At 71.3% G+C, this 57,671-nt stretch carries 47 protein-coding genes (2 of these 47 cut by a window edge); 15 read left to right on the top strand and 32 right to left on the bottom strand.

Features of this window, described 5'->3' with window-relative positions:
* A protein-coding gene (locus LR393_RS17075) for an NAD-glutamate dehydrogenase (protein ID WP_231484932.1) crosses the window boundary here: on the bottom strand, window positions 1-4,843 show its 5' portion. Its footprint begins 122 nt before the window's first position; only the first 4,843 of its 4,965 coding nucleotides appear in the window; it begins with the start codon at window positions 4,841-4,843; the stop codon falls past the left edge of the window.
* A gap of 185 nt (window positions 4,844-5,028) precedes the next feature.
* On the opposite strand from LR393_RS17075, the gene LR393_RS17070 reads away from it, so the two are divergent.
* Window positions 5,029-5,529, top strand: a complete 501-nt coding sequence (locus tag LR393_RS17070) for a DUF2505 domain-containing protein (protein WP_231484931.1) — start codon at window positions 5,029-5,031, stop codon at window positions 5,527-5,529.
* A 63-nt stretch (window positions 5,530-5,592) separates the two neighbouring features.
* Here the strand turns inward: LR393_RS17070 and LR393_RS17065 are convergent, their stop codons facing one another.
* The 4 genes from LR393_RS17065 to LR393_RS17050 all read right to left on the bottom strand — a co-directional run bounded on the left by LR393_RS17065 (window position 5,593) and on the right by LR393_RS17050 (window position 8,877).
* Window positions 5,593-6,099, bottom strand: coding sequence for a DUF6912 family protein (locus tag LR393_RS17065; RefSeq protein WP_231484930.1), 507 nt, complete (start codon window positions 6,097-6,099; stop codon window positions 5,593-5,595).
* Between the two features lie 87 nt (window positions 6,100-6,186).
* On the bottom strand, window positions 6,187-6,819 hold the full coding sequence (locus tag LR393_RS17060; protein WP_231484929.1) for an HAD family hydrolase: 633 nt from the start codon (window positions 6,817-6,819) through the stop codon (window positions 6,187-6,189).
* 22 nt (window positions 6,820-6,841) lie between these two features.
* Window positions 6,842-8,167 (bottom strand): nucleotide-binding protein, encoded by a 1,326-nt coding sequence (locus LR393_RS17055; protein ID WP_231484928.1) that lies wholly within the window; start codon window positions 8,165-8,167, stop codon window positions 6,842-6,844.
* Window positions 8,164-8,877 carry a hypothetical protein gene (locus tag LR393_RS17050; RefSeq protein WP_231484927.1) on the bottom strand — a complete coding sequence of 238 codons (714 nt, stop codon included), beginning with the start codon at window positions 8,875-8,877 and terminating at the stop codon, window positions 8,164-8,166. The genes LR393_RS17055 and LR393_RS17050 overlap by 4 nt, the downstream gene beginning before the upstream one ends.
* Before the next feature lie 221 nt (window positions 8,878-9,098).
* Between LR393_RS17050 and LR393_RS17045 the strand changes: the two genes are divergently transcribed.
* Window positions 9,099-9,320 carry a helix-turn-helix domain-containing protein gene (locus LR393_RS17045; protein ID WP_231484926.1) on the top strand — a complete coding sequence of 74 codons (222 nt, stop codon included), beginning with the start codon at window positions 9,099-9,101 and terminating at the stop codon, window positions 9,318-9,320.
* A 46-nt stretch (window positions 9,321-9,366) separates the two neighbouring features.
* Here LR393_RS17045 and LR393_RS17040 read toward each other — a convergent pair whose 3' ends face one another.
* The gene (locus LR393_RS17040) at window positions 9,367-9,909 is read right to left on the bottom strand and encodes a hypothetical protein (RefSeq protein ID WP_231484925.1); all 543 of its coding nucleotides are present in this window, start codon (window positions 9,907-9,909) and stop codon (window positions 9,367-9,369) included.
* Window positions 9,910-10,071: 162 nt separating this feature from the next.
* Here LR393_RS17040 and LR393_RS17035 point away from each other — a divergent pair, with 162 nt between their 5' ends.
* Window positions 10,072-11,100, top strand: a complete 1,029-nt coding sequence (locus LR393_RS17035) for a LysM peptidoglycan-binding domain-containing protein (RefSeq protein ID WP_231484924.1) — start codon at window positions 10,072-10,074, stop codon at window positions 11,098-11,100.
* On the top strand, window positions 11,097-11,921 hold the full coding sequence (locus tag LR393_RS17030) for an Rv3235 family protein (RefSeq protein WP_331282955.1): 825 nt from the start codon (window positions 11,097-11,099) through the stop codon (window positions 11,919-11,921). Before LR393_RS17035 ends, LR393_RS17030 begins: the two co-directional genes overlap by 4 nt.
* A 419-nt stretch (window positions 11,922-12,340) precedes the next feature.
* On the opposite strand, the gene secA is transcribed toward LR393_RS17030, so the two are convergent.
* Window positions 12,341-15,070, bottom strand: a complete 2,730-nt coding sequence (gene secA, locus LR393_RS17025) for a preprotein translocase subunit SecA (RefSeq protein ID WP_345718574.1) — start codon at window positions 15,068-15,070, stop codon at window positions 12,341-12,343.
* Between the two features lie 173 nt (window positions 15,071-15,243).
* On the opposite strand from secA, the gene LR393_RS17020 reads away from it, so the two are divergent.
* Both LR393_RS17020 and LR393_RS17015 read left to right on the top strand, forming a co-directional pair.
* Window positions 15,244-16,401: a GNAT family N-acetyltransferase gene (locus tag LR393_RS17020; protein WP_231484922.1), complete on the top strand. Its 1,158-nt coding sequence runs from the start codon at window positions 15,244-15,246 to the stop codon at window positions 16,399-16,401.
* Entirely contained in the window at window positions 16,398-16,964 is a 567-nt protein-coding gene (locus LR393_RS17015; RefSeq protein WP_231484921.1) for a GNAT family N-acetyltransferase, read from the top strand. The genes LR393_RS17020 and LR393_RS17015 overlap by 4 nt, the downstream gene beginning before the upstream one ends.
* Window positions 16,965-17,006: 42 nt before the next feature.
* Here the strand turns inward: LR393_RS17015 and LR393_RS17010 are convergent, their stop codons facing one another.
* The 6 genes from LR393_RS17010 to mtrA all read right to left on the bottom strand — a co-directional run bounded on the left by LR393_RS17010 (window position 17,007) and on the right by mtrA (window position 24,865).
* Complete coding sequence (locus tag LR393_RS17010) at window positions 17,007-18,227, bottom strand: winged helix-turn-helix domain-containing protein (RefSeq protein WP_407937327.1); 1,221 nt, start codon at window positions 18,225-18,227, stop codon at window positions 17,007-17,009.
* A 68-nt stretch (window positions 18,228-18,295) separates the two neighbouring features.
* Window positions 18,296-19,060 carry a ribosome hibernation-promoting factor, HPF/YfiA family gene (hpf, locus tag LR393_RS17005; RefSeq protein ID WP_231484919.1) on the bottom strand — a complete coding sequence of 255 codons (765 nt, stop codon included), beginning with the start codon at window positions 19,058-19,060 and terminating at the stop codon, window positions 18,296-18,298.
* A 147-nt stretch (window positions 19,061-19,207) separates the two neighbouring features.
* Window positions 19,208-20,023, bottom strand: coding sequence for a ComF family protein (locus tag LR393_RS17000; protein WP_231484918.1), 816 nt, complete (start codon window positions 20,021-20,023; stop codon window positions 19,208-19,210).
* A 436-nt stretch (window positions 20,024-20,459) separates the two neighbouring features.
* The gene (locus LR393_RS16995) at window positions 20,460-22,319 is read right to left on the bottom strand and encodes an LpqB family beta-propeller domain-containing protein (RefSeq protein ID WP_231484917.1); all 1,860 of its coding nucleotides are present in this window, start codon (window positions 22,317-22,319) and stop codon (window positions 20,460-20,462) included.
* Window positions 22,316-24,103, bottom strand: coding sequence for an MtrAB system histidine kinase MtrB (gene mtrB / locus LR393_RS16990; RefSeq protein ID WP_231484916.1), 1,788 nt, complete (start codon window positions 24,101-24,103; stop codon window positions 22,316-22,318). Before mtrB ends, LR393_RS16995 begins: the two co-directional genes overlap by 4 nt.
* Before the next feature lie 84 nt (window positions 24,104-24,187).
* Window positions 24,188-24,865: an MtrAB system response regulator MtrA gene (gene mtrA, locus LR393_RS16985; protein WP_231484915.1), complete on the bottom strand. Its 678-nt coding sequence runs from the start codon at window positions 24,863-24,865 to the stop codon at window positions 24,188-24,190.
* A gap of 131 nt (window positions 24,866-24,996) precedes the next feature.
* On the opposite strand from mtrA, the gene LR393_RS16980 reads away from it, so the two are divergent.
* The 5 genes from LR393_RS16980 to LR393_RS16960 all read left to right on the top strand — a co-directional run bounded on the left by LR393_RS16980 (window position 24,997) and on the right by LR393_RS16960 (window position 30,712).
* On the top strand, window positions 24,997-26,433 hold the full coding sequence (locus LR393_RS16980; protein ID WP_231484914.1) for a DUF7847 domain-containing protein: 1,437 nt from the start codon (window positions 24,997-24,999) through the stop codon (window positions 26,431-26,433).
* Entirely contained in the window at window positions 26,430-27,113 is a 684-nt protein-coding gene (locus LR393_RS36485; RefSeq protein ID WP_231484913.1) for a DUF4129 domain-containing protein, read from the top strand. The genes LR393_RS16980 and LR393_RS36485 overlap by 4 nt, the downstream gene beginning before the upstream one ends.
* A complete protein-coding gene (locus LR393_RS16970; protein WP_231484912.1) occupies window positions 27,110-28,366 on the top strand; it encodes a DUF4350 domain-containing protein in 1,257 nt (418 codons plus the stop codon). Before LR393_RS36485 ends, LR393_RS16970 begins: the two co-directional genes overlap by 4 nt.
* A 118-nt stretch (window positions 28,367-28,484) precedes the next feature.
* Window positions 28,485-29,414, top strand: coding sequence for an AAA family ATPase (locus LR393_RS16965; protein WP_269327407.1), 930 nt, complete (start codon window positions 28,485-28,487; stop codon window positions 29,412-29,414).
* 5 nt (window positions 29,415-29,419) lie between these two features.
* Window positions 29,420-30,712 carry a DUF58 domain-containing protein gene (locus LR393_RS16960; RefSeq protein WP_231484910.1) on the top strand — a complete coding sequence of 431 codons (1,293 nt, stop codon included), beginning with the start codon at window positions 29,420-29,422 and terminating at the stop codon, window positions 30,710-30,712.
* A gap of 9 nt (window positions 30,713-30,721) precedes the next feature.
* Here LR393_RS16960 and LR393_RS16955 read toward each other — a convergent pair whose 3' ends face one another.
* Both LR393_RS16955 and LR393_RS16950 read right to left on the bottom strand, forming a co-directional pair.
* Complete coding sequence (locus tag LR393_RS16955; RefSeq protein ID WP_231484909.1) at window positions 30,722-31,291, bottom strand: dienelactone hydrolase family protein; 570 nt, start codon at window positions 31,289-31,291, stop codon at window positions 30,722-30,724.
* Between the two features lie 35 nt (window positions 31,292-31,326).
* Complete coding sequence (locus tag LR393_RS16950) at window positions 31,327-32,322, bottom strand: stage II sporulation protein M (RefSeq protein WP_231484908.1); 996 nt, start codon at window positions 32,320-32,322, stop codon at window positions 31,327-31,329.
* A 45-nt stretch (window positions 32,323-32,367) separates the two neighbouring features.
* Here LR393_RS16950 and LR393_RS16945 point away from each other — a divergent pair, with 45 nt between their 5' ends.
* A complete protein-coding gene (locus LR393_RS16945) occupies window positions 32,368-33,288 on the top strand; it encodes an RDD family protein (RefSeq protein ID WP_231484907.1) in 921 nt (306 codons plus the stop codon).
* Between the two features lie 282 nt (window positions 33,289-33,570).
* Here the strand turns inward: LR393_RS16945 and ahcY are convergent, their stop codons facing one another.
* The 9 genes from ahcY to LR393_RS16900 all read right to left on the bottom strand — a co-directional run bounded on the left by ahcY (window position 33,571) and on the right by LR393_RS16900 (window position 41,056).
* Window positions 33,571-35,007, bottom strand: coding sequence for an adenosylhomocysteinase (gene ahcY, locus LR393_RS16940; RefSeq protein ID WP_231484906.1), 1,437 nt, complete (start codon window positions 35,005-35,007; stop codon window positions 33,571-33,573).
* 185 nt (window positions 35,008-35,192) lie between these two features.
* A complete protein-coding gene (locus LR393_RS16935; protein WP_231484905.1) occupies window positions 35,193-35,552 on the bottom strand; it encodes an ArsR/SmtB family transcription factor in 360 nt (119 codons plus the stop codon).
* A 10-nt stretch (window positions 35,553-35,562) separates the two neighbouring features.
* On the bottom strand, window positions 35,563-35,886 hold the full coding sequence (locus LR393_RS16930) for a hypothetical protein (protein ID WP_231484904.1): 324 nt from the start codon (window positions 35,884-35,886) through the stop codon (window positions 35,563-35,565).
* Between the two features lie 238 nt (window positions 35,887-36,124).
* Window positions 36,125-37,066, bottom strand: a complete 942-nt coding sequence (locus LR393_RS16925; RefSeq protein WP_231484903.1) for a cation diffusion facilitator family transporter — start codon at window positions 37,064-37,066, stop codon at window positions 36,125-36,127.
* An 85-nt stretch (window positions 37,067-37,151) separates the two neighbouring features.
* A complete protein-coding gene (locus LR393_RS16920) occupies window positions 37,152-38,324 on the bottom strand; it encodes an SIS domain-containing protein (protein ID WP_231484902.1) in 1,173 nt (390 codons plus the stop codon).
* A 59-nt stretch (window positions 38,325-38,383) separates the two neighbouring features.
* Window positions 38,384-38,584 carry a Trm112 family protein gene (locus LR393_RS16915; RefSeq protein WP_345718543.1) on the bottom strand — a complete coding sequence of 67 codons (201 nt, stop codon included), beginning with the start codon at window positions 38,582-38,584 and terminating at the stop codon, window positions 38,384-38,386.
* Between the two features lie 7 nt (window positions 38,585-38,591).
* Window positions 38,592-40,067, bottom strand: coding sequence for a phosphomannomutase/phosphoglucomutase (locus LR393_RS16910; RefSeq protein WP_231484900.1), 1,476 nt, complete (start codon window positions 40,065-40,067; stop codon window positions 38,592-38,594).
* Window positions 40,068-40,183: 116 nt separating this feature from the next.
* Complete coding sequence (locus LR393_RS16905) at window positions 40,184-40,483, bottom strand: hypothetical protein (RefSeq protein ID WP_231484899.1); 300 nt, start codon at window positions 40,481-40,483, stop codon at window positions 40,184-40,186.
* A gap of 183 nt (window positions 40,484-40,666) precedes the next feature.
* Window positions 40,667-41,056: a DUF3499 domain-containing protein gene (locus LR393_RS16900; RefSeq protein ID WP_231484898.1), complete on the bottom strand. Its 390-nt coding sequence runs from the start codon at window positions 41,054-41,056 to the stop codon at window positions 40,667-40,669.
* A 212-nt stretch (window positions 41,057-41,268) separates the two neighbouring features.
* On the opposite strand from LR393_RS16900, the gene LR393_RS16895 reads away from it, so the two are divergent.
* The gene (locus tag LR393_RS16895) at window positions 41,269-41,739 is read left to right on the top strand and encodes a metallopeptidase family protein (protein WP_231484897.1); all 471 of its coding nucleotides are present in this window, start codon (window positions 41,269-41,271) and stop codon (window positions 41,737-41,739) included.
* Here the strand turns inward: LR393_RS16895 and LR393_RS16890 are convergent.
* The 3 genes from LR393_RS16890 to LR393_RS16880 are packed head-to-tail and all read right to left on the bottom strand — an operon-like array spanning window position 41,736 to window position 48,208.
* Window positions 41,736-43,307 carry a DUF5719 family protein gene (locus LR393_RS16890; RefSeq protein ID WP_231484896.1) on the bottom strand — a complete coding sequence of 524 codons (1,572 nt, stop codon included), beginning with the start codon at window positions 43,305-43,307 and terminating at the stop codon, window positions 41,736-41,738. The genes LR393_RS16895 and LR393_RS16890 overlap by 4 nt on opposite strands.
* Complete coding sequence (locus LR393_RS16885; RefSeq protein WP_231484895.1) at window positions 43,304-47,836, bottom strand: glycosyltransferase family 2 protein; 4,533 nt, start codon at window positions 47,834-47,836, stop codon at window positions 43,304-43,306. The genes LR393_RS16890 and LR393_RS16885 overlap by 4 nt, the downstream gene beginning before the upstream one ends.
* Window positions 47,837-47,872: 36 nt before the next feature.
* Window positions 47,873-48,208 (bottom strand): WhiB family transcriptional regulator, encoded by a 336-nt coding sequence (locus LR393_RS16880; protein ID WP_269327402.1) that lies wholly within the window; start codon window positions 48,206-48,208, stop codon window positions 47,873-47,875.
* A gap of 571 nt (window positions 48,209-48,779) precedes the next feature.
* Between LR393_RS16880 and cofD the strand changes: the two genes are divergently transcribed.
* Together cofD and cofE are read left to right on the top strand one after the other, a co-directional pair.
* The gene (gene cofD / locus LR393_RS16875) at window positions 48,780-49,793 is read left to right on the top strand and encodes a 2-phospho-L-lactate transferase (protein ID WP_231484894.1); all 1,014 of its coding nucleotides are present in this window, start codon (window positions 48,780-48,782) and stop codon (window positions 49,791-49,793) included.
* Complete coding sequence (cofE, locus tag LR393_RS16870; RefSeq protein WP_231484893.1) at window positions 49,790-50,836, top strand: coenzyme F420-0:L-glutamate ligase; 1,047 nt, start codon at window positions 49,790-49,792, stop codon at window positions 50,834-50,836. The genes cofD and cofE overlap by 4 nt, the downstream gene beginning before the upstream one ends.
* Here cofE and LR393_RS16865 read toward each other — a convergent pair.
* The 5 genes from LR393_RS16865 to LR393_RS16845 form a co-directional block, all read right to left on the bottom strand.
* The gene (locus LR393_RS16865; protein WP_231484892.1) at window positions 50,825-51,934 is read right to left on the bottom strand and encodes a DNA-3-methyladenine glycosylase family protein; all 1,110 of its coding nucleotides are present in this window, start codon (window positions 51,932-51,934) and stop codon (window positions 50,825-50,827) included. The genes cofE and LR393_RS16865 overlap by 12 nt on opposite strands.
* Before the next feature lie 99 nt (window positions 51,935-52,033).
* Window positions 52,034-53,149, bottom strand: a complete 1,116-nt coding sequence (locus LR393_RS16860; RefSeq protein ID WP_231484891.1) for a lysylphosphatidylglycerol synthase transmembrane domain-containing protein — start codon at window positions 53,147-53,149, stop codon at window positions 52,034-52,036.
* Window positions 53,146-54,387 (bottom strand): glycosyltransferase family 4 protein, encoded by a 1,242-nt coding sequence (locus LR393_RS16855; RefSeq protein WP_231484890.1) that lies wholly within the window; start codon window positions 54,385-54,387, stop codon window positions 53,146-53,148. Before LR393_RS16855 ends, LR393_RS16860 begins: the two co-directional genes overlap by 4 nt.
* Window positions 54,388-54,506: 119 nt before the next feature.
* Window positions 54,507-55,499, bottom strand: coding sequence for a glycosyltransferase family 2 protein (locus LR393_RS16850; protein ID WP_231484889.1), 993 nt, complete (start codon window positions 55,497-55,499; stop codon window positions 54,507-54,509).
* 71 nt (window positions 55,500-55,570) lie between these two features.
* A protein-coding gene (locus tag LR393_RS16845) for a hypothetical protein (protein WP_231484888.1) crosses the window boundary here: on the bottom strand, window positions 55,571-57,671 show its 3' portion. Its footprint extends 137 nt past the window's final position; 2,101 of the gene's 2,238 nt are visible here — the last part of the coding sequence; its start codon lies beyond the right edge, outside the window; its stop codon occupies window positions 55,571-55,573.

The following is a 57,671-nucleotide window of genomic DNA, read 5'->3' as shown; positions in this document are numbered from 1 at the left end:
CGAACTCGGAGATCCGGTCAGCCGGCTCTCCCGGGCCCGTCTTCGTGAGCACGGCAACGGTCAGCGACTCCAGCGCTGCGTACAGGTCGGCCCGCAGCGAGGCCCGCGCCTGCAGTTTCCAGCGGTCGCTACGGGTCAGCCCAGAGATTCGGCGCAGGAGCCCCTGGCCGCCGTAGCGCTCCGACAGCGTCAGATAGACCCGTGCCACCTCCGCCGGGTCAGCGTCCAGTCGGCTGGCGATCTGGGTGATGTCGAGCAGCATGTAGCGGGTCAGCAGGCCCGCTGCCTGCCGGGCCAGCGGCTCCGGCACGCCCCGCCGCTTCCACTCCTCGATCTCCGCCGCCAGCACCGTGCGCTGTTCGGGGGCGACGAGCTCGGGGATCTGCGGTGCCAGTTCGGAGATCGCCGGGCCGAACCGGGCCACCTGCTCGGCGATGTCGATCGTGCCGGGCACGGCCTGAATGAACCAGCGCACCGCACGGTCCAGCAACCGGCGGAAGCCCAGGTACAACGCGGCCTGGTCGTTGGTGGAGAGCAGACCGTCGAGGGCCTCCACGCTCTGGGCGAAGCTCTCGAAGCCGAAGATCTCCCGGGCCACGATGTAGGCGCGGGCGATCTGCTCGGGCTCGGCGCCGGTCTCCTCCTGGCAGCGGTGGGCGAACGTGATGCCACCCCGGTTGACCATGTCGTTGACCAGGCAGGTGGTGACGATCTGACGGCGCAGCGGATGCGCGGCCAGGGCATCGCCGTAGGCCTTGCCGATCTGCGGCGGGAAATAGCCCGTCAGCACCCGGTCCAGCCAGGGGTCGTCCGGCAGCTCCGTGTCGACGATGTCGTCGGTCAGGGTGAGCTTGGCGTAGGCCACGAGCACGGAGAACTCGGGCGAGGTCAGGCCCAGCTCGGCGGACTTCCGCTCGGCGATCGTCGTGTCGTCCGGCAGGTACTCCAGGGCACGGTCCAGGGCACCGCGGGCCTCCAGCGCCTGGATGAATCGCTGGTGCACCGGCAGCATGCCGCGGGACTGCTGACGAGCGTTGCCGAGCAGCACGTTCTGCTCGTAGTTGTCCCGCAGAACCAGCCGGGCCACGTCGTCGGTCATCGAGGCCAGCAGGTCGGTGCGCTCACCGGCGTCCAGACGACCGGCGGTGACCAGTGCGTCCAGAAGGATCTTGATATTGACCTCGTGGTCGGAGCAGTCCACCCCGGCCGAGTTGTCGATGGCGTCGGTGTTGACCCGTACCCCGCAGAGCGCGGCCTCCACGCGCCCGAGCTGGGTCAGGCCGAGGTTGCCGCCCTCCCCCACGACCCGGGCCCGCAGATCGCGGCCGTTCAGCCGGATCGCGTCGTTGGCCTTGTCCCCCGCGTCGCCGTGGCTCTCACTGGAGGCCTTGACGTAGGTACCGATGCCGCCGTTCCAGAGCAGATCGACCGGTGCGCCGAGGATGATCTTCATCAGTTCGTTCGGGGGCATCGCGGTGCGCGATGTCGGGATGCCCAGACGCTGAGCGACCTCGGGCGAGATCGGGATCGACTTGGCGCTGCGCGGGTGAACACCGCCGCCTTTGCTGATCAGGGCGGTGTCGTAGTCGGCCCAGCTCGAGCGGGGCAGGCGGAACATCCGCGCGCGCTCGTCGTACGACGTCTGCGGGTCCGGATCAGGGTCGAGGAAGATGTGCCGGTGGTCGAAGGCGGCCACGAGCTGCAGAGCCTTCGACAGCAACATCCCGTTGCCGAACACGTCGCCGCTCATGTCACCGACGCCGACCGCGGTGGTGCGCATCGTGGCAACGTCGTGGCCGAGCTCGCGGAAGTGCCGGTCGACGCTCTCCCAGGCGCCCCGGGCTGTGATGCCCATGACCTTGTGGTCGTAACCGACCGAGCCGCCCGAGGCGAACGCGTCCCCGAGCCAGAAGCCGTAGCCGGCAGCCACCTCGTTGGCCAGGTCAGAGAACGCGGCCGTGCCCTTGTCCGCCGCGACGACCAGGTAACTGTCGTCGCCGTCGTGCCGGAAAACCCGGGGCGGGGGCACGATCTGCTGGATGCTGTCCTCCATCACCCGGTTGTCGGTGACATCGAGCAACGAGCCGATGAAGCTGCGGTAGCAGGCGATGCCCTCGGCCAGCCAGGCATCACGGTCGACCACCGGGTCCGGCAGTTGCTTGGCGACGAAACCGCCCTTGGCGCCGGTCGGCACGATCACGGCGTTCTTCACCATCTGGGCCTTCACCAGGCCGAGGATCTCGGTGCGGAAGTCCTCACGGCGGTCGCTCCAGCGCAGACCACCTCGGGCCACGGCGCCGAACCGCAGGTGCACGCCCTCGACCCACGGCGAGTAGACGAAGATCTCGTGGGCGGGCCGTGGTGCGGGAAGGTCCGGCACCTCGTGCGGGTCCAGCTTGAAGGCCAGCGCCCGGCGGATGCCGGTCGCGGGCTCGACGTCGTCCTCGAGCAGGTACCGGTTGGTGCGGGTGGTTGCCTGCACCAGCGCCAGGAACGACCGCAGAATCCGGTCCTGGTCGAGGCTCGAGACGTTGTCGAGAGCCGTGGAGATCCGGGACACCAGGTCGTCGATGGCTGTGGCCCGGCCCCCGGAATCCGTCCCGTCGACGAACCGGTCCGGGTCGAAGCGAGTCTCGAACAGCTCGACCAGCATCACGGCGATCTCGGAGTTGGCGACCAGGCAGTCCCCGATGTAATCCTGCCCGAAGGTGGAGCCGGTCTGGCGCAGATAGCGGGCGTAGCCGCGCAACACCGAGACCTGTCGCCAGTCCAGGCCCGCGGTCAGGACGAGCCGCTCGAAGCCGTCGCTCTCCGCCTCGCCCCACCAGGCCGATTCGAAGGCCTCGCAGAACAGCCGGTGCAGACGCTCATACGTGGGTGCGCCGGACGTCAAGGGCCGACGGGTGCCCCGCAGGCCGAAGTCGTAGATGTAACCCTTGCGGCCGGAGGCCGAGCTGAAGGCATACGGGCGCTCGTCCACCACCTCGACGCCGAGGTTGCTGAGATAGGGCAACACCGCCGACAGGGACAGCGGCTCGCGGCGGTACAGCACGAACCGGTGCTCCCCGGGGGCAGCGCCCGCCAGCTCGTACAGCTTCACGCCAAGAACGGCGGAGCGTCCCTGGGCCGAATCCATAGAGTCCAGGCGGCAGAGGTCCTCAACGGCAGTACGGGGATCGACGTCTACGCGATAGGCCTGGCCGATGCCGGCCCCCCACTCCCGCACCAGACGAGCTCCAGCGGTGTCACCGACCTCCTGGGCGGCGGCCTCGGCGAAGTCGTCGTCCCAACTACGCGTCAGCTGCACCAGCTGCTGCTCGAGTGCGTCCAGGTCGAGATCGGGTACCGCGGCACCGGCCTCCACCCGCACCACGAAGTGCAGCCGGGCGAGCACCGATTCGGTGACACGCGCGGTGTAGTCCGCCGTCCGCGCGCCGATCGCCTCCCGCAGCACCCGTTCGATGCCCAGCCGCACCGAGGTGACGTACCGGTCACGAGGCAGGAACACGAGGCAGGAGACGTACCGGCCGTAGTCCTCCACCCGCAGGAAGAGCCGGGTACGGCGCCGTTCCTGCAACTGCATCACGGTCATCGTGACCCAGGCGAGCATATCGGCGTCGATCTCGAACAGTTCGTCGCGAGGATAGACCTGGAGAATCTCCAGCAGGTCCTTGCCAGAGTGACTGTCCGGGGTGAACCCGCCGGCGGCCAGCACCGCCTCGGCCTTGCGGCTGATGACCGGCACGTCCCGAACGTCGGCCGTGTACGCGGTGGACGCGTACAGGCCGAGGAAGCGACGTTCCCCGGTCACCCGGCCCTGCGCGTCAAACACCTTCACGCCGATGTAGTCGAGGTACCCGGCCCGGTGCACGGTGGAGCGCGAGTTGGCCTTGGTCAGAACGAGCAGCGACTGCTCCCGTGCCTTCACCCGGGCCTTGGGGGTCAGACGCCCGGCGGTACGCGGAAGCTGATCGTGGCGCAGCACTCCCAGACCGGTCCCGGTACGGGCGATCAGAAGGTCCTCACCGTCCCGCTCGACCAGGTCGTACTCGCGGTAACCGATGAAGGTGAAGTGACCGGCGGCCAGCCAGCGCAGGAGTTCGGCCCCCTCCTCCATCTCGGCCCGCGCCGGGCCGGTGGGCGGAACCTGGAGCAGTTCGCCGGCGATCCGATCGGCGGTGGCTCGCATCTTGGGCCAGTCCTCGACCGCCACCCGGACATCGTCGAGCACCCGGCGCAGACCACGCTCCATGGCGGCAACCCGCTCAGGATCGGTCTCGCGACCCACCTCGACGTGGATCCACGACTCGGCGTGGGCGTCACGTGGCAAGGACTGCCCACTGGCACCGGCTGCGCGGGACGCTGCCAGATGCGGTTCCATCCGGAGGACCTCGAGCATCGAACCGGTGATGTCACGGCGCACGACGAACTGCGGGTGGATCGTCATCTGGAGCTCACAGCCCAGACGGGCGAGCTCGGCGTTCACCGAGTCGACAAGGAACGGCATGTCCTCGACGACGATCTCGATGACGGTGTGCCCGCACGACCACCCGTCGGTCTCGGTCGTCGGCGTGAGCACCCGCACCTGGGCCTTGCCCTGGGGCCGGTCAGCCGCCAGCTGACGGTGCGAGAAGGCCAGCCCGGCCAGGTCGAGAGAGGTGCGCTCGCGCAGATCGTCAAGGGCGACGTTGCGGTAGTACCGGTGCAGGAACTCGCCCGGGTCCGGCAGTGGCTCACCCGGTGGCTCATGGGAGATCAGCTCCCGGCCGGCCTCCTGGGCGCCTGCGAGAAGCGCCTGCCTGTCCCCTTCTATTGTCGGCAGCGTCGTAGCTCCACCCGACATCACGCGGCACCCCAGAACTGTGAGAGAGAACCCTGTGCGCGGGAGCCACACTGTCAGCGCGACTCCCGGACCGTGACCCTACCCTTGCCTCCGACGGCGACCAGCCGACAACGCGGTCCGCTCGTCTCCGGAGTGTTGTCGATTCGATCTGGCCATCTTCTGTATGAGCCGAAAGGGTGTCATCCGTGCGCGTGACCGCTGACATGCACTATCCAGCTGACCCGGGCAGCGTTTTCACGATGCTCACCGATCAGGCCTTCCAGGAACGGAAGACCGGCCAAATTTCCAAGGGCCCGTGGGACGTCCGGGTGCATCGGGAAGGCGACTCGGCCGTGATCGTGAGCCGGCGCACGCTGCCGCCCGACGTGATCCCGGAGGCGTTCCGGGGAATGGTCGGTTCCAGCATCACCGTCACCCAGACCGAGAAGTGGGGTCCGGCCGGGCCTGACGGTATCCGCAACGGCAGCATCGACGTGGAGATCGGCGGGGCTCCGGTGCGACTCACAGGTCAGCTCACCCTGGGCCCGACGGCCGACGGCGGTTGCACCGAGCGCGTCGAGGGCGATCTCAAGGCCAAGGTGCCCCTGTTCGGGGGAAAGATCGAGAAGGCCGCGGAGCCGGCGGTGCGGGCTGCCATCGACGCTGAGGGACGCATCGGCCTGGCCTGGTTGGCGGAGCATCCCTGACGAACCGAGGACGGTGGCGCCGGGACTGGCGCTGACCCGGCACCACCGTCCACCGCACGGTTGTCAGTCGGAGATCAGGTCGTCGATCTCGCTGATGTCGTACCAGAGCAGGTCGCAGGCGCCGGCTTCCTCTACGACGAACATGGCGTCCTCGTCGCCGCCGTCGGCCGCGGTCAGGGCCGCGATCCCGGCGAGGATGATGTCTTCCGCTTCGGACTCGTCGATGTGCAGGCTGACGACGTCGGCCAGCGGTACCTCGACCTCGAGCGTCACCGAGGAACGGTAAGGACCCCCAGGTCGCACGGCCGTCGGTGGCACGTCGAGGGCCAGCACGACGCGTCGCGGCCTGGCCGGGTCTTCGGCAAGCATCCGCAGCGAGGCCTCGGCGGCCTCGGTCAGGGCGGCGAACTCCAGGCTCTCGACGTCGTCGTCGGTGTACCACTCACGGATCGCGGCAGTCACGGCGTGCGCGGGAAGCGGAGCGCTGTCGGCCGCATCCGGGTTGAGCACACCACGCTTCGCCGTCTCCGCCAGCACGGCCAGCGTGGTCGGGACGTACACCCTCGTCATCGCTTCACTTTCGTCTCACTCGTCCAGATCGCCCAGGTCGGCGGAGCCGTCAGGGCCGGGACCCAGAACCGTAACCGGTGACGCCGCTCAGCGTAGATCGAGACCGAACAGGATCTCGAGTTCGTCGACCGTCTCCTGGTACGCGGTGAAGTGAACCCCGACCATGCCGACCCGGGCCGCACCGACGACGTTCGGGCGCAGGTCGTCGACGAACACGCACTGCTCCGGCTCCAGGTCCAGGAGCCGCGCAGTGTGCCGGAAGATCTCCGGCTCGGGTTTGCGCATACCGACGCGCCCCGAGATCACCACCTGGTCGAACGCACCGATCCAGAGGTGCTCGGGATAGTGCTCACCCCACGAGTTCGAGAGCAGCGCCGTTCGCAGTCCGGCTGCCCGCGCCCGCCGCAGCAGGCCGACCATGTCTTCGGACAGCACCTGCAACCCTTCGAGCATGCGGGCCAGGATCCCGTCGGCAACGATGGGTCTCCCCTGCTGACGGAACCGCTCCGCGAGCACTTGCTCGAACTCGGCCGGGCCGATTTCCCCCCGCTCCAGCGAGTGGATAGGGGACTTCTCCTCCCGGACCAGTTCCACCATGACCGCGCCGTACGTCTCCATGTCGATGCCCTCGGCACCCACCCAGCGAGTGATCGCCTCGTCCAGGGGAGCTGTCAGTACCCCGCCCCAGTCGACGATCAGGCCGCGCAGTTCGGTGCTCATCCCGGCATCGTAGGAGCCCGGCTCACGCGCTGCGTCGTCCCCACCGGGCCCGGCGGCGCGGACGGCTGGAGGCCCCCGGGCCGTACTGCTCGATCAAGGACGCCGCGAGTGCCTCGAACGGACGGCAGGCCGGTGACGTGGGTGCCTGCTCCGTGAGCGAACGCCCCAGCAACATAGCGGCATCCAGCGCGGGACGGTCATCGGGAATCAGCAGGGGTTCGCGCACCCCGGCATAGCGGCGCAGCGCATCGGTGATCATCTGTTCGGGGTGATGACCGACCGCCCCGTCGCGGACCCGGGTCACGATCACGCGGATCGACGCGGTACCGGCCAGGTCGGTCACCTCCGGCACACCGGCGATGAGCCGTTGCAGTCCCAGCGGCTCGGCGCTGCCGACGGCAAGCACCACGTCGGCCGCGGAGATCGCCGAGAGTGTGGCGGCGTTGCGACGGGGAGCGGTGGTGTCGAACATCAGTTCCTCGTCTGCCTCCAGACCGAAACCCGCGTCCACCACGGTCCATCCAGCCAGTGACCGGGCCTTGTCCCAGACCACGTCGAGGGCGGACGCGCGCAGCTCGGGCCAGCGCCGGGATTGCGGCAGTCCGGTCAGCACCCGCAGGCCGGACTCCAGTGGTGGAGCAAGTTCGGCCAGCTTCGGCAGGTCGAGCGTGCCCTGGTTCGCGGCCCGGGCTGCCGCTGCGATGCCCGCCGTCTCGTCGAGCAGCCCCAGGGACTGGGCGATACCGGCACCGTGGGTGTCAGCGTCGACGAGCAGGGTCTCCTGCCCCGCGAGCGCGAGATGCGACGCGAGAGTGAGCGCGACGGTGGTGCGGCCCGGGGCGCCGGTCGGCCCCCAGACCGTGACGATCCGGCCCGGTGGTGACGACAGAAGGACCGGCGCCTCCAGGGAGGACAGCCCGGGTGGGCCGGGTAGTGCCGCACTCGGGTCGCCGAACGCCGAATTTCCGAGAAGGGGTTGCTGGCCGACAAGTTCAGCCACCGCTGCCGCCACTGCGGCGGCAATGTCCTCCACCGGGGCGTCGGCGGCCAGGACCGGATCGACGCCGAGCCGGGCCAGTCGCTCGGCCGCCGCCCGGTCGCCCGGTGCGGCGAGACCGACAACGGCCAGCCCGGCCAGCCGCAGCCGAGTGACGGCGTCGCGGTCCAGGCGCTGGAGTTCGGCCGAGAGCACCACGGCCCTCGCCAGGCCGGCACCCGCGGCGGAGAGGAGGTCGAGGACGTCGACGCAGCGCCGCACCACGGTGACGCCCGCGGACGACCGTTCGAGCCCGGAGACCAGCGGGGCCTCCCGGTCACCGACGACGGCGGTGAGAACGGTGAGGGTCACGAGCGGGTGACCGGGCGGGGCGTACCGAGCACCGGAAGGATGCTGAGCCGGGCCTCACCGGACACCGCCTCCAGGACGTCGGTCAGCTTCTGCTCGGGCACGAGCACCTGCAGCGAACCGGACCGGCTCGAGTTCAGGCCGGTTCCCGGCCCGGTGACCGCGAACACCTCGACATCGGAGGCGATCTGGCGAGGCACCTGGTACCCGGCGCGCCCCTCCTCACGCGGGAGGGCCGCCCAGATGTCGGCCCTCCCGCCGGCCGCGAGCCCACCCGGCGGGGGGCCGTCGAACGGGATGACGACCGGCCGCACCGACAGGCTGGCGGCGGATCCGATCGCGGCCATCGGAATCAGCTCACCGTCGCCGACCGTGCGGATGATCACGGCGCCCGCAGGCAGAGGACTGTCGGCGTCGAGATAACCGGCCCCGGTGCCGTCCACCCGGACCCGGACCACGCGCAGTACCTCCGCGGTCAGCGCCGTCCCGGGTGGCAGCGCACCCCGCGCGGCATAGACCGCACGGGTCTGCCCGGCCTCGGCCATCAACCGGGCCCCGGCCGCGATCGAACCGAACAGCAGCACCAGCCCGACGATGAGCCGCGGATCGCGCCAGCCCGGCCGCCTCAGCCTCGCCGCGGGCGCCGTCTTCGTCGACACCAGCTCGGACACCACCATGTCGCCCCCTTCGATCTCCCCCTGGAAACCAGCCACAGGAACTCCATCAACATCGGAGAGCAACTGATTGGTTACTGTGTGCCGTTCATCGTGGCAGAAAGCTGGACAATCGGACGTCCGATTCGGGCAAGCTGTGGATAAGACCGGCTTCGTGGTGGCCTGTGGACAACTCATCGGGGACAGCTCGGCGACATGACAGACTGTCCGCACAGCCGGCCTGTTCCGAAGGTCGGTCGCGACCGCCGCAGGAGGGCTGCGTGACTCCCCGCTTCCTGGAACTCGCCGATGTCGCCGAGGAGCTCAGCATCTCCGTGCGACAGGCCTACACACTGGTGCGCTCCGGCGAGCTGCCGGCGATTCAGGTCGGTGGCCGCGGCCAGTGGCGCGTCGAGACGTCGGTCCTGGAGGAGTACATCCAGGGTAAGTACGCCGAGACCCGCGAGATGGTGCGCAACCGACCGGCCTCCGAGACCGACTGACCGGCGCCGCCCACCCGCACGGGTAGGGCAGGTCGGCGGACCAGCCCTACCGCGTCCGGATCGCTGCCATCGCCTGGAACGGCACGGTCCTCACCTGTCGCACCTCGCCCACACGGCGGGCCACGTCGGACGGGTGCACGGCGAGGTCCAGATGATCGGAACCGACCCGGTCAATCGTGCCGTCGAGACGACCCGTCGGCCAGAAATCAATGCCCACCCCGGCCCGGTCCCGGGACAGGCCACGCAGCACCGTTCCCAGCCGTAGCCTGCACCCCACCTTTCCTTCTTCCGGCAGCGATTGCCGGGAGAGGCCGCCCGCGGACACCACAGCATCGACGGGCACCAGCAGACCGGTCCGGTCGGACAGCAGCACCCAGTCCCGCCCGACCTCGAGAACCGTTCCCCGCCGGTTGCTTCCGTCGCGTAGGTCGAGAGCGATGACACCTCCCAGATGCGCCCGCAACCGATCGGTGAAGGTGACCCGATCGCGTTCACCACGCACCAGATCGACGAGGTCCGCCTCGGCCTCCGCCCGCTCCTGCTCGTCGAACCGGGCCTCAAGGTCGTCGAAGAGCTCGTCCCAGCGCATCTTTCGACGCTACCCGGCGGCCGGCGTCCGGGGACGGGAAAACGGATTTTCCGGACCCGCTGGACTCTCGTATCGGTTCTGGGTGACACTCATCGTCATCAAACGACATCAAAAGTCGTTCCGAGTCATTGCGCGTACAGATGGTCGACCACGGGGGTCTTCATGTCGCAGACGTATCTTTCGGTATCCAATCCGCCGTCCCGCGGGGCTGCGCTCCTCCTCTCCGCCCTGGTGCTGGTCACCGGCCTGACCCTGCAGCTGGGCCGCCTGACGCTCGGCGCGTGGGCCGGGCTCACCGCACCCGGGCCCGCCACGCCGGACCAGGCCTTCGGCCTCATCGCGAGCGCCGCCGGAACGGCCCTGACGGCCTGGCTTCTGTCGGCGCTGGCGGTGAGCACCGTGGCAGCGGCTGCTTCGCGATCCCGCATGGCCGTTCCGGCTGCCCGCACAGCACGGCGCATCGCACCCGCCGCCGTGCGGAATGCGGTCGCTGCCCTGCTCGGGGTGGCGCTGATAGCAACGCCGACGGTGGCGCAGGCCGCGACCTACCGCCCCATGCTGGCGGCCACGGCCGGTGCGGCAGCTAGCGAAACCGGCGCGAACGGCTCTGTCGCAGGAATTATCGAGCCACTTCCCGGTGCCCGCGCAGCCGGACCGGCCACCGCTGACGCTAAGGCCGGCACCACACTGGCGCTCGTCCGATCGGACCGAACGTCCGCTGGAACCACAGCCGTCACTTCGACCACGCACGAGGCAGCAGACCCGGAATCACCCAGAGAGAAGCTCTTGGAGATGCTTTCACCCGGGTGGACTCCAGAACGCCCACGCCCCACAGCCGCCTCAGGGTCTCGGGCCAAGATCGGCGTCCTCACCTCCACCCCGAGGCGGGCGGTGCGTGAACCGAAGGGCCACCACGTGGTCGTGAAACGGGGCGACACCCTGTGGTCGATCGCGGCGCAGCACCTCGGCCCCGGCGCGAGTGACGTGGCCATCGCCCACGAGTGGCCTCGGTGGTACCAGGTGAACCGGCATCTCATCGGTGCCGACCCGCACAAGCTGCTGCCCGGCGAGCGCCTGCGGTCACCCGATCTGCTCAGCCGACCAGCGAAACCGGAACAACGGACGCACGCCGAGCCATCGGGTCAGTCTCCGACCCAGCAGCAGAACCAGCCGAAGGAGGCCGGTCGATGACGCCGCCGAAGGGTTCAGTCGTCAAGGACAACCGACCCCGAAAAGCCAATGCCGACATCAAAGCCGGCACCGATGCTCTGGAGCACGGCGACGGAGAACCCCGGACGACCCGGAGGCCGAAGACCACGCGACCGAAGATGGTGGCGTCCACGCCTCCGACGCTCCGGTGCACGCCGATCCCGCGCAACGAACCGCGGCCCGCGGTCAGAGTTCACCCGTATGAGACCTGGCGCGACGTATCTCCGGCCCAGGGCACGCTCACCTTGGTCATGCCGTCATCCGAGCCGGATGCGCCATCCTCCGTGGCCGGCTCCTCAGACGTCGACCTGGCAGAGACCCGGCGGCCCGAAGCCGAGGCTTCATCAGCCAGGGCCCCGGCGAGCGAGGCGGCGACCACCCGGCAACCGGCAGCCGGGCTTCCGGCGGCGAGGTCGGGGCCGACCCCGGCCGTACTGCCGGGCAGCTCCGGACTCCTTCCCGAACCGCGTCCGTGGGCAGCAGCTTTCATCCAGGCGGCGATGGAGGTGACGTCCGGGCTGAGGCCTCCGACCCAGCTGATCCGCTGGACCACCCCGGAGGTGCACGGAACGCTCGTCCGCCGGGGAACCCTCACGGCCCGGGCCCTGCGCAACGGCAACGGGAAGGGCACGAAGCCGCGGCTGCGAGCGCTGCGGGTCTGCGTCCCCAGGACCGGGGTGTGCGAAGTGAGCGCCGTCATTGCGGAGCCGGAACGGGTGCGGGCCGTGGCTTTCCGGATGGAAGGACTTCACGGGCGCTGGCGTGTGACGGAATTCGAGATGCAGGGCCGCTACGAGAACTAGGCAGACACCGGAGGGCACCACAACCGTCGCCTCGTATGGACGGACGGGCCGCTCCCGGCGCCATGAGGAAGCCCCAGCCTTCCGCGGACACGACGGGGATGTCACGTCGGCAAGGAAGATCCGCCTAGGGTTTTCAGGCCTGTGAACCCAGGGGTCCCGGGTCAGAGGGCCACGGGCCACGGGCCACGGGCCACGGGCCACGGGCCACGGGCCACGGGCGAGATGAACCTTTCGACAAGGCTGTTCGCGGACATCGGCCGGCAGAACGGCCGCGGCCCGCCACCGGAGAGTACCGGTGGCGGGCCGCACGTGGTTCTGGAGCAGACCGGGCCTTGTTCAATTGGCCGTGGTCAGGAGCGAGGTCGGGCGACCGTGCCCAACCTTCAGCCGTCAGGGACGAAAACCCTGACGGCCCTGGATCAGCGGCGGCCCTTCTTACGCGACGCGCGACGCGACGCCCGGTTGACCGGGGCGCCGTCCTCGTCCACCGGGGTGACCGTGCCGTTGTTGTTCTCCTGGTGCACCTCGACGCCACCACCGACGTCTTCGCTGGGGGCGCTGTACTGGAGCTGCGCGGGACGCTGCTGACCGGCGACCAGACCCTTGGCGACGAGCACCGGGGCGTCCTGGCTGAGGCTGGCCTCCTCGGCGGGCTGCACCTCGACCTCGACATGGAAGAGGTAGGCGATGGACTCTTCCTTGATGCCCTCGGTCATGGCCTGGAAGAGCAGATAGCCCTCGCGCTGGTACTCGACCAGCGGGTCACGCTGGGCCATGGCCCGCAGGTGGATGCCCTCCTGCAGGTAGTCCATCTCGTACAGGTGCTCGCGCCACTTACGGTCGAGCACGGAGAGCACGACGCGACGCTCGAGCTCGCGCAGGGTGTCTTCGCCGAGCTCTTCCTCACGCTTCTCGTAGGCCAGCCGCGCGTCGGCGGTGAGCTCCGCGATCAGCATGTCCTGCGTGATGGAGCCCCGGTCGCCGGCCTCCTCGATAACGTCTTCGAGGGAGATGGTGGCCGGGTAGAGGCGTTTCATCTCGGTGAAGAGCTGCTCGAGGTCCCAGTCGTCGGCGAAGCCCTCAGCGGTGGCGGCCTGGATGTAGCTCTTCAGCACGTCGTCGACGAAGTGCCCGATCTGCTCGTGCAGGTCGGCACCCTCGAGCACCCGGCGGCGCTCGGCGTAGATGACCTCACGCTGACGGTTGAGCACGTCGTCGTACTTGAGCACGTTCTTGCGGATCTCGAAGTTGCGACCCTCGACCTGGCTCTGCGCGCTCTGGATGGCGCGGGTGACCATGCGCGACTCGATCGGGACGTCGTCCGGAACCTTGGCCGCGGTGAGGAACGACTCGACCATGCCGGAGTTGAACATGCGCATCAGGTCGTCCTGCAGCGAGAGGTAGAACCGGCTCTCGCCCGGGTCACCCTGACGGCCGGAACGACCCCGCAGCTGGTTGTCGATACGCCGCGACTCGTGCCGCTCGGTGCCCAGCACGTAGAGGCCACCGAGGTCGATGACCTCCTCGTGCTCGTCCTTCGTCGACTGCTTGGCTGCCTCGAGGGCAGCCGGCCAGGCTTCCTCGTAGGCCTCGGGGGTCTCGACCGGGTCGAGCCCCCGCGCCTTCAGCGTCGCCACCGCGGTGAACTCGGCGTTGCCGCCGAGCATGATGTCGGTACCCCGGCCCGCCATGTTCGTGGCCACCGTGACCGCGTTCTTGCGGCCGGCCTGGGCCACGATCGCGGCCTCCCGCTCGTGCTGCTTGGCGTTCAGCACCTCGTGGGTGACCTCGGCCTTGCGCAGCAGCTCGGAGAGGTGCTCGCTCTTCTCCACGCTGGTGGTGCCGACGAGCACGGGCTGACCGGTGGCGTGCTTCTCCGCGATGTCCTCGACGACCGCGTCGAACTTCGCCTCTTCGGTCTTGTAGATCAGGTCGGACTGGTCTTTCCGCTGCATCGAGCGGTTGGTCGGGATGCTGACCACACCCAGCTTGTAGATCGACATCAGCTCGGCCGCCTCGGTCTGGGCGGTACCGGTCATCCCGGAGAGCTTGTCGTACATGCGGAAGTAGTTCTGCAGGGTGATCGTGGCGAGCGTCTGGTTCTCGCTCTTGATCTCCACGCCCTCCTTGGCCTCGATGGCCTGGTGCAGACCCTCGTTGTAGCGACGACCGGCGAGGATACGACCGGTGTGCTCGTCGACGATCATCACCTCGCCGTTCGTGACGACGTACTCCTTGTCGCGCTTGAACAGCTCCTTCACCTTCACGGCGTTGTTCAGGTAGCCGATCAGGGGGGTGTTGACGCTCTCGTAGAGGTTGTCGATGCCGAGGTGGTCCTCGATCTTCTCGATACCGCTCTCGAGCACACCCACGGTGCGCTTCTTCTCGTCGACCTCGTAGTCGTCGTCGCGCTTGAGCACCTTGGCCAGCTTGGCGAACTCGACGTACCACTTGGTGGGCTGGTCGGCCGGGCCGGAGATGATCAGCGGCGTACGCGCCTCGTCGATCAGGATGGAGTCGACCTCGTCGACGACGGCGAAGGAGTGGCCGCGCTGCACCAGGTCCTCGCCGTTCCACGCCATGTTGTCGCGCAGGAAGTCGAAGCCGAACTCGTTGTTCGTGCCGTAGGTGATGTCGCACGCGTACGACTCACGACGCTGCGCCGGTGTCATCTGCGACAGGATGTTGCCCACCGAGAGACCGAGGAACCGGTAGACGCGGCCCATCAGGTCGGACTGGTACTCGGCCAGGTAGTCGTTGACCGTCACCACGTGCACCCCGCCGCCCGACAGGGCGTTCAGGTAGGCCGGCGCGGTGGCGACGAGGGTCTTGCCCTCACCGGTCTTCATCTCCGCGATGTTGCCGGAGTGCAGTGCCGCACCACCGACGAGCTGCACGTCGAAGTGCCGCTGGCCGAGGGTACGCTTCGCGGCCTCGCGCACGGTGGCGAAGGCCTCGGGCAGCAACGCGTCGAGGCTCTCGCCATCGGCGAAGCGTGCCTTGAACCGCTCGGTTTCTTCCCGCAGCTCGGTGTCGCTGAGCCGGACGAAGTCATCCTCGAGCGCGTTGACCTGTGCAGCCTGGTTCTGCAGCCGCTTCAGGGTGCGGCCTTCACCGGCTCGCAGCAGCTTCTCGACGATCTTCACCACGGGGCGCTCTCCCAGATCCTTCAACCGTGCTTTTGTCCGACGACGCGACCTGTGATCACGCTGCCGCTTCTAGGCATGACGAACGGCGGTACCGTGCCGTGCCCTCCATCGTAGACAGGCTTGGGGGCCAAACGTGTTTGCTCCACCCTCCTTCATCGGTCAGGCTCGCTGGTGTGTCGGGTGAGTGGTCGTCCTCCAGCAGCCTTGTGCCCCAGCTCACCGACGGTTTGGTGACGCTGCGCGAGCTTCGTGAAACAGATGTCGACACCATCGTCGCGTACTGCAACGACCCGGCCATGGAGCGCTGGACCACGGTGCCGTGGCCCTATCGGCGCGAACATGCCCTCGAGTACGTCGCCGCCGGGCGACGGTCGTGGGCCGAGGGGTCCCGCTTCGACTTCGGCATCGAGTACGAGGGCCGGCTGGTGGGTGCGGTCGACCTGCGCCGGCCGGTCCTGCCCGCGCTGGCCGAGGTCGGTTTCGCCCTGGCCCCACAGGCCCGGGGGCGCGGTCTCATGACCCGGGTGCTGCGCCTGGTGCTGCCCTGGGGCGCCCGTCAGGGCATCCAGGTGGTGCAGTGGCGGGCCAACGCCGGCAACTGGGCCAGCCGGCGGGCCGCCTGGTCGGTGGGCTTCGCCGTGGAAGGTCCGCTACCCGGTCTGCTGGAGCACCGGGGCGCGATCGTCGACGGCTGGCTGGGATCGATGCGCGTGACCCCGGACACGGTCTTCGCGCCGGCCCACCCCTGGTTCGACCCGGTGACGATCACCGGGCGCTCGGTGAAGCTGCGCGCGGCCCGCGAGAGCGACGTCCCCCGCTTCGTGCAGGGACACGCCGACCCGGCGAACAAGCGCTGGATCCCGGGCATCGAGGAGACCTACACCGAGACCGACGCCCGCGCCCACCTGGAACGGGACGCCGAGAGCGCCGCCGCCGGGCGGGTGCTGTCCTGGGTGGTCGCCGACCCGGAGCTGGACGTGATGCTCGGTGAGGTCCTGGTCTTCGTGCAGAGCCTGCGCGACGGGCAGGGCGAGATCGGCTACTGGATGCATCCCGAGGGCCGGGGCCGGGGCCTCGCGACCGAGGCGGCGTTCCTGGCCGCGCGGCACGCCCTGCTCCCGGTCGAGGAGGGCGGTCTGGGCTGGAACAACCTGGGCCTGCGGGCGAGCGCCGACAACCTGGCCTCGCAACGGGTCGCCGAGCGGGCCGGGTTCCGGCGGGTCGGCGTCGAGCGCAACATCCATCAGCCGCCCTCGGGCGGTGCCCGCACCGGCCTGATGAAGTACGACATGGTGCCCGCCGACCTGACCACGCTCCAGTACCCGGCATGAGCCGGCCCCGCCGCCAGCCGGAGTCAGCCCTGGCGGACGGCTATCGCCTGCGTCCCTGGAGCACCTCCGACGCCCCGATGATCCAGATGGCCATGCGCGACGTGCTGGTACGGCAGTACGCGTCCCAGCTCCTCGACGAACGCGACGCCGCGCTCGGGGCCGTCCACACCTGGAACGGCCAGTGGCACGACGGGGCGGGTGCGGCCTGGGCGATCACCGAGCCGGGCGGGGAAGCCGTCGGGCAGGTGCGCTTCGGGCTGCTCGACGAGGAACTCGGCACCGGCTCGGTGGGGTACTGGCTGATGCCCGAGGCGCGGGGCCGGGGCCTGGCGACCCAGGCCCTCACGCGCTCGAGCACCGTGGTCTTCGCCCGGCTGGGCTGGCACCGCATCGAGCTCTACCACGCGGTCGAGAACTCCCGTTCCTGCGGCGTGGCCCGGCGCGGCGGCTACCCGATGGAGGGCGTCATGCGTGAGGCCATGCGCTACCCCGTCGACGGCCGGCTCTCCGACGAGCACCTGCACGCGCGGCTCACCTCCGACGAACAGCAGAACCAGAATTGAGGACGAGGCACCTCACCTGAGGGGGCCGTCACCGACGGGTCCTCACCGCCGGAACACCTGGGCCAGCGCCGGGCCGAGATCACCCTTCGGCTCGGCGACCACGTCGTCCAGCTCCAGCCACCGGGCCATCAGCCGCAGCTCGTCGGTCAGTTCCCCGAGCACGGCCGGCGCCGGCACACCCGGCTCGGAGTAGGCCGCCTTCACCAGCAGCCGCCCTCCCCCGCCGGGCGCCCGGTCGGCCTTCAGGTCGACCCGGCCCACCAGCTGCTCACCGAGCAGGAAAGGCAGCACGTAGTAGCCGAACTCGCGCTTGGCGGCCGGGGTGTAGATCTCCAGCCGCAGGCGGAAGTCCCAGAGCACCTCCGTGCGCGGACGTTCCCAGACCAGGGAGTCGAACGGGCTCAGCAGGGCCCGGGCGGTGATCCGGCGCGGTACCCGGGCCCCCGGGTGCAGGTAGGCCTGGCGCCCCCAGCCGTCGACGGTCACCGGCAGCAGCTCACCGGCCTCGACCAGGTCACGGACGGCGGCCTGGGACTGCGCCGGCTTCAGCCGGAAGTAGTCGCGCAGGCAGCGTTCGGTCGCGACCCCCATAGCCCGGGAAGCGATCCGTACCAGCTCCCGCCGGGCGTCTTCGGGGTCCGGGTCGGCAGCCGCGGTAACGGCTTGCGGCAGCACCCGGCCGGGCAGGGCGTAGCGGCGCTCGAACTGCTGGGTGCGACCGGCGGAGGTGATCCGCCCGGCCCAGAACTGGAACTCGATGGCGCGTTTGACGTCGCTCCAGTTCCATCCCCATTCGCCGGTACGTTCGCGCGGCGTGCCGTCGCCCACGATCTTCTCGGCGGCGGCCGCGGTCAGCGGCCCGTGCCGGTCGATCACCTCGAGCACCTGGTCCAGCAGCTCGGCGCGGTCGCGGGCGATGCGCTGCATACCGCCCCAGGCCTCGTGCGCGGCACGGTCCATGCGCCAGCGCAGTAGCCGGTGGGTCTCCGGCGCGATGAACGAGGCCTCGTGAGCCCAGTACTCCACCATCCGCCGCGGCGCGGTGTTCGCGGCCTTCTCCAGCAGCGGGCGCGGGTAATCGCCGAGGCGGCTGAAGACGGGCAGGTAGTGGCTGCGGGACAGCACGTTCACCGAGTCGATCTGCAGCACGCCGACGGTGTCGATCACCTTCTGGACGTGCCGCGCGCTGATCGGCCCGCTAGGTCGCTCCACCCCGAAACCCTGTGCCGCCAGGGCAATACGGCGAGCCTGGGGCAGACTCAGCCGTTCCCGGGAGGTTCTTCTCCCGGGAACGGCCGGGTTCGGTACAGGGGTCTCAGGGGCAGGTGCTCTCAGGCCGGCGCGCCGGCCGTTGCCTCCGCGTCGACTGCCAGTCGGATCACTCCGTAGTTCCACCCGCGCCGACGATAGACCACGGAGGGCCGGTTGCACGCGGCGTCGACGAAGAGGAAGAAGTCGTGACCGACGAGTTCCATCTCGTAGAGCGCCTGGTCGATGGTCATCGGCCGGGCCTCGTGGTCTTTCGTGCGGATCACCACCGGGCTGTCCGCGAGCGCCTCGGCGCCCTCCGGCAGGTTGGCCCAGTCCATGCTCTCGGCGAAGCCGTCGATCTCGTCCGCAGCGTCTTCGAGAGGGTCGCGGGTCTTCGGGGCAACACCGCTCGGGGTGCCGGCGGCGCTCTCGCCCGGGCGCTCGGCCAGCGCGATACCGGCCGGGGCCACCGCGGCGCCGGCCCGGCCACCTTCACCCGAGGCCCCGAGGCCGCGCACCGTGGCGGGGGCGTGCCGGCCGTGGTGGACCTTCTTGCGGTCGGCCATGCGCCGGAGCCGCTCGAGCAGCTTGCCGAAGGCGATGTCCAGCGCGGACAGTTCGTCCTGGCCGCAGGCCTCGGCGCGGATCACCGGGCCCCGGTCGCGCACGGTTATCTCGATCCGCTCGCAGTTGCTGCTTTGCCGCGGATTCCGCTCGTGGGACAGCTCGACGTCGATGCGGAAGGCCGTCGGGCTGAGCTGGGACACCTTCTCCAGCTTCTCCTCGGCGATCCGCCGAAACCGGTCCGTAACCTCAACGTGCCGACCAGTAATCACGATGTCCACGAAGAATCCTCCTGTAGCGTTGCTACGCCTCATGTGCCAGACCGAACGGACCGCGATCTCGGAAGGTTCCGAATCGAACCGGAATCGGCCCGGAAATGGCACGGGCGCCAGTGCAATGACGGGGAAATCGCTGGGCGTTGAAGCCAGCTACTTCTTGACATCCTCCTTCCTGCTTTCCGCGCCGAAATCAGCGTGGAGGGCGGAAGTGGCGGCCCGACGGCCGCCGTGCGTCGAGATTAGAGCAGGCGTTCCGATGTGGATACCCCCTGTCCGACGTAATGTCACCGACAAACCGCTGACACCGACCACGTGGGCCCCCTGGGAGGTCAGCGCGCGAGCCGCCTCTGCCGCGGTCGCGCCGGTCGTGACAACGTCATCGACGATGACGCATCCGCGGTGCGGGAGAGCGAGGCGCAGGCCCTCCCGGACGGCAAGTGCACCTGCCAGATTGCCGCGCCGGGCCCGCGCGGACAGTTCACCCTGATCGCGGACGTCGCGGCGGTGCCTGAGCACCGGGGCGACCTGCGGCGGCGGGCCGAAACCGGCCGCCGACCAGGCCGGGCCGGCCTGCCGGACGGCCCGGCGGGCCAGATCGGCGACCAGGTCGCCACCCCGCCGGCGACGGGCCTCCCTGGACGAGGGGACCGGCACCACCAGCCAGCGGCCGCCGGGTCCGGGAGAGGCTGCCCGGCAGGCCAGGAGGGCCCTGGCCAGGGCTGCGCCGAACGGTTCGGTGAGATCGTGGCGCCCGCGTTCCTTCCAGGCCACCACCAGCCGGGCCGCGGCGCCGCCGTACGTCGTGGCGCCCCAGACACCCCAGCCGGGCGGCCAGCCCACCATTGGCCGGAAGAACGCCGGAGCGCCGAGCAGGCGGCCGCAGGCGGAGCACAACGGCACGTCCGGAGCACCGCACCCGGCACACTCCGCGGGCCAGACCAGCCCCCAGCCCAGTCGCCAGTACACGCCGGCAGAATTCTTTGCTTTCGCTGTGAAAAGCATGATTCCACCCTGGCCCGTCCGGTATCGGCCGACCATCTCCGGCAGCCGAACTGTGGATAAGGACTTCGTTGTGCCTACCTGTGAATGTACGACGCCGGACGGTGATGTTCCCGGGCCCTACGTCCGCAACACACCGGCCTTGCGGCCCGGGCGGAAGAACCCGTCACCCGAATGGCGCAATAAATCGGAGCACCCTCCGAAAGGGAACTTCCCGGAAATGCTTGAGCGAGCAATGAGCAGGTGTTCATCACGGCCCATCACGAACACATCACGGACGGTTCGCAAGAGCAGCACGATCGGTTCGCCTGCACCTATCACGGGAAGATCACGACAGGTTACCGGGTGACGAACGAGGCGGGCCGGACCGCAATACCGGGAACGGCCGCCGGATCGCCGAGGGTCAGCCCGGGAAGGAGGGCCACCGCGCGCTGGAGATCTTCGCCCAGGACGGCCGGGAGCGTCCTTGCGTGCCCTTCTCGGTGCCCACGATCAAGGTGGAGGCGCCATCACCCACCGTGATGGTCTCGGCCCCGGCGACCACCTCGATCGGCTGGATCGTGCCGCCGATCTCCACGATCCACGGCCGGTCGACACCCGCGGAGACCGTCTCGTCATTGGCGTTCGCCGCCGACGGGAGCCGGCGGCCGAGCACCGCGAGGTGCTTCTCGTCCACCCAGGCCACGTCACGCACCGAGACCAGGTCGGGCACGATGCCCTCGGGCTGCGTCAGGCGCACCGGCCGGCCGCTCTCGTCCCGCACGATGCCCGTGAGGAAGACGTGCGGCTCTCCGCGGTCCGTGATGGCCAGTGCTGCCCGGGTGCCGTCCCGGGAGACGCGTAGCGCCTTGACCTGGTAGTCCTTCAGCCAGTCGGCCTCCACGAGCACCCGCCCGTCGTCCGAGGCCGCCTGGGCGACGTCCACCGCCCGGACACCCGACGCGTCCGCCGTCCACAGCCAGCCGCGAGTGTCGAACGAGGGTGCGGTGAAACCGGAACCGGGTAACTGCGTGGTCTTGCCGGAGTCGGCCTCGGAGAAGAGCAGCCGCGACCGGTCGGCGGAGAGCGCGGCGAACCAGCCCCCGTCGTAGGAGACCCCCGGGAACGTCAGCCCGTAGACCGCGTTCAGGGAGTCGAGGTCTTCCAGACCCTTGACCACCTCGTTGCCCTCGACGCCGATCCGCACCACGCGGCCCTTGGCGTCGATGCCGACGGCGGCGCCACCGACCGCCGGGTCCACCACCGGGCGCGGGCCGGACTCCGAGGGGATGTTGTACGACACCCGCTCGACCGTGATCCGCACCGACGAGATGGTGCGCAGCTGACCCAGAGTGGTCTGTAGCTGGGCCAGCATCAACTGCCGCTGGCGGTCGTCGGCGAGCCGGGCGTTACGGGTCAGATCGACGGTCGCGATGCCGTTCGAGACCACCACCGCCGACACGGCCATCTCGGTGCCCGGCGGCACGCTCGTCGCCACCGCGTCGGCCAGCCAGTCCGGCGGTCCCTCCAGCAGCGCGCGCACCAGGGCGGTGGGCAGCTCCGGCGAGCCCGGGGCGCTGGCGAACCAGTGGGTGTCCGGCACCAGGTAGTCGCCGCCGGCGTCGGGGAAGTACACCCAGTACGGTTTGAACGTCACGTTGAAGTCGTTACGGGTGATGAGGATTCCGTCGTCCAGCGTGTTGATGCGCCACTGGCCGCCGCTCTTCACCAGCCCGAAGTAGCGGGGCTCGGTCTTCGAGCCGGGCGGGATCACCTGGTACCGGCCGCTACTGTCGATATGGGCGATCGAGGGAGCCCGGACGACCACCTCGGCGACCTCACGGCCCGGGGCGGCCCCCGCCGCACCGGCGGCCCCGGCGTCGGCGCCCGCCGTCGCCGAGGGCGCGGCCGAGGGGGTGGCCTTCGAATCGTCGCCCTCGGGGAGCTGACGTGTGCTCAGGGTGTCCAGCGAGCGGAACACGGTCACCGAGGTGTCGGGGCGCCAGGCCAGGCGGCGCGCCGGGCTCAGGAAGCTGCGGGCGACGGCGTGGTCGTCGCTGTAACCGGCGCTGGCGGCCAGGAACCCGCGCACCACCTCGACCGGGCTCTGACCCGTCTTCGGGCCCTCGGGCGCCAGCTGGAAGACGCCCTCGAGCGGGTCGTCGTTGATGACGTCGCCGCTGATCACCGGGCCGGTGCGGGGAATGGTCGCGCAACCCGGCAACCCGACCACGGCGACCATGGCGAGAACCAGGGCGGGGACTCGTCCCCAGGCACGGCTCACAGTTGACCCGACTCCAATCCCGGCTCCTCGAGCTGCCCCTCCATCTCGGGCCCCGGGGAGAGCATCGGCAGCGAACCGGTGTCCGTGCCCAGATGCGGGACCAGCGGCAGCGGGGACCCGACCAGCAGCGCCCCGACCTGCTTGGGCAGGGTCAGACGGAACACCGCCCCGACCCCCGGCTCACCCCAGACCTGGAGCCAGCCCCCGTGCAGGTGGGCGTCTTCCTGCGAGATCGACAGTCCCAGACCGGTGCCCCCGGTGGTGCGCGCACGCGCCGGGTCGGCGCGCCAGAACCGGTTGAACACCATGCTCAGCTCTTCCGAGCTGAGGCCCACCCCGTGGTCGCGCACGGCGATGGCCACCGCATCGGTGGACTCGGCCACCTGCACCTCGATCGGCCGGCCCTCACCGTGCTCGATCGCGTTGCCGACCAGGTTGCGCACCACCCGCTCGACCCGGCGGGAGTCCACCTGGGCCAGGCAGGGCTGCAGGGAGAGCTGGAGCACGATCGTGCTGCCCTTGCGCTCGGCGAGCGGCACCAGGTTGTCGACGACCCGCTCGGCCAGCTCGCGCACGTCCACCGACTCGACGTCCAGCACCGCGGCCCCGGCGTCGAACCGGCTGATCTCCAGCAGGTCACCGAGCAGGGACTCGAACCGGTCGAGCTGGGTCTGCAGCAGTTCGGCACTGCGCCGCAGCACCGGGTCGCCGAGCTCGTCCCGGCTCTCGTGGATGACCTCGCTGGCCATCCGGATGGTGGTGAGCGGGGTGCGCAGCTCGTGCGAGACGTCGGAGACGAAACGCCGCTGCACCCGGGAGAGCTCTTCGAGCTGGTGGATCTGCCGTTCCAGGCCGGCCGCCATACCGTTGAACGCCCGCCCCAGACGGGCGATGTCGTCCTGACCCCGGACCTTCATGCGCATGTCCAGGCGGCCGGACGCCAGCTGCTCGGCGGTCTTCGCGGCCTGCCGGATGGGCGTCACCACCTGCCGGGTGATCACGTAGGCCACACCGCCGACCAGCAGCACCAGACCCAGCCCGGAGGGCAGCAGCGTGCGCCTCACCAGGTCGAGGATCTGCGTCTCGCGCTCCAGCGGGAAGACGAAGTAGAGCTCGTAGTCGCCGGACAGCGGCACGTCGATGATGGTGCCGACGGCCAGGGCCGGCACCTCCTCGCCGTTCAGCGGCATGGTGGTGATCTGCGACTGCTGGCGGCCGCGGGAGTTCACCGCGTCGCGCAGCGTCTGCGGGATCACGTTCAGCGGGACGCCGGGGGTGGCCCGGTCTTTCAGTTCGGTCGGCTGCGTGGACCGCTGCGCCCGGCGCAGGATCACCTCGCGGCTGTCCGTGCCCTCCGGCCCCTGCAACTGGGCCAGGAGGTCGTTGATGTCGCTCTCCTGGCGCGTGCTGTCCGGGTAGTCGGTGGCCGCCAGGACGGTGTTGGCCTCCTCGGTCAGGCTCGCCGCCTCGGCCGTGGCCGTCTCGGTGCGGGAGTCGATCAGACCGTCCCGGATCCGCATCAGCAGGAAGTTGCCGACCACCAGCACCACGCCCAGGCCGAGCAGCATGGTGGTGGCGACCACGCGCAACCGCATCGACCGGCTCCACCGCCGCCGGATCTTCTTGAGCAGCTTCTTGGCACGCCACATCACCCCGTGCCGCACACGCCCGAAGAACCGCCGGGCCCGGCCGACCGGCCCGCGGGGAGCCGGCCGTACGGGAACGGGCGGCTTGGCCGCGGGCCGGCGGACAGCCCTGGCCGGACCCGCCGGCTTCTTGCCCACAGCCGCCGGCTTCGGGGCCGGACCGCTGGACCGCGCCCCGGTGGGCCCGGCCGCGCCGGACTTCGGTGACCCCCCCGCCACCGGTTAGGCCGGCCCGGCCTTGTACCCGACGCCGCGCACGGTGACCACGATCTCCGGCCGCTCGGGGTCTTTCTCGATCTTCGAGCGCAACCGCTGCACGTGGACGTTCACCAGACGGGTGTCGGCCGCGTGCCGGTAGCCCCAGACCTGCTCCAGCAGCACCTCACGGGTGAACACCTGCCAGGGCTTGCGGGCGAGCGCGACCAGCAGGTCGAACTCCAGCGGGGTCAGCGAGATCACCTCAGCGGCGCGACGGACCACGTGACCGGCGACGTCGATGGAGACCTCACCGATCTCCAGGGCCTCCGGGGCCGGCTCGTCGGTTCGCCGCAGCCGCGCCCGAACGCGCGCGACCAGCTCTTTCGGCTTGAAGGGCTTGACCATGTAGTCGTCGGCACCCGACTCCAGGCCCAGCACGACGTCGACCGTGTCGGTCTTCGCCGTCAGCATCACGATCGGGACGCCCGACTCCGCACGGATCAGGCGGCAGACCTCGATGCCGTCCTTGCCCGGCAGCATCAGGTCGAGCAGCACCAGATCAGGACGGGTGGCACGGAACGCCTCCAGTGCCCCTGCGCCGTCCGCGCAGAAAACCGGCTCGAACCCCTCGCCCCGCAGGACGATCCCGAGCATCTCCGACAGTGCATTGTCGTCATCGACGACGAGAACCCGGCCTCTCATGGGGGACATCGTGTCAAAGACCGGGGACAAAAAACGAAACGGGCCCGACATGCCAGGATGAACCTCCGGGGCAAGATGGTCATCAGCCCCGTTCGACGCGGTGGGGAAGAGCGAGCAGGAGGGGTTGCCGGGTGTCCGAACAACCAGGTGGCTGGTCGGTTCCCGGTGGCGAACCGGAGAAGCGTCCGGGCTCGTCCTCCGACGATCGATCCGCAGGTCAGCAGGCTGATCAACAGCAACAACAGGGGACGCCCACGGGCTCCGCCCCCGGGTCGCCCCCGTCGGGCTGGGGCTGGGGCGGGAGCCAGGAGCCCCCTCATCCGCAGCAGTCACAGCAGCCGCAGTACCCCCAGCAGCAGCCCGGATATCCCCCGCAGTCCCCGTACCTTCCGCAGCCGGGGTGGAGCGGTCAGGGCCAGGGACAGGCCGGCTACGCGCCGCCTCCGGGCCACGATCAGCACCCGGGCCCGGGTGCTCCGCCCTCCGGCTGGAACGCGGCACCCCCGCAGAACAACGGCTGGGGTGCTCCCCCACCGCAGGGCGGCTGGAACTCCCCCTCCCCGGGTCAGCCCGGCTGGCAGCGGGGTGCGGGCCGGGGCGCGGGCATCATCCCGATGCGCCCGCTGAGCATCGGCGAGATCTACGACGGCGCGATCCGCGCGATCCGCGCCAACCCGCGCACCATGGTCGGGTTCTCCGCGATCATCGGGGCGATCATCATCGCGCTGGGCACGGTGCCGCAGTTGCTGGCCCTCAACGACCTCTTCTCCAACCCGCTGATCACCAGCGACGCCGAGACGCTGGACGCGATGGACTGGGACTCGTTCTACGACCTGTTCGGCGTCCTCGGGGTGACGCTGCTCGTCTCCCTAATCCAGTCGGTGCTCTCCACCACGATCATCACCGGCATGCTCATCGTCGCCGTCGGCGGTGCCGTGCGGGGCGAGACGCTCTCCCCCGGGCAGCTCTGGCAGCGGGCCCGCCACCGCCTCTGGTCCGTGCTCGGCCTGGCGCTGCTCATGGTTCTCGTCGCGCCGCTGTTCATCGGCCTCTGCCTGATCCCGGGCGGCCTGCTGACCTGGGCCGGCGTCTCCGGCGAGAGCGACGGCCTGCTGATCGCCGGCGTCATCGCGCTGCTGGCCGGTGGGCTCGCCGGCGCCCTCACCTACGGCGTGTTCTACCTGGGCTTCTGGTCGGTGGCCGCACCCGCCCTGCTGCTCGAGAACCTCGGTGTCGTCGCTGCACTGCGCCGCTCGGCCCGGCTGGTGCGCGGCTCGTTCTGGCGGGTCTTCGGCATCAGCCTGCTGACCACGGTGATCGCATCCGTGATCACCAAGATCTTCGGGGTGCCGTTCCAGCTCATCGGCAACGTGATCTCCCTCTCGGGCGACTTCGACCTGCGCACCTCGCTGTTCGTGCAGCAGGCGTTCACCGACGTCGGCACGATCCTGGCCGGCGCCGTGGTCTATCCGTTCTCCGCCGGTGCCCTCGCCCTGCTCTACCTCGACCTGCGGATGCGGCGTGAGGGCATGGATGTGGAGATGCTGCGCTCGGAGCAGCCCCGGTGACGTTCCCAGCACCGCCGGCCGAGGTCCCCGTCGAGCCGGACCGCGGGCAGGCCCGGGAGTGGGTCGTCTCCGAGCTGAGCCGCCGGGAGTACCAGGAGGCGCGCCCCGGCCTGATCCAGCGGGTGGTCGACTGGATCCAGGAGAAGTTCCAGGGTGTCCACCCCGGCTTCGAGTCCCCGGTCCAGATCACCGTCACGATCCTCGCCGTACTGCTGGTGGTCGCGGTGGGTCTGGCCCTCTGGCGTTCCGGCGGGATCCGCCGGGGCCACCGGCGGCGTGCGGAGCCGGTGCTGCCGGCCCACGTCACCACCGCCGCGGACCATCGCGCCGCCGCCGACCGGCTCGCCGCGGCCGGCCAGTGGGGCGACGCCGTGCTGGAACGCTTCCGGGCCGTCGCCCGGGAACTCGGCGAGCGTGCGCTGGTACCGGTCTCCCCCGGCGCGACCGCCTTCGAGGTGGCCCGGGACGGCGGTACGGCCCTGCCCGCGCTGGCCGGTGACCTGCGCACGGCGGCCCGGCATTTCGACGACATCTGTTACGGCCACCTGGACCTGACCGACGACCGGGGACGGCAGGCGGACGCGTTCCTGCGTCGGCTGGACGAGCAGGTGCGGGTCGCCCGGGCGACCGCGAGCCTGCCCCGGGACAACAACGCGGCCGAACCGGTGACTTCGCGATGAGCACGGCCGCCGAGGCCCCGACCACGGCCCCGACGCCCCCGAGCCTGCGCCAGGACTCGAAGGAGGCCTGGCGCCGCTGGCGCTGGCCGCTGTGCGTGCTCGCGGTCATCGTCCTCGCGGGCGCTGTGATCGCGCTGAGCGTGCCGGCCGGGGACGACGGCCGGCGGCTGAGTCCCGGCAACGCCGCCCCCGAGGGTGGCCGGGCCCTGGCCCAGGTGCTGGCGCGGCAGGGCGTCGACGTGGTGCGGGCCGACCGCACGGAAGAGGCCACGGGTGCCACCACCTCGGGCAGCACCCTGGTGGTCACCGACACCATGCTGCTCGCGCCCGAGCAGCTGGACCGGCTGGCCCGGGACGACGCGAGCCGGCTGGTCCTGATCGAGCCGGACGAGGTCACCCTGAACGTGCTGGCGCCCCAGGTGCGGGCCGCCGGCTACAGCAACCACACCGACCGGGAGTACGCCGACTGCTCGGTCGGGGCCGCGGTCACCGCCGGGGACATCCGGGGAGGCGGTCATCTCTACGCCCGGTCCGGCGGGGCGACGGAAGGCGGGGTGGCCGTCTGCTACCCGCAGTCCGACTCCGACGGCACCTCGGGGGTGGACAGCAGCACCGAGCGCGGCAGCTACGTGGTGACGGCGGCGAACGGCCGGCAGGTCGTCGTGATCGGCCAGTCCGACCTGCTCACCAATGAGCACCTCGCCGAGAACGGCAACGCGGCCCTGGCCCTGAACACGTTCGGCGCGCAGTCGTCGCTGGTCTGGTACCTGCCCGACCCTCTGGAGGTGGTCGGCGCCGACCAGCGTCCCGTGCTGACCGACCTGCTACCCAGCTGGGTGTTCTGGTCACTGGTCCAGCTGGCCCTCGTGGCCCTGCTGGCGATGGCCTGGCGGGCCCGGCGTTTCGGCCGGCTGGTCGGCGAACCGCTGCCGGTGGTCGTGCGCGCCGCCGAGACCCAGGAGGGCCGGGCCCGGCTGTACCGCCAGGCCGGGGCCCGGGGCCGGGCCGCGGCCACTCTCCGCACCACCAGCCTGCGCCGCCTGGCCACCCGGGTCGCCGCCCCGGGTGGCACCACCCCGCAACAGCTAGTGGTCCTGGTGGCCGCCGCGACCGGCCGGAACCCCTTCGAGGTCGAGCAGACACTGCTCGGCCCGGCGCCGGCGTCCGACGGTGCCCTGGTCGAACTGGCCGACCGGCTGGACGCGCTCGAACGGGCCGCCGGCATGCACAGCACCCCCACCCGTCCCCAGTGACACCGCACGATCTGAGAGGCTCCCCTTCGTGACCGACTACCCGACCACGCAACCGGACACGCACTCGGAGGGCTACTCCCCCTCCGGGACCGGTGACGCCGAGTCCGCCCGGCAGGCCCTGGTGCGGGTCCGCACCGAGGTGGCCAAGGCCGTGGTCGGCCAGGACGAGGCGGTCACCGGTCTGGTGATCGCGCTGCTCTGCCGCGGCCACGTGCTGCTCGAAGGCGTACCTGGAGTAGCGAAGACCCTTCTGGTGCGGTCGCTCTCGGCCGCGTTGCGACTGGACACGAGCCGGGTGCAGTTCACGCCCGACCTGATGCCGGGCGACATCACCGGCTCGCTGGTCTACGACAATCGCAGCGGCGAGTTCTCGTTCCGCGACGGCCCGGTGTTCACCAACCTGCTGCTGGCCGACGAGATCAACCGCACCCCGCCGAAGACCCAGGCAGCCCTGCTGGAGGCGATGGAGGAGCGGCAGGTCACCGTCGACGGCCGGCCCCGCCCGCTGCCCGACCCCTTCGTCGTGGCCGCCACCCAGAACCCGGTCGAGTACGAGGGCACCTACCCGCTGCCCGAGGCCCAGCTCGACCGTTTCCTGCTCAAGGTCACGATGCACCTGCCGCCCCGCGACGTCGAGCTGGAAGTGCTGACCCGGCACGCCGCCGGTTTCGACCCGCGTGACCTGGCCGCCGCCGGGGTGAGCGCCGTGGCCGGCCCGGCCGACCTGGCCGCCGCCACCCGCGCCGTTCGCACCGTGGACGTGAGCCGTGAGGTGATGGGCTACATCGTCGACGTCGTGCAGGCCACCCGCTCGTCGCCGTCCCTGGCCCTGGGGGTGTCCCCCCGGGGCGCCACCGGCCTGCTCAACACCTCGCGGGCCTGGGCGTGGCTCCAGGGCCGGCACTACGTCACCCCCGACGACGTGAAGGCGCTCGCCCCGGCCACCCTGCGGCACCGCATGCAGTTGCGGCCCGAGGCCGAGCTGGAGGGTGTCACCACCGACGGCGTGCTGGACAGCGTGCTCGCCGCCGTCCCCGTCCCCCGCTGACCGGCATGACCATCAGCGGGCGTGCCGTCGTCCTGGCCGCGATCGGCCTGGTGCCGGTCGTGCTGTGGCCGGGCTGGGGATCGCTGCTGGGCTGGGCCGCCCTGTTCGTCGTGGTGGTGCTGCTCGACCTGCTCCTGGCCGGGTCGGCCCGCGCCCTGCGGGTGCACCGGGAGCCGATCGCCACGATCCGGATGGGCACCTCCACCCCGGGCTCGTTCGTGCTGACCAACCCGGGCCGGCGCACCGTGCGGGGTTCCCTGCGCGACGCCTGGCAGCCCTCCGCGGGTGCCACCGGCGAACGGCACCGGGTGAACCTGCCGGCGGGCCAGAGCCGTCGCATCGTCACCACGCTCACGCCCACCCGGCGGGGCGACCGGCAGGCCGGTGACGTGACCGTGCGCAGCTTCGGCCCGCTCGGCATCGCCGCCCGCCAGTACTCCCTGCCCGCCCCCGGGCGCCTGCGGGTGCTGCCGCCCTTCACCTCACGCAAGCACCTGCCCAGCAAGCTGGCCCGGCTGCGGGAACTGGACGGCCGCACCTCTCTGCGGATCCGCGGGCAGGGCACCGAGTTCGACTCGCTGCGCGACTACGTCGGTGGGGACGACGTGCGCTCGATCGACTGGCGCGCCACCGCCCGGCGCGGCGGGGTGGTCGTGCGCACCTGGCGCCCCGAGCGTGACCGCCGGGTGCTGCTCGTGCTCGACACCTCCCGCACCTCCGCGGCCCGGGTCGGCGACGAGCCCCGCCTCGACGCCGCCATGGACGCGGCACTGCTGCTGGCCGCGCTGGCCTCGCGCGCGGGTGACCGGGTGGACCTGCTGGCCATGGACCGCCGGGTGCGGGCGCGCGTCGAGGGTGCCGGCCGCAGTGACCTACTGCCCCAGCTGGTCTCGGCGATGGCGCCGGTCGAGGCCGATCTGGTCGAGGCCGACTGGGCCGCGATCGTGGCGACCGTGCTGGGCCGGATGCCGCAACGCGCTCTCGTGGTGCTGCTGACCCCGTTGGAGGGTGCGGCGATCGAGGAGGGCCTGATGCCGGTGATCGCCCGGCTCTGCTCCCGGCACCGGGTGGTCGTGGCGTCGGTCGCCGATCCGCAGGTGGCCGCGATGGCCGATGGACGCGGCGACGCCTACGCCGTCTACGGCGCGGCCGCCGCCGGGCGCGCGGTCCTGGACCGCGCGGCGACCACGGCCGAGCTGCGCCGGATGGGTGTCGACGTGATCGACGCCTCGCCCGAGGACCTGCCCCCGCAACTGGCCGACCGCTACCTGGCACTCAAAGCGGCGGGCCTGCTGTAGGGGTGACTCTCAGAGCCCGGCGAGGAACTCCAGTACCCGCCCCGTCAGCAGCCCGGCCGCGGCCGGGTCGTACTCACTGAAGCTCGAATCGGCGAAAAGGTGCGCGGAGCCGGGATAGACGAACAGGTCGACGGCGTTCTCGGCCGCGGCGAACTCCTGCGCCGCGGCCAGGTCTCCGGAGTCGGCGAACTCGGGATCGGCGGCCATGCCGTGGATCTGCGCGGGAACACCCGGCCAGGGACCGAACTCCGACGGCGGCACGAAACCACTCAGGAAGAGCGCCCCCTTCGCGCCGGGACGGGTGGCAGCGAGCTGGGCCGTCGGCATCACGCCGAGCGAGAACCCGGCGTACACCAGCTCTTCCGGAAACGCCTGGACCGCCTGCACACCCCGGGCCAGCACCGTGTCGAAGCCCAGCGAGCGCGCGTGGGCCACCCCCGCGTCGACCGATTCGAAGGTCTCGCCCTCGAAAAGGTCTGGTGTGTGCACAGTGTGCCCGGCCGCCCGCAGATCCCCGGCGAACTCCCGGACCCCGGCGGTCAGCCCCAGGGCATGGTGGAACAGCACAACCTCGGCCATCGTCCGCTCCCCTCGAACAGGTGTCCTATCCGGGCTCAGCCTGCCACAGGCCGGACGTCACCGGCCAGTTCGGCGGCCAGGTCACCGGTTTCACCGGCGAGTGCCGCCGTCCGGCCGTAGCGCCAGACGTATCCCAGGAAGACCAGCCAGACCACCGCGCCGATCGTGATGCGCCCCCAGGTCGGCAGCGGCGAGGGGGTCACGAAGGCCTCGACCACGCCGGACACCAGCAGCACCACGACCAGGCCGATCGCGATCGTCACCATCGCCCGACCCTCCTCCCCGACGGCCCGGCCCCGGCTGCGAGGCCCGGGGTCGACCCAGGCCCAGAACACCTTGAGCCCGGCCCCCGCGGCGACGAACACACAGGTCAGCTCGAGCAGACCGTGCGGCAGGATGAGACCGAAGAAGAGATCGAGCCGGTCGTTCGCGGCCATCAGGCCGCCTATCAGCCCGAGGTTCAGCGCGTTCTGGGCCAGCACGTAGACCACGCCGACCCCAGTGATGCCGAGCACGAAGCAGAGTGCGGCCACCCAGGCGTTGTTCGTCCAGACCTGCACGGCGAAGCCGGAGGCCGCGTTCTCCGAGTAGTAGCTCTCGAAGTCGTTCTGCACCAGTTGCTGGATCTGCTGCTCGTTGCCGACCGAGGCCTGCACCTGCGGGGTCACCGCCACCCACCAGCCGAGCGCCAGGGAGACCAGGGCCGAGCCGGCCGCCGCGCCCAGGCTCCACCAGCGCGAGCGGTACACCGCCGCCGGGAAGGACACCGTGAACATCCGGGCGAACTCGCGGGCCGGCGGCTCGTTGCTTCCGGAGATGCGGGTGCGGGCCCGGCCCACGGTGCCGGAGAGGCGGGCCACCAGGGCAGGATCGTGCGAGGAGGAACGGACGACGGACAGGTGCGTCGCGGCCCGCTGGTACAGCAGCACCATCTCGTCCACCTCGGCGCCGGTCAGCCGACGCCGCTTCGTCAGCCGGTCGAGGCTGTTCCAGTCGGCCGAGTGCACGGCGACGAACGCGTCCAGATCCACGGAGCGAGCCTAACCTTGTCGGTGGCACCACGTAGCCTGGCAGTTGTGATCACGGACCCGCTCGCCCCGCTGCCTCCCGGCCAGGACCGGTCGGTCGGTGTCACCGGCCTGGTCGGCGTCGACGAGCTGGATTTCTCGGACGAGCTGATCACCGGTGAGGCGGTGGTCCTGGAGCTGCGTCCCGCCTCGTTCATCACCCGCGCCCTGGCCCTGGTCGCCGACCTGGTGCTCACGGTCACGGTGTTCCTGCTGCTCTACTGGCTGCTCTACGCCACCAGCGGCCCCGTCGACGAGGCCGCGGGCAGCGCGCTCGTGCTGGTCACCGTGCTCGGTGTGGGTGTCGGCATGCCGATCCTGATCGAGACCCTCACCCGGGGTCGTTCTCTGGGCAAGTGGCTGGCCGGCCTGCGGGTGGTGCGCGACGACGGTGGGCCGATCCGGGCCCGGCACGCCCTCATCCGCGGGCTTCTCGCCGTGCTGGAGATCTACTGGTCGGGCGGGTCCATCGCCCTGCTCACCTCGCTGGTGAACAAACGTGGCAAGCGGCTGGGCGATCTGGTGGCCGGCACCTATGTGATCCGCGAGCGCCAGCCCCGCAACCTGCCCCCACAGGTCGCCATGCCGCCGCACCTGGCCCCCTGGGTGCGCAACGCCGATCTGGGCCGCCTGCCCGATCCGCTGGCCCGGGCCAGCCGTGCGTTCCTGGCCCGCGCGCAGCGCCTGGCACCGGAGGCCCGGCACCGTCTGGGATTTTCGCTGGCCGCCCAGGTGGGAGATCTGGTGGCCCCGCCGCCCCCGCCGGGCACCCACCCCGAAGATTTCCTCGCCGCTGTCCTGGCCGAGCGACGCGACCGTGACTACGCCCGCCTCTGGCGCGAGATGGAGCAGCGCCGGGCCCGGTCCAACTCCCGGGCCGCCGCCAGCCCGCTGTCCGCGACCGGTTTCGGGCTACCCGACGGCGACTGAGCCAGCCGGGGACCCGGGCCGGACCGGACCAGGCCGGACCAGGCCGGACCAGGCCGAGGCCAAGCCGGACCAAGCCAGACCAGACCGAGGCCGAGGCCGAGGCGAACCAAACCCGAACCCAACCGGTCTGACCCAGAACCGGGGACGAGCGCGACTGGAGACGAGCGCGACTGGAGGCGACCGGGACCGGAGCGCACCTGCGTCCTCAATCAGTGCGGGTGAACCAAAAGCGCAAGGCGCGCCCACCCCGGCGAGGGGAGGACGCGCCCGGCACTCAGAGCATCAGTAGCGGTACTGCTCCGCCTTGTACGGGCCCTCGACGTGAACGCCGAGGTACTCCGCCTGGCCCTTGGTGAGCTCGGTCAGCTTCACACCGAGCGCGTCCAGGTGCAGACGGGCGACCTTCTCGTCCAGGTGCTTCGGCAGCACGTAGACCTGGGTCTCGTACTCGTCACGCTTGGTGAAGATCTCGATCTGCGCGATGACCTGGTTCGAGAACGAGTTCGACATGACGAAGCTCGGGTGACCGGTGGCGTTGCCCAGGTTCAGCAGGCGTCCCTCGGAGAGCACGATGATCGAGGTGCCGTCGGTGAAGGTCCACTCGTGGACCTGCGGCTTGATCTCGGTCTTGGTGATGCCGGGGAGCTTGGCCAGGCCGGCCATGTCGATCTCGTTGTCGAAGTGGCCGATGTTGCCGACCACGGCCTTGTCCTTCATCCCCTGCATGTGCTCCGCCGTGATGACGTCGAAGTTGCCGGTGGTGGTGATGAAGAAGTCACCCTGGGACAGGACGTCTTCGATGGTGGTGACCTGATAGCCGTCCATCGCCGCCTGCAGTGCGCAGATCGGGTCGATCTCGGTGACGATGACACGGGCGCCCTGGCCGCGCAGCGACTCCGCGGCCCCCTTGCCGACGTCGCCGTAACCGCAGACCACGGCCACCTTGCCTCCGATGAGGACATCGGTGCCGCGGTTGATGCCGTCGATCAGCGAGTGGCGGATGCCGTACTTGTTGTCGAACTTCGACTTGGTGACCGAGTCGTTGACGTTGATCGCCGGGAAGAGCAGCGTGCCGTTGCGCTGCATCTCGTACAGACGCAGGACACCGGTGGTGGTCTCCTCGGTGACGCCCTTGATGCCGGCGGCGAGCTCGGTGAAGCGGGTCTTCGAGGCCGCGACAGACTTGCGCAGCACCTCGAGGATGACGCCGTACTCCTCGGAGTCGGACTCGGAGATGGCGGGCACGGCGCCGGCCTTCTCGAACTCGACACCCTTGTGGATGAGCAGCGTGACGTCGCCACCGTCGTCGAGGATCATGTTCGGACCCTCGCCGCCGGGCCAGCTGACGATCTGCTCGGTGCACCACCAGTACTCTTCGAGCGTCTCGCCCTTCCAGGCGAAGACCGGCACACCCTGCGGGTTCTCGGGCGTACCGTTCGGGCCCACGACGACGGCCGCGGCGGCGGTGTCCTGCGTGGAGAAGATGTTGCAGGAGGCCCAGCGGACCTGCGCGCCGAGCGCGGTCAGCGTCTCGATCAGAACGGCGGTCTGCACGGTCATGTGCAGGGAGCCGGTGATGCGGGCGCCGGTCAGCGGCTTGCTGTCACCGAACTCGGCCCGCAGGGACATCAGGCCGGGCATCTCGTGCTCGGCGAGGCGCAGCTCGTGGCGGCCGGCCTCGGCCAGGGAGAGGTCAGCGACCTTGTAGTCGAACGTCATTTTCGTCCTTCGGCATCGTCGGATGCGGCTGGAGACAGAGAAAGTCCACAGCGCGGTGATCGGGTCGATGGCATGGCGAGGCAGACCTGGGAAAACCCCGATCTACACGAATCCTTGCCAGACCCCGGCGCGGCCCATCTTGGCCGTCGGCATCACCTACGCCGGAACACTCACCACGATAGCAATCAGGTTACGGAATGGGATCCGCCGGTCCGGTTCATTCGGCCGCGTTCGGCGGATGGCACCACGAGCTCCAGGAGACCGGGGAAATGTTCGTCGAACTCCTCACGCCGCAGCCGGATGGTGCGGCGGGCGCCCTCGTCGCGCTGTTCCAGCAGGCCGGTCTCGCGCAACACGGAGAAGTGATGGCTGAGCGTCGCCTTGCCCACGCCGACGTCGAGCGAGCCGCAGGGCAGTTCCCAGTCCTTCGCCTGCGCGACGCACCGCACGATGGACAGGCGGACCGGGTCGGCCAGGGCGGTGAGCACGGCCTCGATCGTCACGTCACGCGGATGCGTGTGCTGGGGTGGGCGGCGACCGGACATCCCCCCGATCTTAAGGCGTGTATCCCGGCAGGTAACCCGGCTCGGCCGTGGTGGTGGGCAGGAGGGGGCCCAGATCGGCCGACCGGCCGTAACGGGCCCCGTCGTTCGTGCTCGCCACGGCCTGCACGGCCTGGGCCGAGCTGATCACCAGGGCCCCGACCAGGGCCAGCGACACGATGACGACGGCCGCGGCGGTCATCCGGGACCGGCGCGACCAGCGGCCGAACCAGCCGAACCTCTCGGGCCGGGAGGACGCGGCGGACGGCCGCTCGTGACTCCTGGCCTGGTGGGGCAGGACAGGTCGCAGCGTGCGGGGTGCGGGGTCAGCGCGCACGACGGCCTCCGGGCGTGAGATGGACAGCGAGCAGGTTCGGGGTGGAGCTGGGGTGGAACCAGACTGACGCTACCCACCGAAACCGAATCGACGGTCAAATGCCTGCTAGGTCAGCGTTATCGCCGTCCACAGAGTTAACGCACTCCTATGTCAGCAGCTACGGAGCGACAAAAGAGGTGCGGCGCGTCTTTCCTGGCTCCTATCGACCAGGAAAGACGCGCCGCATCTGAGAACTATCTCAGGTGGTGGGCACCCCGTGCGGCCCACCGGACCCGTGGGCAATGTCCGGCTCCAGGAAGATCAGCTTGGCCTCGGGCATCGCGGCCCGCACCCGGACCTCGGCCTCGTTGATCGCCGCCGCCACCTCGACCGCGGACTCGGTCGGGACCACCGCGATCTTGGCCGCCACCATCAGCTCTTCCGGGCCGACGTACAGCGTGCGGATGTGAATGACGCTGTTGACGCCGTCCCCGACCAGCGCCGCTTTGATCCGCTCCACGTCGGCCGGGTCGGCACCCTCACCGACCAGCAGCGACGACGTCTCCGTGGCCAGGATGCCGGCGACGACGATGAGCAGCAGACCGATCATCGCGGTGCCGACCGCGTCCCAGCGGCCGTCTTCGGTGACCAGCGTCATCGAGACACCGAACAGGGCGAAGACCAGACCGGTCAGGGCCGCCGTGTCTTCAAGCAGGACCACCGGCAGTTCCGGGGACTTGGTCTCCCGGATGAACCGCCACCAGTTACGGCCCTCCCGCGACGGGTTGGCCTCCTGGACGGCCGTGCGGAGGCTGAATCCCTCCATCCCGATCGCGACCAGCAGCACCGCGACGGGGACCCACTGCCAGTTCTCGATCGGCTCCGGGTGGGACCACTTGTGGTAGGCCTCGTAGAGTGCGAAGAGCCCGCCGACGCTGAACAGGATCACCGAGACGATGAAGGCGTAGAGGAAGCGCGAACGGCCGTAGCCGAAGGGGTGCTCCTCGTTGGCCTTGCGTTCTGCTCGCCGGCCGCCGACCAGGAGCAGGACCTGGTTGCCGGAGTCGGCCAGCGAGTGGATGCCCTCGGCCAGCATCGAGCTGGACTGGGTCAACCCGAAGGCGACGAACTTGGTGACAGCGATGCCCAGGTTGGCGCTGAGCGCGGCGATGATCGCCTTGGAACCACCCTCGGTGGACATACGTTGAGTTCTCTCCCAGTTGTTTCAGACCTTGAGGCGGGAGCAACCTACTACTTGCCTGCGAATACCGATTTTCGAGCCGCTCTCAGTGAGTGCGATCGCGCAGGTCAGCCACGTGCGGCGAAGTGAGCGGATCGATACCGCCGGCCAGAGCCATGTACACCGACGCGAAGTCGGTGATCGACACCAGGTCGGCGAGTCGTTCCAGAGGGTGACCGGGATCGGCGGCGATCTCGGTGACCCGCACCCCCGCGTCTTCCGCGGTGGCCCGCACGGCGTCGGCGGTGCGGCTGGTCTCCAGCCACGACCCGTCGGGCCGGTCGAGCGTGGGCGCGGCGTCGCGCAGGAGCAACAGGCGCATCTGCGGCGAGGCCGCGGGCGCGTCGTCGAACTCGGGGTCGGCGAAGATGTCGGCCGACGGGCGCTTGGCCAGCGGGCCGTCGAAGGTCGCGACCACGTCACCGGCGTCGTCGGGCAGGGCGCCCCGCATGGCCGGGACCCGCGCGGTGCGGGCCAGCATGGAGACGGCCCGCAGCGCGGCCACACCGGTCACGTCGCCGTCGCCCAGCACCACCGGCACGACCCCGGACAGCTCCAGGGCCAGGGACTTCGCCGGGTTGACGAACGCTTCGGAAGACGGGCGGTACTTGTCGGCCTGCGCGTCCAGCCGGTCGGCGACCCGCTCCAGCACCTCGTGGGAGGCGTCGGTGAGACCGAGCTCGTGCGCCACCGTGATCACCGGCACGGCCAGCGACCACAGACCCATGCGGGACGCGCGGGCGGCCGGGGTCTCGTTGCGCTGCACGGCGACGTGCACGCCACCGGTGCGCTCCGAGACCTCGGCGAGCGGGGACCTCGGCGCGCCGACGGTGAGCAGACGGCAACCACGACGGGCGGCTTCCGCGGCGAGCCCGAGCGGACCCGGGGCCCGGCCGGACATCGACACCGCGACGACCAGGTCGAGCGGGCCGACCCAGCCCGGCAGCGGCAGACCCCGCCGCACCGACACCGGTACCGGGGCACCGCTGCCGGCCAGCAGGATCAGGACGTCACCGACGACGGCCGAGCCGCCGAGGCTGGCCACGACCACTGCCCGCGGACGACCGTCGGAGACGATCTTCTGGATACCGGCCTCGGCCGTGGCCGAGAGGGCCATCCGGACCTGGGCCCCGGCCATCGCCAGCGCCCGCAGGCTGCCGGAAGGGTCCGCCGAGGCCAGGCCGTCGGGGTCGTCGAGCAACTGTTCGTCGAGTGCCATCGTGCCGTTTCTTCGTAGCGGACGAAACAACAGAGTTTCGGAGCGGACGAAAGGAGCTGTCAGGAGCGCGTTCGCGCCTCGTCGACCAGCAGCACCGGAATGCCGTCGTCGATGCGGTAGGCCAGTGAGCAGCCCGTGCACTGCAGCTCTGGGGTGGAGTCGGGCCCCTGGCCGTCGGCCAGGGCCGAACGGCAGCTCGGGCAGCGGAGGATCTCCCGCAGCCAGGATTCGATAGCGGTCACCGGGTCATCCTCGCGCATCCCCGGCTCAACTGGCGAGCTCGGTGACCCGGACCAGGCCGAGGACCTCGTCCCGCAGGCTCTCCATCACCGCCGGGTCGGCCGCCTCGGAGTTCAGGCGCAGCAGCGGCTCGGTGTTGCTGGGGCGCAGGTTGAACCACCACAGGCCGGCCGGACTGCCGTCACCGCTGGGCGCGTCGGCCTCGTGGCTGACGGTCAGACCGTCCTGCCGGTCGATCTGCACGCCCGGACGGTTCTCGAAGGCCTTCACCACCCGCTCGGTCGCGAGCTCGACGTCGGACACCACCGAGTTGATCTCCCCGCTCGGCGTGTACCGCTCGTACGGCTCGACCAGGCCGGAGAGCGGGCCGTCCTGCTCGCCCAGGGCCGCCAGCACGTGCAGCGCCGCCAGCATGCCGGTGTCGGCGAACCAGAAGTCGCGGAAGTAGTAGTGCGCCGAGTGCTCGCCGCCGAACACCGCGTCGTACTTGGCCATCTCGACCTTGATGAAGGCGTGGCCGACCCGGGTGCGCACGGCCGTGGCGTCGTTCTCGGCGATCACCTCGGGCACCGCCCGGGAGGTGATGAGGTTGTGGATGACGGTGGCCTTGCGACCGGCCGCGCGCTCCTTGGCGATCTCCCGGGCCGCCACCAGCGCGGTGATCGCGCTCGGGCTGACCGGCTCGCCCCGCTCGTCGATGACGAAGCAGCGGTCGGCGTCGCCGTCGAAGGCCAGACCCAGGTCGGCCCCGTGCGCGGGCACGGCCTTCTGCAGGTCGCGCAGGTTGGCCGGGTCGAGCGGGTTGGCCTCGTGGTTGGGGAACGTGCCGTCGAGCTCGAAGTACATCGGCACGATCTCGAGCGGCAGGTCGGGCAGGCCGATCGCGGCGCCGAGCACGGCGGGCACGGTCAGGCCGGCCATGCCGTTACCGGCGTCGACCACGATCTTCAATGTGCGGCGGGCCGGCAGCGGCACCAGACCGCGCAGGTGCTCGGCGTAACCGCGCAGCGTGTCCTGCTCCGAGACGGCACCGCGCAGAGCCGGCTCCGGTGCTTCCTCGCTGCCCCAGGTCGGGTGGTCGAGCAGGGCCTGCGCCAGGTCGCGAATCTCGGCCAGACCACTGTCCAGGCCGATCGGGCGGGCGCCGGCGCGGCACATCTTCATGCCGTTGTAGCTGGCCGGATTGTGGCTGGCGGTGAACATCACCCCGGGCGCGTCGAGGGCGCCGCTGGCGTAGTAGAGCCCGTCGGTGCTGCACAGACCGATCAGGACGACCTCGGCCCCCTCGCCGGTGACGCCGTCGGAGAAGGCCTGGACGAGGGCCTCACCGGTGTCGCGCATGTCGCGCCCGAGCAGCACGCGACCGGGCGGGCCGTCGGGGTTGGAGGTGAGCACCGCGCGGGCGAAGGCCGAGCCCAGGGCCCGAGCGATGCGCTCGGTCAGCTGGGTGCCGACGAGGCCACGGATGTCATTGGCTTTGACGATTTCGGTGAGCTGGGCCACCTGCGCAGATTAGCCGAGGCACCGCCCGTGACGTGCCCGGATCCGGGGCGGCGCGACGTGGATAACGCGTTTTGACCCGTTCGGCGGGCCAAAACGCGCCATCTCATCGCCGGGTGTCAGTTCTTCCGGGCCTTGTCGAGCACCGTGGAGACGCTCAGGGCGTCCCCGCCGTGCTCCCAGGTCTTGTGCTCACAACGGTGGCAGGAGGTGAACTCCACCGGGGTGCCGTCGGTCAGGTTCATCGACAGCCGGGTCACCCGGGTGCTGCCGCAGGCCTGGCACTGGATCTCGGCACGGTGCTCGCGCTGGGTGAGAGAACCCAGCGGGATGGACGGGCCGGCCGTGCGCCCGCGACGGCGGCCACGCGCCGGTGCACCGCTCGTCGAGTCCGCCGTGGAGGTCCGGGACTGAGTCATAGGAAGGGAGATCCTTGCTTCGGACGACAGGGGAAGTGACCCACGGCGAGCTGTCACTCGAACGCGGGCTGCTGCGATGCTCCCTGTCATTCGGCGAGTCACACCGGCACCTTTAGTCACCGGAGCGTCGCGGCATCCGGGCTTTACCCGAGCGATCCGGACAGAATTCCTGTGACCTACGACTCAGGTGAGGGGTTCACCGAGGATCGGGTCGCGCAGGACGCGCAGGTGCCCGCGGCGGCCCACCTCCACGGTGGAGAGCTCGGCGTCCGCATCCGGCGGGAGTTCCGCGGGAGCGGGGCGGGCGGCCTCACGGACGGCGTCGGCCAGAGCCAGGAGGTCGTCGTGCGAGGGCGGCGGGGGTGCGAACTCACCCGGCGAGAGGCGCACGACCTCCCAGCCGCGTGGGGCCGTGAGGCGCTCGGCGTGCACGGCGCAGAGGTCGTAGCAATGCGGCTCGGCATAGGTGGCCAGGGGGCCCAGCACCGCTGTCGAGTCGGAATAGACATAGGTGAGGGTGGCGACCGCTACCCGCTGGCAAGCGGTCCGGGAACAACGGCGCACTCCACTCACGATTGAGAAGTTACTCCCTCATCAGGCGTACCGGCTGCACCGGCGCGCCGACCCAATTCGCGTCGTCACCGGTACCGGCCCGGAAAGTTCGGCCGGGGTGACGTCTCACATCTTGCCCGATCCGTCCCCGGACGTCACGGCTGACGGGCATCCCGTCGCAGGCCGGGACGAATTCCACAGTCGTCCGGTGCTCCTCCAGTACGCTCGGATCTGTGGCCCGACCTCGCGCGATCCCGGATCCGGTGCCCCTTCCCGGCAGTGGCGGTCGCCCCCCGAAACGCCGCGACCGGCGTGGGCGCGGCATGCGGGGGCAGCTCCTCCCTCGCACCGTCCCGGCCTGGCGCAGCCGCGCCGACCGCTTCGACGACCTGGTGCTCGACGCGGTCGAGCGCCTGGAGGCCCGCTGGGCCCGCGAACTGGACGGTGTGGAGTTCGCCGTGGAAGACGTCCCCCCGAGTGATCCCTCCCCGTGGGAACACGGCGAGGTGCCGCTGGGGCGGTTCTTTCCCGCCGACGGCGCCCTGCCGCCGCGCATCGTGGTCTACCGGCGCCCGGTCGAGACCCGGGCCGCCGACGCCCAGGACATCGGTGAGCTGGCCCAGAGCGTGGTGGTCGAGCAGGTGGCCCACCTGCTCAACCTGACCCCCGAAGAGGTCGACCCGCGCTACAACCGCGACAGTTAGCGCAGGCCGAGCCGGGCATCGGACACGGCCGTGGACGGGGCCCGGTCGGCCCGGGGCGGCTCGACACCGAGCACCGTGATCACCGGCCCGTTGTCGTCGCTGCCGGTGGACACCACCGAGGCCGCGACCGGCCCTCCTTCGAACGCCGACACGTAGAACGCCGCGGTCTTCTCGTCCAGCGCGAACGCCGCGGCGGTACCGGCCCTCATCTCCACGTCGATCGGGTCGAGCCGTGAGCCCCCGGCGTCGTAGGGCGTGATCGTCAGCGAGGCGGCCTTACCCGGGGCGACCAGCGAGAGCGTCGAGCGGGTGCCCGGCGGCAGCATCGTGTACCCGTTCCCGGTCAGGGTCTTCGTGGCCGGCGCCCAGCCGAACTCGGTGGCGTGGTGTCCGGGCGCGGACGGACGGCCGATCCGCGCACCGGCGACCACCGGCACGTCCGAGTCGATCACCGCGGTGTAAGTACCGGACGCGACGCCGTGCACCGGGATGTCGACCACTCCCCCGCCCGGCACGTTCACCACTCCGGCCGCGGGCATCGCGACCGCCCCGGTCGAGCCCAGCAGCCGCAGGCGCACCACGGCCTCCTCGCTGCCGGGCACGGCCACCCGGATCGACGTGGACGCCGGCGCGGTGGTGTCGTCCGCCGTCTTCGAATAGCCGTTCACCAGCGAAATCCCGGGGACCAGCTGATGCTTCGAGGCATCGGCCGCCGGCGACACGACGTCCACCCCGCCGGCGACGAGGCCCCGCAGCACCGAGTCGTGCATCCGGGCGAGGACCCGGCCGCTGCGGGCCACCACGTGCACGGCCACGCTCTGCCGACCGGGCGCCAGCGCGTCGACGAACACCGGGCTCTGGCCACCCGCGGGCACCACCACCCCGGTGCCGGAGGGAGCCTCGGCCCGGCCGTCCTCACTGAGCACCGACACGTCGACCACCGAGGCGGTGGACGTCGGGTTCGACAGCACCAGCCGCAGCCGCTCACCGGCGACCGTGCCTCCGCCGACCAGCCAGGACTCCGCCGCGGGCTGGTCGCAGCGGCTCGCCGAGAGCCCCCGCAGATCGCCCCGGGCCGTGACCGTCGACTGCACCGCGGCCAGCTCCGGCGGACTCTGCGGGGTGTCGTCGGACGCGGACATCACGACCGGCCCCAGGCTCCAGGTGGACAGCCCGCCCAGCGACCGCTCCCCCGCCTTCACCGGCAGCTCGAGCTCGGTGCCGGTGTGGACCGGAACATCGCTCACCGGAAGGTTTTTACTGAGACCCCGCACGGTTTCGGACAGGTCGCCCCCGGCCTTCACCGTCGCCTCGCCATTGCTGCCCGAGGCCAGCAGGGCGCTGATCAGTACCCCGGCCCCGGGGCTGACCGCCTTGCCACCGTCCGGCACCACCAGGGTCTCCGGGCCGGTGCAGGCCAGCGTCGGCGCCGAGATCACCGCGGGAAGGGTGCTCGAAACGGTACGGACCCCGATCTGCTCGGGCAGCATCGCGGCCCCGACCGCGATCCCCCCGGCGACCGTCAGCACTCCCGTAACCGAAAGAACCTCACGTGCGCGCTGATTCACGAACTCTCTTCCTCCCCGGAGCCGGCGGGGGCGTCATTTCCCGCTTCCTGGCCGCGCTCACGGTTGGTTCCTCGATCCGATTCACCGCCAGTCTCCCGTGCCTCGAGGGGGCTTGCCGTGTCCCCATTTAGGGGTTCAGTGACTGCGGAATCAGGGAGACCCGCCGGTTTCGGAGGATTTTCGGACGGTCGTGAATCGCCCGGTTCAGCAGGGGTTTCGCCGGCCCCGGATTTTTCGTTCTCCCGCGAGACCCGCGGCCCCGGCGGCAGATGACGCACCGAGTCACCCCGTAACGGCCGCAGGATGTGGGACCCGGCTTCCGATGCCCCGACTCCAGCAGCCACCCCGGTGTCCGTCCCGATTTCGTCTTCGGTCGCGATGATCGAGGACGCGTCCGGCGAGAGTTCCGTATCAGTGTCGGGTTCCGCTGTGGCCGCGGCACCGGTTTCAGTACTTGACGACGCGTCCGGCGACGGTTCGGTGTCAGCTCCGGCCCCCGCCGTGGTCACGGGTCCGGCGTCACCCTCAACCATGGGGGACGCGTCCGGCGGCGGCTCGGTGTCGGGTTGCGGTTCGGTGGGTTTCGCGGGCGGGGTGGGTCGCTCCCGCTTCTCGGCGGCAGCCGGTTCCCCGTCCACGATTGCCTTGGTCACCGCTTCCCGGGCCGGCACTCCCTCGGCCGCCAGCGCCTCGGCGGCCTGGCGGGCCGCCCGGCGGCGGCGACGGGAAGGACGGTCTGCCATCGGGTCGTCCGCGTCGGCGGCCTCGAGGGCCAGGCTGCGGGCCAGGTCGGCCATCCGGGCCTGGTGCTGGGCGTAGGCCTGCCCCGAGTTGTCCGGACCCACCACACCCGAACGGGTTTCGCCTCCACGCGGGCGGTCCGGGGCGTCACCGGGCCGGCGGACGCGACGGCCGGTGCTGCCCGCCGGCATCGGCACGGGCTGCTGCGAGCGCCACGACTTGGGCGGGGGCAGCAGCCTCGGACGACGACGGGGTAGAGGCACCGCGGCGAGCAGGGCCAGGCCCAGCACGCCGAGCCGGGTCAGGTCGAGCGCCGGGCCGGCGGTGCCGGCGGTGTCGACGTGGCGCACGACCAGCGTGCCGCCGGTGCGGGGCAGCTCGAAGGCCTGGGCCCAGCCGGCGTGAAGGGCCGGGGTCAGTTCAGTACCGTCGAGCGTGGCGGTCCAGCCGGAGTCGGCCCGCTCGCTGAGCACCAGCTGACGGTCGGCCTCGCCCTCACCCAGGCGAGCGGTGAAGTCCACGCCCGGGGCGGGGACGGTCGCCAGCAGATCGCCGCTCCCCGACAGCACCCGGACCCGGGCCGGGCGATTCGGCGGCGGGACCGTGCCCGACGCGTCCTCTGCTGATGCGCCCCCGGAACCCGACGCCGCCAGCTCGACCCGCCACAGCACCTTGCCGTCGGAGTTGCTGACCCGCACCAGACCGGGCGCGACGTCGAGCGCGTCAACGGCGGCGTCGGCCGCGGCCGGGTCGGCGGGCCGGCCGGTGAGCAGGAGTACCGAACCGATGTCGAGATCGGCGAAGCGCGCACGCTGATCGGGTCCGGAGCCGGACAGCAGACCACCGATCGCGGTGAGCACCGGTGCGTCGGCCGCCGCGCGGGCGGCCGCGGCGGAGGGGGTCAGCGACGCGGCGGACTCCTGCCCGGTCTCGGGACCTCCCGTCCGGTAGAGGGCCCAGCGCACACCGTCACGGGTGGGCTGCACGGTGAGGGTGCGGGTCGCGGCCGGGCCGTTGGCCTCGGCGGCGGCCACGGCGGGCAGTACGACCGGGTCGGCGCGGTGCACCCAGCGGTCAGCGCCACCGGTCCACCCGTCGGCGGCCCACGAGGTCAGCACCAGCAACGGCGTGAGCACCGCCAGCGTGCCCACGGCGACGGCGCTCCAGTGCCGCACCCCGATGCTGCGCCGGCGCAGGCGTCCGGCCGCTCCGTCCAGGTGGCCCAGGGCCGCGACCAGCAGCGCCAGCAGGAGCAGCGAGACGGCGGGACCGGGCCAGCCGTGCAGCAGGCCCTCGGAACTGCGCCGGGTGTCGGCGACCGGGATCACCACGGCGGTGCCGAGTGCGGCCAGGGCCATCAGCCAGGCCCGGACGGCGGTCCGGCGGCGACGTCGGCCGAGGAGGGCCGTGAGACCGAGCAGGAGCGGGGGTACGACCACCACGACGGCGAGGCCCCGGAGCCACTGGCCGGCGTCACCGACACCGGTGAGGTCGGCGACGAGGCCGGCGGCCCGGTGCGCCGGGCCGTCATTGATGACGGCCGGATCGGCGGGCCACAGCAGGGCGGCCCAGGCCGTCGATCCGGACCGCACCGCGCCGGCCCCCCCGGGCTCGGCGAGCAGCAGACGCGGGTCGCTGACCACGGCCGTCCACCAGGGCAGGAGCAGCGTGGCCGGGACGGCGACCGTCCACACCAGCAGACGACGCCCGGCCCGGGCCGTCAGCGCCAGCAGGAGCACCGCGAACAGGGCCAGAGGGGCCAGGGCCGGGGCGGCGGCGATCAGGACGGTGAGAGCGAGCCCAGCGCCCGACGCCGCCGCCAGCGAAGCCCGGCGGCGCACCGGCGCACCGGCCGCACCCGGTGTTCTGGGAACGGGATCGGCCGGTCCCAGCCCGACGGCCCGGGACAGGGCCAGGGCGGTCAGCGGCAGCATCAGGTGGGCGACGATCGCGGCCAGACGTCCGGCGGTGACCGCGAGGACGAGCGACGGTGCGGCGGCCCACACCAGCGCGGCCCAGGCCCGCAACGCGCGCGACCGGGTCACCGCGGCGGCCGCCCACCAGGCCGCCAGCGAGGCCAGGGGCAGGGCGGCGAGCAGCAGGAACTCGGTGGCCACCCGGGTGGATCCGGCGAACGGCCAGGAGAGCAGCGCCAGCACCAGGTCGAACGGGTCGGCGACCGCGGAGAGCCCGAGCCCGGTGGGGCGCCAGCCCGACAGACCCAGCGACCAGAGATCGGCCGCCCGGGCGGGGGCGGGGATCAGCGCGTCGCCGACCGGGGTGCCCGTACCGCGCAGCAGCACCCGCAACGCCACCAGCCCGGCGGCCCCGGTCAGGACCGCGACGCTCAGGCCGATGCGCAGACCGGCCCGGCGCCGGGGCCGGTCGCGCTCGTCGTCGAACCGGATCTCGTCGATGACCTCGGGGGCGGCGACGTCGGCGGGGACGGCCGGGACCGGCTGCTCGCGCACGTCGACGACCCGGTCGTCCTGCGGACGGCCGTCGGACGTGCCCGATCGGGCAACGAAACCTGTTCGTCCGGCGCGGGCGGCGACCGAACCCGGCGCCGGCCGGGCCCAGGCCTCCTCCTGCGCCAGCAGGTACGACGACAGCCGGTCACGCCGCTGACGCAGCGCCGGGCGGGTGCCGGCGAGCAGGCGGCGGTACTCCCGGCGGGACATCCGGCGGCCCTTGCGGGCCCGGCGGCGGGCCCGGATCCAGGCGATCGGGCGACCGGCCGCCAGCAGGTACGCGGTGAGTTCGGCCATCGCCCGGTCGGGCTGCCGGAGGGTGAGCCGGGCCAGGGCCCGGGTCACCGCGGCCGCGCCGAGCCAGACCAGCAGGAAGGGCAGCAGGAGCAGCGGCGCCGAGGCCAGCCGCAGGTGCACGGCGGCCCGCCGGTCCCGCCGGGCCCAGGCCACGGCCCCGGCGGCATCGGCGCGCAGACCGGACGCGGTCGCCTCGGCGTGCGCCATCACGGCCTGCGGCACCACCACCACCCGCTCGCCGGCCAGGTGCGCGCGACGGCACAGGTCGAGGTCGATGCGAGCGTCGGCCAGCGCCGGGTCGGGGCCCCCGAGACGGTCCCAGAGATCGCGCCGGACAAGCATTCCCGGGGTCGCGACGGCCAGCACGTCACTGCGGTGGTCGAGCTGCCCCTGGTCGTAGTCGTCGACGTCCACCCCCGTGACCCGGGTGCCGAGCACCGACGTGGTGAAGCCGACGTCGAGCAGGCGGCGGCCGTCCGTCCAGCTGACCTGTTTGCAGCCGGCGATACCGATCGAGGGGCCGGAGTCGACGGTCTCCACGAGGCGCCGCAGGGCGTCCGGGGCCGGGGCGCTGTCGTCGTGCAGCAGCCAGACCCATTCCGCCGGCAAACCGGAAATACCTTCCGGTTGCCGGTTTTCCCCGGCCGCCGCCAGGGCGGCCGCAACCGCGTCCCCGAAGCCGGTCCGGGCATCGACCCGCACCACGTCGGGGGTGGCGATGGCGAGCATGTCGGCGGAGCTGTCGGAGGAGCCGGCGTCGACCGCGACGAGCCGGTCGGGACGCCGGGTCTGCGCCTCGAGGGCATCCAGGGTGCGGGGCAGGAAGGCGGCCCCGTCGTGAGCGACCAGCACGGCGGTCACGGCGAGGGCCGGACCGGGCTCGGCGGGTGGCTGCCAGTTCGACCAGTCGACCTCGTCGCCCGGCTGATCCAGCTCTGGGTCGACGAAAAGCAGGTCCGGACGCCGAATTTCGACGCCGGACCCGGCCTTGGCTAACGGTGCCCGGCCATCAGGGCTCACAGCGAACGTCTCATGGGACAGCTCTGACGGGGGTCTTCAGACCGCCTGCTTCTTCACCCGTCGGCGCTCCCGCTCGGAGAGCCCGCCCCAGATGCCGAACCTCTCGTCCTTGGCGAGTGCATACTCCAGGCACTCCGCCCGCACCTCGCACGACATGCAGACCCGCTTGGCCTCACGGGTGGAGCCGCCCTTCTCGGGGAAGAACGCCTCCGGATCGGTCTGCGCACAGAGTGCCCGCTCCTGCCATGCCAGTTCTGGCGGCAGACTGTCGGAACTCGTGGCAACCAGGGTGAGAACATCCAGCTCGGCCGAATTATCGCTCTGCTCTGCGTCGTTCGCGCTGTCGCTGATGATGATGTCACCTGCCGCCATGAGCTCGTGCACTTGGCGCCTCCCTCGAACCAGGCCCCTTTGACAGGGCGTTCCCCCCACTAAGCGTGATGGCGCGCATACGTTAGGTGATTTCATGCTGTCGACACCAATGAAATTACACGCGTGTCGTGCCGGGTGCGTCAAGCTGGAATCTGGTAGATGCTTCCGTTTGACACGTGCATCATCCCGTGTAGTACGCGGATTTTCACCCGTACCGATCGGGTGAAGACAGGACATTCCGAGTCGTGACATGTGGGGCTGATGCGCCCGTTGCGATCGTCGTCACGGCCTGCGCTCCCGAGCGGCCGGAAATGGGCCGGGAAAATGTCATCCTGCTGCCCTACTCATCCCTCCCCCGTTCGTCGGGGCGAAATCATTCGTTGCAGGTGCCAACTCCCGGTTGCGTGCCTTCGGTTCCCTGTGATGAGCACCGATGGGTCCCGAATGATGCTCCTCCCGCCGAACCGGCACCAGTGCACTGCCGTATGTATAGGTAGGTACACCCCCGCACCCTGACCGGCGGGAGATGTCCGGAGCCAGGACCCGATCCGGCGTCTGAAAGGATCACGGCATGCGCATCACGGCTTTGGCCGGCGGGGTCGGCGGCGCACGCTTCCTCCGCGGTCTTCTGCATCATCTCGATTCCCGGCCCCCGGCTGCGGGTGACGGGCCCCACGAGGTCATCGTCATCGGGAACACCGCCGACGACGTCACCCTGCACGGGCTCCGGATCTGTCCCGACCTCGACACCGTCATGTACACCCTCGGTGGCGGCATCCATCCCGAGCAGGGCTGGGGCCGGGCCGGGGAGACCTTCGGCGTGGCGGCCGAGCTCGAGGCCTACGGCGCCGAGCCGCAGTGGTTCACCCTCGGCGACCGCGACATCGCCACGCACCTGGTGCGCACCCGCATGCTCGGCCTGGGCTACCCGCTCTCCGCCGTGACCGAGGCGCTGTGCGCCCGGTGGCAACCGGGCGTCCGGCTGCTGCCCATGAGTGACGACCCGATCGAGACCCACGTGGTGATCGACGACCCGGACGCCGACCCGGCGCCCGACGGCAGCCCCGCGGTGAAGGCGGTGCACTTCCAGGAGTGGTGGGTGCGCCTGCACGCCGCCGCGCCGGCCCGGCAGATCCTCGCGGTCGGCATCGACCAGGCCAAGCCCGCGCCCGGTGTGCTCGACGCGATCGCCGGCGCCGACGTGGTGGTGCTGCCCCCGAGCAACCCGGTGGTCTCCATCGGCACGATCCTGGCCGTGCCCGGCATCCGTGACGCGATCCGCGCGACCCGGGCCCCCGTGGTCGGGGTCAGCCCGATCATCGGTGGTGCCCCGGTGCGCGGCATGGCCGACGCCTGCCTCACCGCGATCGGGGTCGAGACCTCGGCCGCCGCGGTGGCCGACCTGTACGCCGATTTCCTCGGCGGGTGGCTGGTCGCTCCCGGTGACCACGGCAGTGTGATGCCCGACGATGTCGCCCTGCGGGCGGTGCCGTTGCTGATGACCGACCTCGAGGCCACCGCGGCCATCGCCGGTGCGGCCCTCGACCTGGCGCAAGAGCTGGCCGGAGAGTCGGCGGGCCGATGACCGGCGAGCTCCTGGTGGTCCCGGTCCGGGGCATCGGTGAGGTGGGAATTGAGGACGACGTGGCCGCCCTGGTCGTGTCGGCTCTCGGCACGAACGGGCAGACGCTGACGGACGGTGACATTCTCGTCGTCTCCAGCAAGATCGTCTCGAAGGCCGAGGGACGCACCGCTCCCGCCACCGACCGCGACGAGCAGATCACCGCCGAGTCCCGGCGTCTGGTCGCGGCCCGGCGTACCCCCGGGGGCCTGGCCCGCATCGTCGAGGCCGCGGCCGGGCCGGTGATGGCGGCGGCCGGGGTGGACAACTCCAACGTCGCCCCGGGCACCGTCCTGCTGCTGCCCGTCGACCCGGACGCCTCCGCCCGCGTCCTGCGTTCCGCCCTGCACGCCCGGACCGGTGCGAACGTGGCCGTGATCGTCACCGACACGGCCGGGCGGGCCTGGCGGGACGGGCAGATCGACTTCGCCCTGGGCTGTGCCGGGCTCCCCCCCACCGAAGACCTGCGTGGCACCGACGACACGCACGGTCAGCGGATGGAGGTCACGATCCGCGCCGTCGCCGACGAGCTGGCCGCGGCCGCCGACCTGGTCAAGGGCAAGCTGCACGGCATCCCGGCGGCCCTGGTGCGGGGGTTCGGGGCCCACGTCCTGGCCGTGGGCACGCACGGTCCCGGGGCCGCGGTCATGCTGCGGCCCGCTGCGACCGACTGGTTCCGGTACGGCCAGGTGGAGGCCGTGCGCTGGTCGCTGGGGGTGGACCCGGCCGCGGTGGAACCCCTGGCCGTGCCGCCGAGCCCGGTGATGGACCGGCTGCTGCGCGCGGTCGAGGTGGCCCTGGCCGCACCCTCACCGCTGACCGGGGTGCCCGCCCCGGTCTGCGTCACCAACGTCGACGACGAGGGTCTGTTCGTCGTACCCGAGCTGCCCGCCGACCCGATCGCCCTCGGTGCTCTCGCCCAGCGGCTGTCCGCGGCGGCCTGGTCGGAAGACCTGACCGTGACGATCACGCTGGAGCCCCGAGGGCTGCGGGTGCTAGCGCGGTAGGTGGGTCGGGAGCGTCATGCGGGGTGCCCGGCGGGGACGGGTGACGGCGTCGAGCTCGAGCAGTTTCTGCACCCGGTAACGCTGCCCGCGGTAGCACTCGATCACCTCGGCGCAGCCCGCGTCGTCCATCACCGTGCCGGTCAGGGCCCAGGAGACGTTGCGCGACACGTGGTAGTCGGCCCAGGAGAACGCATCCGGGTCACCGTGCGCCCGCTGCCGGACCTCCGCCGCCGTCCAGATACCGATACCCGGCACGGTACGCAGCCTTCTCGCCGCCTCGTCGTGAGGCAGGCCGACGGTCTCCTCCAGACGCCCGGCCACCTGCGCGGCCGCCAGCACGGCGCGGCGCCGGGCCTCGTCCACGCCGGCCTTGAGCCAGACCCACGACGGGATCTGGCGCCAGGTCGCGGCGTCGGGCGGCACGTACATCCCGGCCGCCTCCGGCGCCGGGCCCGGGGCCGGCTCGCCGAACTTGACCACCAGGATGCGCCAGGCGCGCCGCGCCTCCAGCCCGGTGACCCGCTGCTCCAGGGCCGCCGGCACCAGGGCCTCGAACACGGCCCGGCTGCGCGGTACCCGGTAACCCGGGCGGGACCGCCAGGCCTGCACCAGCTTGGTGTGCTCGGGACGGGGCACGAACCCGGAGGCGTCATCGCCCTCCCCGAGCAGCTCCGGCACCCCGTCGAGCACCCACTGCGCGCCCGCCCCCCAGGCCGTGGCCTCCACCTCGCCGCTGGTGGTGCGCACGACCAGGCGCAGGAACGCCGGGCCGTCGGGGGTGCGGGTGGCACGCCAGATCGGGTCGCCCGGCTGCGTGCGGAAACACGGGTCGGACCCGCCCCGCCGCAGCCCGGACAGGATGTGGTGCACCGAGATCGGAGCCGCCGGACGGTAGGTGCGGCTCGCCGAGCGCACCGGGGTGACGGTGCGGGCCGCCGTGAGCCGGGCCGGCTCCTTCCGGGACCGGGGCGCACGGGCCGGGGTCACCGGCTCCGCGCAGTGCCCGCCCAGCCCCGAGAGTCCCGAGAGCTGGCCGCGGGTAACGATCCCGCCCGTCCCGGCGGGGTTCCGCCGGGTGGGTCCGTCGCTGGTGGTCACCCGCACATCCTGCACCGAGGAATCGATCGGCGGGCGGAACCCACGCGGAATCACGTCCGGTGGGGTGACACCACGGGGTGACAGAACCGGGCGCTTCGGTCAGATGATGGGATGTTCGGGTGACCCGGCGGCCGGGTGGTGCCGTCGGGCGGCCAGGATGCCGGTGCCCGCCGCGAGCAGGTCGACGGCGGTGAAGAGGACGCGGGAGATCAGCACCACCACAACCACCTTGCCGTGGTCGTCGAGCACCGTCGACAGCACGGCGGCGAGGGCGACCTCGCGGGCCCCCGCGCCCGCCGGGGCGATGATGACGACGAAGCCGACCGCCCAGGCCAGGGCGTAGCCGCCGATCAGCAGGAGGGCGGTGGAGACGTTGGCGTCGGCGCCCAGCGGCACACTGAGGGCCCAGACCTGCAGGCCCGCACCGACCCAGGAGCCGATGGCCCACAGCGTGGACACGACGGTGCCGCGGCCGGAGGTGCGCTCGGGCAGGCCCTCCTTGCTGACGATGCGCAGGGCCCGGTCGACGAGGCGCCCCATCACGGCGGGGTGCAGCACGACGGCCAGGGGCACCACCAGCAGCACGGCCCAGCCGAAGCCGTCGGGCAGGGCTTCGGGAGCGAACGGCACGGCGATCAGCACCACCAGCAGGGCGCTGAGCACCGACAGCAGCATGCTGACGACCGTGGCGGTGGCCGTGCGACGGCGGGGCACGTGGTGATCGCGGCCCAGCTCGGTCTGCATGACCACCGGCCAGACGCTGCCGGGCAGGTACTTGCCGAGCTGCCCGACGAAGAAGATGCGGGCCGCGACCGGCAGCCTCAGCCGGGAACCGAGGTCGGCCAGGAGCGTGCGCCAGACCATGCCGGCGAGCGCCACGTTGAGCACCGTGGCCAGGGCCGCGAAGGCCAGCCAGCCCGGGCTGAGCTGGGTGACGGCGTCGGCCACCTCCTCGCGGCGGCTGAACACGGCCCAGACCGCGAGCGCCACGAGCAGCAGGCCGAAGGCGACCCGGAACGAGCGGCGGCGGCTGAGCTCGCTGGCCCGGCCCGCGAGCGCGCCGATCCGCCCGATCAGGGCCGGGCCGGAAGAGCTGCCGGGAGCGGGAGGCGAGGCCGCCTCGTCCTCTGTTCCGGCCGGTTCCTCACCGGTGTCGTCCCCGGCGGGCGGGAACTCGTTCGCTCCGCCGCCGGGCGGACCCGAGGGCGCGCTCACAGCTGCCGCGACTCGACCGGGACGACCCCGGTCAGTGCCTCGACGTAGCGGTCCCAGGGGCCGGCCAGGTCGATGTCGGGAAGGCCGGCGCGCAGGCGGTCGAGCTCGCCGGGGGCCGCGAGCTGCTTGAGCGCGGTGACCAGGGCGGGCACGTCGTCGGGCGGCACCAGCAGCCCGTCGACGCCGTCGTGCACGTCGTCGGGGAAGGTGCCGACGCCGGTGGCGAGCACGGGCAGGCCGTGGGCGTGGCCGAGCAGCACGTTCTGCGAGGCGGTGGCGTGCCGGTAGGGCAGGGCCAGCACGTCGTGCGAGGCCATCAGGGCGGGGATGTCGACGCCCGCGACGTAGCCGGGCAGCACGTTCACCCGGTCGGCGAGCGCCGGGTCGGCGGCCAGTTCGCGCACCCGTTCACCGGCCGCGCCCCACTGCTCGCCGGCGACGGTGACGGTCACCTCGGGCACGCCCTTCGCGGCCTCGATCAGCAGGTCGTAGCCCTTGTAGTCACGCACCATGCCGAGGGTGAGCACGCGCAGCGGGTCGCCGGCGGACCGCGGGGGGCGGGCGGCGGCGAGCTGACGGCCGGCTGGTTCGGGCAGGCCGCCGGGCAGGTGCGGGGCCAGCGGCACGGTGACCACGGGACGCCGGTCGAGGCCGAGTTCATGGGCCAGCCGGGCCTGCTCGGCGGAGTGCACGACGATGCCGTCGACCGAGCGCAGCATCTGGCGGATCAGGAACTCCCCGCCCGGATGGGTCTCGTGCGGCACCACGTTGTGGGCGATCGCGACGATGCGGGGCTTGGCCGCCCCGACCCGGCGGCCGCGGGCGGCCATCCGGATCGAGCGCACGAGCGCCAGCAGCGACGGCACCTGCACGGGTACGACCACGACGATGACGACCAGGTCGACGTCGCGCAGGGCCTTGCCGGTGCTCCACCAGGAGTTCGGGCGGTCCCAGCGCAGCGGGCGGGTGGTGTTCGGGAACGGGGGCAGGTCGGGACCACCGTCGGGAACGGCCTGCTCGCCCGGGTAGAGCGCGTGCGGGTAGAGCCGCGACCAGGAGACCAGTTCCACGTCGTGACCGGCGGCGGCCAGGGCGTGCGCGGTCTGAGTGGTGTGCGCCGCCACGCCGCCCTTGAACGGGTGCGACGGACCGACGACCGCGACCCGCAGGCGTTCGGGGGTCTCGATCGGGTCGGGCAGGTCAGGCACCACGAACAACTCCGCCATCAGTAGATCCATCCCCGGCAGCCTCGGCGGACCGACCGGTACACCAGGTAACGGCAGGTGCGCGAGTGCCTCGTGGAACGAGGACTGATGAGTCGCGGCGCGGTACAGCGTGCTGAACGAGGCGCCACGCCTCAGCCCTCGTGCACGCCGGGGTCGAGCGCGCTGTCCCCGCGCGACCGGACGATGAGGTCGGCCAGCAGGCCCATGCTCGCGATCAGCAGACCGGCGATGAGCAGCAGCATGGTGTTGGCCGGGATGTAGAACGGCTGCCGCACGTTGTCGACGATCGCCTTCACCGCGCCGATGCCGAGCAGCCACAGGGCCAGCGGCATGAGCACCTTCAGCGGGTCGAAGTACATGATCATCCGCAGCACCTGGAGGATGTACCGGTAGGCGTCGCGGACGAAGTGGAACTTCGACGTGCCGGCCCGCTTGGCGTAGTCGATCTCCATGTAGTGGATGTCGTGCTGGTTCTGCAGGAACGACAGCGTGATCGTGGTGACGCAGGAGAACCCGGGCGGCAGCAGCCGCAGGTAGGGCAGCGACACCGAGCGCCGGAACGCGCGCAGACCGGAGTTCAGGTCGGGGATCTTCTGGTTGCTCAGCCGCTCGGCGATCTTGCGGATCAGCCACTTCGCCGGCACGCGCAGCCACTTGTGCGTGCCCTCCTCGGTGAGGCGGGCACCGACGACCTGGTCGTAGCTCGGGTCGGTGAGCAGCACCTGGATCAGCTCGGGGATGCGCTCGTTCGGGTACGTCATGTCGGCGTCGGTCCACACCACGATCTCGCCGCGGGCGCGCAGGGTGCCGATGCGCCGGGCCGTGCCCGAGCCACCGTTGCGGCGGAACGCCAGCACCTGGAGGTGCGGCATGCGCAGGGCGGCCTCGCGCAGCACGGCGAGCGTGCCGTCGGTGCTCGCGTCGTCGATCGCCAGGATCTCGTAGCTGTGGCCCGACGCGTCCATCGACGCGGTGATGCGCTCCAGCTCGGCGAGCACGTGGTCCTGCTCGTTGAAGCAGGGCAGCACGATCGTCGCGGTCACCCCACCGCGTTCGGGCACGACCGGTCGCCCGGTCGGCTGGGATGACGTCGGGGTCTGCGGGGCCAGCGGTGATGCACTCATCGAGGGTGAGGTTACCGGCTGCCGAAGGACGTTTCGGACGCCGGACTCCAGCTGTGGATAACAGTTGGGGTTCAGGACACCCCGGCCGCCGGGGCGAGCCAGACCTGCACGGGCAGCGGCGCTTCCCCGTCCGGCACCTTCGTCAGGTATCGCTGGTCCTCGTTCGAGGTCAGGTTCACCACTTCTTCGGAGGTCAGGCCCAGGGCCTGGATCACGGCCTCGCCCTCGGGCGTCGCGGCGAGCAGCACCGGGGTGTTCCCCGCCGCTGTGATCCTCGCGACGATCGGTTTCACCACCGCCACCACCGCGGCGGTGTCGGTGATGTCGGTGATCCGCACGGACGCGGCCGGGCGGTCGCACGATCCGCGCACCACCTGGGGCCACTCGTTCGCGGCCCGGTTGTCCAGGGCCAGCACCACGTCGTGGTCACCGAGTGCGTCACAGACCGCCTCGACCGCGGCCACCTCCCCGGTCTCGGTGCGCTGCCCGGCCACCGGCTGGGTCGCCAGCCACGGCGGCAGCACCATCACCACCACGGCGACGGCCACCACCCCGGTGAGTGCGGTGGCCGGCCAGCGGTGCAGGGCCCGGCGGCTGACCCAGGCGGCGGCCGCGGTGGCGGCGATGACGAAGGCCGGGATGACCACCGGCACCATGCGCCGGTCGGCCCAGGGGTGGTCGGGGGTGATGCCCGGGCGGTACAGCGTGAGCAGGATGCTGCCGAACGCGATCACCGCCGGGCCGAGCCAGAACGGCACCCCGGTGGTGCGGCCCGCGCCGGAGGAGCCGCGGGCGGCCGAGTTCAGCCACCACCGCCCGGTCGCCGCCGCGAGCACCATGAACACCAGCCAGGCCGCGACCAGCATCGCCGGGCCGGTGTACCAGCTGATCCAGTTCAGGCTGTGCTCGGCATAGGTGCGCCCGCCGTCGACGGCCAGACCCTGTTCCAGCTGGAGCCCGGCGACCACCCGCGAGCCCGGGTCGTTCGGGTCCTGCCGGGTCGTCATCCAGAGCGGGCGACCCGCCAGCACCACGCCGATCAGTCCCACCGCCCCGGCCAGCAGCCAGGGCCAGCGGTTCTGCCCGGCGTCGGTGGTCAGGCGTAGGTACAGCGCACCGGTACGCCCTTCGCGACGCCGGGCGATCGCCACCACGGCCCAGCTGCCCAGACCGAGCACCACGCCGCCCGCGATCAGCGGCACCAGGCTGGCCGAGATGGTGCCGAGATAGGGCCGCGACAGCCAGACCGCCGGGATCACCGCGATCGCGGTACCGCCCAGGGCCCCGGCCACCAGCGGGCGCGCCGCCGGGTGCCGGCGCAGCGCCAGCACCGCCACGACCGGCAGCAGCAGCGAGACCTCCCGCAGACCGTCCACCCGGAACAGCCCGGCCAGGCCGAAGGCCAGGCCGGCGGCGAGACCGAGCCCCCGGGCTGCCCGCGGATCGTCCGTTCCGTGCACCCCCGGGATGGCGAAACCGTTCTTGCGCAACGGGTTACCGGCAGCCACGGCATCGACGAGCAGCGCCGCCGCGACCGCGACGAAGAGCAGTGCGATGGGCTCGGAGTAGGTCGAGCGGGCCGCGTGCAGCACCGGCTGGATCATCGCCAGCGACAGCGTGGCCAGCACCGCCCAGCGCGGCCCGAGCAGCCGCGCCACCAGCCCGGCGAACCCCAGCAGGGCCAGCGCCGAGCAGATCGCGGGCACGATCAGCAGACCGTTCCAGCCCGCCGCCCACCAGCCCAGCGAGTACACCGCCGGGGCACCGAGCAGGAACTGCGGCACGATGTCGACGGTCGTCCCCGCCGCCCCCGCGCTGCCGTGCACCACCTGGTAGTAGGCCGGGCTGGCCAGCCGGAAGGCCGGATCGGTCAGGGCCTGGCTCCCGCCGAAGGCCTCCAGCCAGGACGGGATCGGCAGGCCGTGCCGGGTCGCGATCCACTGGCTGTAGAGAGCGTAGGAACCGGCGTCACGGCGCAGCACCACGTGCTCGGCGTGGGTCAGCGCGGCCCAGACCCCGTGACCGGCCGCGATCGCGATCACCGCCGGGGCGCTCCAGCGCGGAGCCGGACCGGCCGGGACGAAGCGCACCACCCAGACCGAGAACACCAGCCCGACGACCAGCAACGGCACGACCAGCCCCGGCAGCCAGCCCCCGAAGGGCACCAGCAGG

The sequence above is a fragment of the Kineosporia mesophila genome, from assembly GCF_021129235.1.
GTDB lineage: Bacteria > Actinomycetota > Actinomycetes > Actinomycetales > Kineosporiaceae > Kineosporia > Kineosporia mesophila.
Note: the sequence above shows the minus strand (reverse complement) of the source record. Positions and strands in the feature narration are given on the sequence as shown.

What these genes read in the sequence shown, in the direction of transcription:
- LR393_RS17065 (WP_231484930.1), bottom strand. Translation starts at nt 6,099, where the DNA reads ATGACGAGGGTGTACGTCCCGACCACGCTGGCCGTGCTGGCGGAGACG.
- LR393_RS17060 (WP_231484929.1), bottom strand. Translation starts at nt 6,819, where the DNA reads ATGAGCACCGAACTGCGCGGCCTGATCGTCGACTGGGGCGGGGTACTG.
- LR393_RS17040 (WP_231484925.1), bottom strand. Translation starts at nt 9,909, where the DNA reads ATGCGCTGGGACGAGCTCTTCGACGACCTTGAGGCCCGGTTCGACGAG.
- LR393_RS17035 (WP_231484924.1), top strand. Translation starts at nt 10,072, where the DNA reads ATGTCGCAGACGTATCTTTCGGTATCCAATCCGCCGTCCCGCGGGGCT.
- LR393_RS17030 (WP_331282955.1), top strand. Translation starts at nt 11,097, where the DNA reads ATGACGCCGCCGAAGGGTTCAGTCGTCAAGGACAACCGACCCCGAAAA.
- LR393_RS17015 (WP_231484921.1), top strand. Translation starts at nt 16,398, where the DNA reads ATGAGCCGGCCCCGCCGCCAGCCGGAGTCAGCCCTGGCGGACGGCTAT.
- mtrA (WP_231484915.1), bottom strand. Translation starts at nt 24,865, where the DNA reads ATGAGAGGCCGGGTTCTCGTCGTCGATGACGACAATGCACTGTCGGAG.
- LR393_RS16970 (WP_231484912.1), top strand. Translation starts at nt 27,110, where the DNA reads ATGAGCACGGCCGCCGAGGCCCCGACCACGGCCCCGACGCCCCCGAGC.
- LR393_RS16960 (WP_231484910.1), top strand. Translation starts at nt 29,420, where the DNA reads ATGACCATCAGCGGGCGTGCCGTCGTCCTGGCCGCGATCGGCCTGGTG.
- LR393_RS16955 (WP_231484909.1), bottom strand. Translation starts at nt 31,291, where the DNA reads ATGGCCGAGGTTGTGCTGTTCCACCATGCCCTGGGGCTGACCGCCGGG.
- ahcY (WP_231484906.1), bottom strand. Translation starts at nt 35,007, where the DNA reads ATGACGTTCGACTACAAGGTCGCTGACCTCTCCCTGGCCGAGGCCGGC.
- LR393_RS16935 (WP_231484905.1), bottom strand. Translation starts at nt 35,552, where the DNA reads ATGTCCGGTCGCCGCCCACCCCAGCACACGCATCCGCGTGACGTGACG.
- LR393_RS16925 (WP_231484903.1), bottom strand. Translation starts at nt 37,066, where the DNA reads ATGTCCACCGAGGGTGGTTCCAAGGCGATCATCGCCGCGCTCAGCGCC.
- LR393_RS16920 (WP_231484902.1), bottom strand. Translation starts at nt 38,324, where the DNA reads ATGGCACTCGACGAACAGTTGCTCGACGACCCCGACGGCCTGGCCTCG.
- LR393_RS16915 (WP_345718543.1), bottom strand. Translation starts at nt 38,584, where the DNA reads ATGCGCGAGGATGACCCGGTGACCGCTATCGAATCCTGGCTGCGGGAG.
- LR393_RS16905 (WP_231484899.1), bottom strand. Translation starts at nt 40,483, where the DNA reads ATGACTCAGTCCCGGACCTCCACGGCGGACTCGACGAGCGGTGCACCG.
- LR393_RS16880 (WP_269327402.1), bottom strand. Translation starts at nt 48,208, where the DNA reads ATGGCGGCAGGTGACATCATCATCAGCGACAGCGCGAACGACGCAGAG.
- cofD (WP_231484894.1), top strand. Translation starts at nt 48,780, where the DNA reads ATGCGCATCACGGCTTTGGCCGGCGGGGTCGGCGGCGCACGCTTCCTC.
- cofE (WP_231484893.1), top strand. Translation starts at nt 49,790, where the DNA reads ATGACCGGCGAGCTCCTGGTGGTCCCGGTCCGGGGCATCGGTGAGGTG.
- LR393_RS16855 (WP_231484890.1), bottom strand. Translation starts at nt 54,387, where the DNA reads ATGGATCTACTGATGGCGGAGTTGTTCGTGGTGCCTGACCTGCCCGAC.
- LR393_RS16850 (WP_231484889.1), bottom strand. Translation starts at nt 55,499, where the DNA reads ATGAGTGCATCACCGCTGGCCCCGCAGACCCCGACGTCATCCCAGCCG.